Annotated in this window: 49 protein-coding genes and 1 pseudogene (1 of these 50 running past the window's edge); 4 read left to right on the top strand and 46 right to left on the bottom strand. The window is 44.2% G+C overall.

Annotated elements, in window-relative coordinates; translation table 11 throughout:
• Positions 1–551, top strand: the 3' portion of a protein-coding gene (gene floT, locus NSQ26_RS12510; RefSeq protein ID WP_499718381.1) for a flotillin lipid rafts scaffold protein FloT. Its footprint begins 913 nt before the window's first position; the window shows 551 of its 1464 coding nt (coding positions 914–1464); its start codon lies off the left edge, out of view; its stop codon occupies positions 549–551.
• Positions 552–592: 41 nt separating this feature from the next.
• Here the strand turns inward: floT and NSQ26_RS12505 are convergent, their stop codons facing one another.
• The 7 genes from NSQ26_RS12505 to NSQ26_RS12475 form a co-directional block, all read right to left on the bottom strand.
• Positions 593–1552: a S8 family peptidase gene (locus tag NSQ26_RS12505; RefSeq protein WP_499718380.1), complete on the bottom strand. Its 960-nt coding sequence runs from the start codon at positions 1550–1552 to the stop codon at positions 593–595.
• Between the two features lie 12 nt (positions 1553–1564).
• On the bottom strand, positions 1565–3307 hold the full coding sequence (locus NSQ26_RS12500; RefSeq protein WP_499718379.1) for an ABC transporter ATP-binding protein: 1743 nt from the start codon (positions 3305–3307) through the stop codon (positions 1565–1567).
• Between the two features lie 96 nt (positions 3308–3403).
• Entirely contained in the window at positions 3404–4753 is a 1350-nt protein-coding gene (locus NSQ26_RS12495; protein WP_499718378.1) for a lanthionine synthetase C family protein, read from the bottom strand.
• Positions 4754–4765: 12 nt separating this feature from the next.
• Entirely contained in the window at positions 4766–7828 is a 3063-nt protein-coding gene (locus NSQ26_RS12490) for a lantibiotic dehydratase (protein ID WP_499718377.1), read from the bottom strand.
• An 84-nt stretch (positions 7829–7912) separates the two neighbouring features.
• Entirely contained in the window at positions 7913–8140 is a 228-nt protein-coding gene (locus NSQ26_RS12485) for a hypothetical protein (protein WP_090774622.1), read from the bottom strand.
• 205 nt (positions 8141–8345) lie between these two features.
• The gene (locus NSQ26_RS12480; RefSeq protein WP_499718376.1) at positions 8346–10526 is read right to left on the bottom strand and encodes a DNA topoisomerase III; all 2181 of its coding nucleotides are present in this window, start codon (positions 10524–10526) and stop codon (positions 8346–8348) included.
• 12 nt (positions 10527–10538) lie between these two features.
• The gene (locus NSQ26_RS12475) at positions 10539–11741 is read right to left on the bottom strand and encodes a class I SAM-dependent rRNA methyltransferase (RefSeq protein WP_499718375.1); all 1203 of its coding nucleotides are present in this window, start codon (positions 11739–11741) and stop codon (positions 10539–10541) included.
• A gap of 157 nt (positions 11742–11898) precedes the next feature.
• Here NSQ26_RS12475 and NSQ26_RS12470 point away from each other — a divergent pair, with 157 nt between their 5' ends.
• Entirely contained in the window at positions 11899–12183 is a 285-nt protein-coding gene (locus NSQ26_RS12470) for a DUF3817 domain-containing protein (protein ID WP_499718374.1), read from the top strand.
• A 271-nt stretch (positions 12184–12454) separates the two neighbouring features.
• On the opposite strand, the gene NSQ26_RS12465 is transcribed toward NSQ26_RS12470, so the two are convergent.
• The gene (locus NSQ26_RS12465) at positions 12455–12559 is read right to left on the bottom strand and encodes a putative holin-like toxin (RefSeq protein ID WP_245700992.1); all 105 of its coding nucleotides are present in this window, start codon (positions 12557–12559) and stop codon (positions 12455–12457) included.
• Between the two features lie 226 nt (positions 12560–12785).
• Here NSQ26_RS12465 and NSQ26_RS12460 point away from each other — a divergent pair, with 226 nt between their 5' ends.
• On the top strand, positions 12786–14543 hold the full coding sequence (locus NSQ26_RS12460) for a M3 family metallopeptidase (RefSeq protein ID WP_499718373.1): 1758 nt from the start codon (positions 12786–12788) through the stop codon (positions 14541–14543).
• Between the two features lie 212 nt (positions 14544–14755).
• Here NSQ26_RS12460 and NSQ26_RS12455 read toward each other — a convergent pair whose 3' ends face one another.
• From NSQ26_RS12455 to NSQ26_RS12360, 20 genes and pseudogenes are all read right to left on the bottom strand, one after another.
• Entirely contained in the window at positions 14756–14995 is a 240-nt protein-coding gene (locus NSQ26_RS12455) for a hypothetical protein (RefSeq protein ID WP_499718372.1), read from the bottom strand.
• A complete protein-coding gene (cas5c, locus tag NSQ26_RS12450; protein ID WP_499718371.1) occupies positions 14996–15712 on the bottom strand; it encodes a type I-C CRISPR-associated protein Cas5c in 717 nt (238 codons plus the stop codon).
• Positions 15713–15918: 206 nt separating this feature from the next.
• Positions 15919–18354, bottom strand: a complete 2436-nt coding sequence (cas3, locus tag NSQ26_RS12445; RefSeq protein ID WP_499718370.1) for a CRISPR-associated helicase Cas3' — start codon at positions 18352–18354, stop codon at positions 15919–15921.
• A 160-nt stretch (positions 18355–18514) separates the two neighbouring features.
• Positions 18515–22030, bottom strand: a complete 3516-nt coding sequence (locus NSQ26_RS12440; protein WP_499718369.1) for a hypothetical protein — start codon at positions 22028–22030, stop codon at positions 18515–18517.
• A gap of 53 nt (positions 22031–22083) precedes the next feature.
• Positions 22084–22656, bottom strand: a complete 573-nt coding sequence (locus NSQ26_RS12435) for a T7SS effector LXG polymorphic toxin (RefSeq protein ID WP_499718368.1) — start codon at positions 22654–22656, stop codon at positions 22084–22086.
• A gap of 18 nt (positions 22657–22674) precedes the next feature.
• The gene (locus tag NSQ26_RS12430; protein ID WP_499718367.1) at positions 22675–24168 is read right to left on the bottom strand and encodes a DUF6792 domain-containing protein; all 1494 of its coding nucleotides are present in this window, start codon (positions 24166–24168) and stop codon (positions 22675–22677) included.
• A gap of 15 nt (positions 24169–24183) precedes the next feature.
• Positions 24184–24870: a YvcA-related protein gene (locus NSQ26_RS12425; protein WP_499718366.1), complete on the bottom strand. Its 687-nt coding sequence runs from the start codon at positions 24868–24870 to the stop codon at positions 24184–24186.
• Positions 24871–24948: 78 nt separating this feature from the next.
• Positions 24949–25365, bottom strand: coding sequence for a YwqH-like family protein (locus NSQ26_RS12420; protein WP_499718365.1), 417 nt, complete (start codon positions 25363–25365; stop codon positions 24949–24951).
• Between the two features lie 58 nt (positions 25366–25423).
• Positions 25424–29758: pseudogene (gene essC, locus NSQ26_RS12415) on the bottom strand (type VII secretion protein EssC); the annotation flags it as partial.
• A gap of 133 nt (positions 29759–29891) precedes the next feature.
• On the bottom strand, positions 29892–31217 hold the full coding sequence (gene essB / locus NSQ26_RS12410; RefSeq protein WP_499718364.1) for a type VII secretion protein EssB: 1326 nt from the start codon (positions 31215–31217) through the stop codon (positions 29892–29894).
• A gap of 12 nt (positions 31218–31229) precedes the next feature.
• Positions 31230–31472, bottom strand: a complete 243-nt coding sequence (gene yukD, locus NSQ26_RS12405; protein ID WP_499718363.1) for an ESX secretion system protein YukD — start codon at positions 31470–31472, stop codon at positions 31230–31232.
• Positions 31473–31551: 79 nt separating this feature from the next.
• Positions 31552–31845: a WXG100 family type VII secretion target gene (locus NSQ26_RS12400; RefSeq protein WP_499718063.1), complete on the bottom strand. Its 294-nt coding sequence runs from the start codon at positions 31843–31845 to the stop codon at positions 31552–31554.
• 385 nt (positions 31846–32230) lie between these two features.
• Positions 32231–33133: a metal ABC transporter permease gene (locus tag NSQ26_RS12395; RefSeq protein ID WP_499718362.1), complete on the bottom strand. Its 903-nt coding sequence runs from the start codon at positions 33131–33133 to the stop codon at positions 32231–32233.
• Entirely contained in the window at positions 33134–34069 is a 936-nt protein-coding gene (locus NSQ26_RS12390; RefSeq protein ID WP_090774607.1) for a metal ABC transporter permease, read from the bottom strand.
• Entirely contained in the window at positions 34047–34802 is a 756-nt protein-coding gene (locus NSQ26_RS12385; RefSeq protein WP_499718361.1) for a metal ABC transporter ATP-binding protein, read from the bottom strand. The genes NSQ26_RS12390 and NSQ26_RS12385 overlap by 23 nt, the downstream gene beginning before the upstream one ends.
• 14 nt (positions 34803–34816) lie before the next feature.
• Positions 34817–35755 carry a metal ABC transporter solute-binding protein, Zn/Mn family gene (locus NSQ26_RS12380; protein ID WP_499718360.1) on the bottom strand — a complete coding sequence of 313 codons (939 nt, stop codon included), beginning with the start codon at positions 35753–35755 and terminating at the stop codon, positions 34817–34819.
• Between the two features lie 173 nt (positions 35756–35928).
• A complete protein-coding gene (locus tag NSQ26_RS12375) occupies positions 35929–36744 on the bottom strand; it encodes a Cof-type HAD-IIB family hydrolase (protein WP_499718359.1) in 816 nt (271 codons plus the stop codon).
• Positions 36745–36799: 55 nt separating this feature from the next.
• Positions 36800–38176, bottom strand: a complete 1377-nt coding sequence (locus NSQ26_RS12370; RefSeq protein WP_499718358.1) for a dipeptidase — start codon at positions 38174–38176, stop codon at positions 36800–36802.
• Positions 38177–38285: 109 nt separating this feature from the next.
• Entirely contained in the window at positions 38286–39131 is an 846-nt protein-coding gene (locus tag NSQ26_RS12365) for an AraC family transcriptional regulator (RefSeq protein ID WP_499718357.1), read from the bottom strand.
• Between the two features lie 106 nt (positions 39132–39237).
• Positions 39238–39723, bottom strand: a complete 486-nt coding sequence (locus NSQ26_RS12360) for an NUDIX hydrolase (protein ID WP_499718356.1) — start codon at positions 39721–39723, stop codon at positions 39238–39240.
• Positions 39724–39800: 77 nt separating this feature from the next.
• On the opposite strand from NSQ26_RS12360, the gene tsaA reads away from it, so the two are divergent.
• A complete protein-coding gene (gene tsaA / locus NSQ26_RS12355; protein WP_499718355.1) occupies positions 39801–40271 on the top strand; it encodes a tRNA (N6-threonylcarbamoyladenosine(37)-N6)-methyltransferase TrmO in 471 nt (156 codons plus the stop codon).
• Here the strand turns inward: tsaA and NSQ26_RS12350 are convergent.
• From NSQ26_RS12350 to NSQ26_RS12265, 18 genes are all read right to left on the bottom strand, one after another.
• Positions 40266–40451 (bottom strand): hypothetical protein, encoded by a 186-nt coding sequence (locus NSQ26_RS12350; protein WP_499718354.1) that lies wholly within the window; start codon positions 40449–40451, stop codon positions 40266–40268. The two genes, tsaA and NSQ26_RS12350, sit on opposite strands and share 6 nt — an antisense overlap.
• A 117-nt stretch (positions 40452–40568) precedes the next feature.
• Complete coding sequence (locus NSQ26_RS12345; protein ID WP_499718353.1) at positions 40569–41336, bottom strand: class I SAM-dependent methyltransferase; 768 nt, start codon at positions 41334–41336, stop codon at positions 40569–40571.
• A 32-nt stretch (positions 41337–41368) separates the two neighbouring features.
• Positions 41369–42247 carry a GNAT family N-acetyltransferase gene (locus NSQ26_RS12340; protein ID WP_090774598.1) on the bottom strand — a complete coding sequence of 293 codons (879 nt, stop codon included), beginning with the start codon at positions 42245–42247 and terminating at the stop codon, positions 41369–41371.
• 24 nt (positions 42248–42271) lie between these two features.
• Positions 42272–42718 (bottom strand): OsmC family protein, encoded by a 447-nt coding sequence (locus NSQ26_RS12335; RefSeq protein ID WP_499718352.1) that lies wholly within the window; start codon positions 42716–42718, stop codon positions 42272–42274.
• Positions 42719–42861: 143 nt separating this feature from the next.
• On the bottom strand, positions 42862–44220 hold the full coding sequence (locus tag NSQ26_RS12330) for an MATE family efflux transporter (protein ID WP_499718351.1): 1359 nt from the start codon (positions 44218–44220) through the stop codon (positions 42862–42864).
• 21 nt (positions 44221–44241) lie between these two features.
• Complete coding sequence (locus NSQ26_RS12325; RefSeq protein ID WP_499718350.1) at positions 44242–44715, bottom strand: NUDIX hydrolase; 474 nt, start codon at positions 44713–44715, stop codon at positions 44242–44244.
• Positions 44716–44984: 269 nt separating this feature from the next.
• Complete coding sequence (locus tag NSQ26_RS12320; RefSeq protein ID WP_499720071.1) at positions 44985–45995, bottom strand: MFS transporter; 1011 nt, start codon at positions 45993–45995, stop codon at positions 44985–44987.
• A gap of 31 nt (positions 45996–46026) precedes the next feature.
• Entirely contained in the window at positions 46027–46182 is a 156-nt protein-coding gene (locus tag NSQ26_RS12315) for a hypothetical protein (protein ID WP_499718349.1), read from the bottom strand.
• Between the two features lie 816 nt (positions 46183–46998).
• Positions 46999–48312 (bottom strand): MFS transporter, encoded by a 1314-nt coding sequence (locus tag NSQ26_RS12310; RefSeq protein WP_499718348.1) that lies wholly within the window; start codon positions 48310–48312, stop codon positions 46999–47001.
• A 449-nt stretch (positions 48313–48761) separates the two neighbouring features.
• Complete coding sequence (locus NSQ26_RS12305) at positions 48762–50498, bottom strand: ABC transporter ATP-binding protein (RefSeq protein WP_499718347.1); 1737 nt, start codon at positions 50496–50498, stop codon at positions 48762–48764.
• Complete coding sequence (locus NSQ26_RS12300; RefSeq protein WP_499718346.1) at positions 50495–52255, bottom strand: ABC transporter ATP-binding protein; 1761 nt, start codon at positions 52253–52255, stop codon at positions 50495–50497. The genes NSQ26_RS12305 and NSQ26_RS12300 overlap by 4 nt, the downstream gene beginning before the upstream one ends.
• Before the next feature lie 26 nt (positions 52256–52281).
• Positions 52282–52650, bottom strand: a complete 369-nt coding sequence (locus NSQ26_RS12295; RefSeq protein ID WP_499718345.1) for a cupin — start codon at positions 52648–52650, stop codon at positions 52282–52284.
• Positions 52651–52772: 122 nt separating this feature from the next.
• Entirely contained in the window at positions 52773–53066 is a 294-nt protein-coding gene (locus NSQ26_RS12290) for a hypothetical protein (protein WP_499718344.1), read from the bottom strand.
• A 143-nt stretch (positions 53067–53209) separates the two neighbouring features.
• Positions 53210–53950, bottom strand: a complete 741-nt coding sequence (locus NSQ26_RS12285) for a hypothetical protein (protein WP_499718343.1) — start codon at positions 53948–53950, stop codon at positions 53210–53212.
• On the bottom strand, positions 53947–54651 hold the full coding sequence (locus NSQ26_RS12280; protein WP_499720069.1) for a Type 1 glutamine amidotransferase-like domain-containing protein: 705 nt from the start codon (positions 54649–54651) through the stop codon (positions 53947–53949). Before NSQ26_RS12280 ends, NSQ26_RS12285 begins: the two co-directional genes overlap by 4 nt.
• A gap of 23 nt (positions 54652–54674) precedes the next feature.
• Positions 54675–56303 carry a ribosomal protection-like ABC-F family protein gene (gene abc-f, locus NSQ26_RS12275; protein WP_499718342.1) on the bottom strand — a complete coding sequence of 543 codons (1629 nt, stop codon included), beginning with the start codon at positions 56301–56303 and terminating at the stop codon, positions 54675–54677.
• A gap of 398 nt (positions 56304–56701) precedes the next feature.
• Entirely contained in the window at positions 56702–57052 is a 351-nt protein-coding gene (locus NSQ26_RS12270; protein WP_499718341.1) for a DUF4260 domain-containing protein, read from the bottom strand.
• A 40-nt stretch (positions 57053–57092) separates the two neighbouring features.
• Positions 57093–57671: a histidine phosphatase family protein gene (locus NSQ26_RS12265; protein WP_499718340.1), complete on the bottom strand. Its 579-nt coding sequence runs from the start codon at positions 57669–57671 to the stop codon at positions 57093–57095.

Here is a 57671-nt window from a genome sequence, read left to right as displayed (position 1 = left end):
AAGAGATTGCACGACGTGAGCGTCAATACGACGCAGAGGTGAAGAAAAAAGCCGATGCAGACCGTTACGCTGTAGAACAATCTGCCGCTGCACAAAAGAGTAGACAGTTTGCTGAAGCCGACGCGGAACAGTATCGGGTGGAAGCACTTGCCAAAGCCGATGCCGAACGTGTGCGTGTCGATGGTTTAGCTGAAGCAGAAGCCGTCCGAGCGCGCGGAGAGTCCGAAGCCGATATTATCCGTCTTAAAGGACTCGCCGAAGCCGAAGCGAAAGAAAAGATCGCTGAAGCATTTGAGCAATATGGAGAGGCAGCTCGCTTAAGCATGATTTTAGAAATGCTCCCAGCTTACGCCAAAGAAGTAGCAGCACCACTTTCTAACATTGATCAAATTACTGTTGTTGACACTGGTGGTTCCGGCGGTGAAAGTGGTAGTGGCGCTAACAAAGTTACTGGCTACGCAACGGACTTAATGGCCACACTCCAACAATCACTGAAAGCCTCAAGCGGCATTGATGTGAAAGAATTGCTTGAGAACATTTCAAAAAAATAATGCATACAAAGAAGAGGGCTCGGAAGATCGGGTCCTCTTTCTTATTGGTGCTGCAAACCAGCCCGATCACGCGCAAGCGCTTCTAAAGCCGCATACGCATTGACTTCCCCATATCCGAGAGAGACGGCTTCTTCATGACGTTGACACCCTTTTTTCAAATATTTGTGTACGCAAGCAATCGTCGGACGACACTGCTTCCATTGCTTTAATTGTCCAATAATGACCGCTGCTACACCCGTCACATGTGCCGCTGCTAAACTTGTCCCACACATTGGTCCGTATCCAGCAGGCAAACCGATATTTTCACTTAGCGACCGCATTTCCACAAGAGACTGTGGGTAGGTAGTTAAAATACACCCTTCATCAGACGTCGGCGTAAGCCACTCTCCACCTGGCGCACTATATGCCACTGCACCATAGTTAGAGTACGAGCTTTTCACTCCAGAACGATTCGTCGCTGCAACAAGTGTTACCCCAGTAAAGGGATCTGTCACTTGATTCAAGTAAGCATTTTCATTCCCTGCCGAGCCAACAACGAAAATCCCTTCATCAACAGCTTGTCTTAAGGTCGATGACAACGCGGCACTTGTCGTTGCTGATAAAGACTTAAACGTAGATAAACTTAAATTAATCACATCCACTTGCATCATCACGGCATGTTCAATCGCAGCAATGACTTTTTCAACAACAAACTCAGTTGTATTTGTGATCTTGCAAGCAACAAGTGATGCGTGTGGCGCAACGCCCTTCAAAACCCCATTTGCTGCAATAATGCCAGCAACCATCGTCCCATGCCCTACGTTGTCTTGAAAATCTTCTACTTGACCGATAAAACTCCTCGATTCCTCCACGGAAACGGCATGCTGCAAATCTGGATGATTTACATCAATGCCACTATCAATTAGCGCTACTTTAACTTGACTCGAGCAAGATGAAGCCACGTAGCTTTTTCCGCCGCCTGTCACCTTATTCATATTCCATTGATACGGAAAAAGATTCATCATCCCACCTCATCAGCTTACATCCTGTTGATCTTTTAGACTTTGTTCACGAACAAAGTCACGGTACTTCGCGTGTGTCTGCATAAGCTCATGATGCTTCCCAATTCCTGTCACTTCTCCTTTATCTAAGAAAACAATTTGATCGGCATCACGAATGGTCGACAATCTGTGAGCAATGACGATCGTTGTACGCCCCTCCATCAGTTTGTACATCGCCTCTTGCACCATTCGTTCACTCTCACTGTCTAAATTCGCCGTTGCCTCATCAAGAAGTAAAATTTTGGGGTTGATCATGAAAGCACGCGCAATTGCGATCCGTTGCTTCTGCCCTCCTGATAGTTTTACCCCACGTTCGCCTACCTCCGTGTCGTAACCATCAGGAAAAGAAACAATAAAATCATGCGCGTTGGCTAATTTTGCGTACGCAATCATTTGACTCTCTTCTACTTCTTCTTCATCTTCTATCCCGTACAAAATATTATCACGGATTGTCCCATTCATCACTGCACTGTCTTGCATGACATACCCAATGACTTTACGCCAGTTTGCCAGTGGCAATTCCATAATTGGCAAGCCATTATAAGCAATGGCGCCAACAGGTGTTTCATACATACGCTCAATGAGTTGAAAGAGCGTCGTTTTCCCTGAACCAGAAGGACCGACAATTGCCATCATTCTATTTGGCTTGACTGTAAAGGAGACATCCTTTAGCACGGGTTGTTTCTCATTGTAAGCGAACGACAAGTGCTGTACAGCTAACTTTCCTTCCTCCAAAGGGGATGGCGTGTCATTCACATTCATTTCTTCTTGAGGCATTGCATAAATTTCGTATAGTCTCTCCGTTGCACCCGCTGTCGCTTTATATTGCGTAAAGAACGTCACAATCGCTGTAATTGGGAAAATCGCTTGGACTAAATAGAACACGACTGCCACAAAAGTACCCGGTGTGATCGTCCCATTCGCAAGACGCAATCCCCCATAGCCTACAAGCACAAGTAAAATGAGCATAATTGTCGCCATCACAACTGGAGAAACAATGGCTTGAATCTTAGCTGCTTTTAAATTCAACTTAAATAAGTCTTGTACAGACCCCATTACCCGTTTATATTCTTTGTTTTCTGCACTATGACTTTTCACAAGCCTAATCTCACTTAAAGAACGACTCAGCATTCCAATAAAACGCGCCATTTCCGTCTGCGTTTTTTGAGAAATGGCGTACGTAAACTTCCCTACAGGCAAAATAACAAGCATTAGAACCGGCACAGAAGCAAGCATTGCCAACGTCAACTGCCAGTCTTGCACAAACAACATGACAACAGCACCAATGACAACAAGTATTTGTGTCAAAAAATCGGGTACTTCCTGCGAAACAAAACTGTTCATCGTCGACACATCCCCTGTTAGACGACTGACCGTTTGTCCAGTTTCATGCTGATCAAAATAACGGACAGGGAGCCTCAGGACATGGTCCCACATTTTATCGCGCAAACAACAAATTGTATATTCACCTATATAACGCAACATATAATACGAGATACCGCCTAATATCGCATTTAACAAAAACACAGCTGCAAGCCAAAAGACAGCCGTCATCTCTAACGTCTCTGTAGAAAAGGCGTCAATGACATTTTTCGTTAATATCGGGATTGACAATCCGAGAACCGCCGTCACAATCGCTAGCAACATCGTAAAAACGATTAACTTTTTTGGCCAATCTACGAGCCTAAGTAACTTTAAAAGATGATGTTTATTCATATTTATCTCCTACCTACTGCAAAATAGAGAAGCGAGCGTCCCACATCATGAATCGAACGGGCGTCACTTCTCGCACACGATTCATCATAAACATGGTCAATCAACAGCAAATAACCGCTCCCATCCTGTACACGTAGAAGGCTCGTTCACTGACAATAATGTCAAATAAATACCAGCCGCCCCCGTCAACAATCCCGGTTTTTGAAAAGTAAAACGCGCTTGATTCATCTCTTCCACATCACGGAAACCAAACACCGTATTTTCTTCATAATCATCATTAAGCATCTTTTGCAATTGCTCGGAGATGTCCGCAAAATACGTGTCCGCTGTTTTCTTATACATTGCATCCACAACGTGAAGTGTGCCAGCAATACCATGGCAATATGTTGGAGCGATTAAACCAGGCTGATGAAACGTTGGCTGTAGTGATTTAAAACAATCTAGTGCAAAATCTTGCAAACCTTTGTCTTTTAACACATCACCAGCATCCCAAAGCGTTTTTGCAATCATTGGGTCACCATAACACCAACTGACATTTGCTGCGACTTGACGCTTATTGTCCTGCGCAAATGAAGAGAGTGGCGGTCGCTTTTCCCAACAAAGTTGTCCATTTGCTGATCGTTCATGACGCGACACGAGCCAATCAGAAAGTGTTCGCACCGCGTCATGTAGCAATTGACTATGATATATCTCTATCTTTTTCGCCCTTAAGAGGGCGCAAAGTACGCCCGTAATCCCATGAGAAATACCAAGATTCACGTTCCCTTCAGGGTACATGACCTTTTCCTCTTCTAAAAATTGGTTTTCTGCCGCGATATGCCATGCCGGCACTTGCACACCATTCACATCTTTTGTCCCCATCGCTAAACGACACAAATAATCAAGCACTTGTTGTGACAATGAACGAAGCCTTGCATCCTGTACACTAGCCTCTATCAAATAAAGCGCCGTCCCTGCCAGCCCTCCCATAAGGTCGTAGTCCGGCATCTTTACTTGTTGTACTGCTAAATGCTCCTCCGCTTCGACAAGTTTATCGCTAGTTAGTACATGTAACTTTTGGTGCAGCTGATGCAATACACTTGTATATCTTGTGCCGTTTTTTGAGAGCGCCGCAATTGTAAAACAAATTCCCGCCAAACCACTCCATAGTCCTGGGTCATCTATATGGGGCAATGTATGACTGTTGATCACTTGCTGCAATAAATGATGCGCAATGCCGTCATAACCCGCTCCTGGAAAACGTTGATCCATTTCCGCTAAATACAAGCAGTGACCAACCACACCATTTCCAATATCAACATACGAGAAGTGATAAAATAAGTGTTGGATATGCGCTGGATATTGTTGTGATTCACCATCTATCAGAGACTTTAATGCCCCCATATCAGCCAATTGTTCTCCAAAAGCACGTGCCCGTTTCTCATAATGATCTAACGTACGCATCATCTAGCCGCCCCCTCATCTTGTTGTCATTTCTAGCGCCCGTTGCTTAAAAAATGCCTCTTTTTCCTTAAACAAGAGAAATTGTAATAACTGATGCTCGTCTTGTCCATGAATCCCGTAACGATTTAAATGCATATGCAAAAATGAGAGGATGATATCGTTTCGATAATTTTGTGACACACCACGTTCCTTACTCATATATTCGGCATAAGCACGCACTTTCCTCGTTAAATCACTCAATTGTTGTGAACAATGTCTCTCTACATATAAAACAGCCTCATCATACGCATCGCGACGATTTTTATGCAATGTTCGATATGATTTATAGGTGTCCTTCGTTACCTCTACATGCTGCTGCAACCATTTATATAAACGATCTGCTGTTAAAAAACTGGATAACATATGAGAGGCTGTAAACAACGCAACATCTTCTTTCTTAAAAGACGTTTGTTTTGCCCAGTGCTCGTATAAAGGCATAATGAGTGCGCTATCTGCACAAAAAATCGATTCAGCCATTTGTATAAGCGTGACACCCCCATATCTTTCAATCTCTTGCATATACGGCTCATATATGATTGTTTGTAGCTGCCCTTCCCCCCGCAACCTTTCGAAAAAGTCGTGAAGAGATTGTACAATTTGAACTAACCTTTTTTGATCTTTTACCTTCATACGTAAACGAATATGTGGCAACGGATCAGTATACAAAATATAAAACCACTCATCCGCTTGCGATACGAGGCTTTCTTCCAGCTGTAACAAAACAGTTTCTTTTGCATCTCTTGTGTAATATAGCTTCACTGACAGCCATTCTGATCCGAGCACTTTTTGGCGTTCGTTTTCAGCATAATAAGCATGTACATCCGCATGCGGCGTTTCTTTCATATCATTGATAAATACAGAGAAAATGAACTCATTTGCATACCCTGCGCCGTTCTGGTCGTATACAATGCTTTCATATGTCATCTCCGGTGCCTCACATAAGCGCAATTTCTTTTTCTTTCTCAATTCTCTCTTAAACAGAGACATCATCGTCTTGGAATGTGTATCAATTAATAAGAAATGGTCATGATCTACACATTTAAAATAACGAGGCACGCGATAGTGAGCAAAAAACTGTGTGATAAACGTATCGATGTCTTCTTTTTCAGGTGCAAACGACATATGCCACGTTGCCGGAGAAAGCACTGCCTTACCAGCAACAACCCGAGGCACATACGGCATACTTGCCGATTCTCCCCAATGGAAACTAGTAAGAGAAAATGTCCTATATGCTGCGGCTTCAAATAAAAACCGATAAATATTTGGCATGTGATATTGATGATTCACCATATGAGCAGTCAGCGGCACAATTTCACGCTGATGCGACTTAGAAAACAAATGAAATCGTCCATTAGATGCGTATACATACAAGTCATCTAACGTTATTTCTTGTTTTTCGGGATTACTCATAGATGATAGACTAAGCTCATAAGGAAAATCATTCTCTGCGTGCATGACATTCCTTGCTTTCAATTTTGCCGGATGGATGTTAACATTTACTAATAATTTATCTGAGTACAGTGCAGACTCCTCATGACAAACCATTGCACGAATCTCATGTTGTTCTTCAGGAAATAAGTCTAAAAAACGTCCAAATGTTTTCCCGGCACCTGGGGACAACTCATTTCCAGATGGATACAAGCGATAATTGCCCTTTTGTAACGCTTCCTCATTTTCAGCATAGAGTGCCGCGTATATATCGAAACTTCCTCGTATTGACTGACTAACAGACGGAAACGCAGGCACATCGACATTCATTAAGTCAATCTCTTCTTTCCCATGTAACAACGCTTCGTACAACAGCTCACGCAAAAACGTCGACTCTTTCGTATGGACTTGGGATCTCTCCGCAAAGACGGCATCAAGCTGTCCACGTGGAACCGTATACGTTGGCGGGGGTCCAAGTTGTGTTTGATCTTCAAGTAATGTCTTCACATTGATTGCATGATTAAAACCATAACGGTCGACAAATTGCTGGTAATAAACATCCATATGTGGCGCTTGTTGTGTTAAAACTGGTGCCAATTTAACATACCAGTCAACTAAATTAGAAAGTGTCGCTTCCATTTCCCCCATCGGAAGTGACATGTCTTTTTGTTCAAAGTATCGATCCATATGTAAATACTCTCGTGCAGGAACGATTGCCTTCATCATCTCTGTCAAGTATTGATATTGCGTCTCCTCAAACACGCCCCGCTCATTAACTAACTGCACCTTTTTATATAATTGAGCAAAATGATGATGGATGTTTTGATTCACTTCTGTTATCCGAGCATGCAACTTTTCTATAGGTCTCGGCACAGATAGAGAAAGACGCAAATCAGAAAGTAAAAAGTCTTTTTCTACAAGTCGCTGTAAAAAAGCAACAATTTTCTCCTCTGACACATCTTGGTGTGCTTGAATCGCTGTGATGATATCGCTGACACATCGTTCAGACGTTGTTTCGCTTAAAATAAATGACACTAAAGCTGTCTTACGGATAGACGCTTCTTCTATGTTGGCATTTTTCTGTGATGACCTGTCGGGGTAAAAGCTTAAATGGTATTTTTCTTTTGTTTCTGTAATGAGCTGATTGGCACATACGCGCAATTGTTTGAATGTCTCTATGTCTCTTTCTAACTCTTTAACAAGCGCGTATAGCCATTCATAACTAAATCGGTAGTGACATTTCCCTGCTTCTGTAGGTAACGCCATCGCCAAGTTTTGCTTGTCCATCCTTAAGTTTCCAACTCCTACTGAAGAGAACAACCCAAACGGCGTCGGTCGAGAACACATCCGAATATAATATTTTAAGATGGAATCAAAAATATGGTTAAGCTCCTTACCCGTCTTATGATCTAGTTGCGCTAACGCTTCAAATAAAGTTGGACTGGCGACCCGGATCGCTTCTTTCATATCATCATCAACTAACATTTTGATTGCGTCTTTTTTGGTCATCTTTTGCTCGTCTATGTTCGTCACACGATCTAAATATTGAAGTGAACGCATAGGTAATCGGTACATAAATGGGTGCATGACTTTGTAAGTCGGCTGAGTCAAAACAATTCTCCCTTTCTTGTTCCCGTGGTTTTAGGTTTATCAGCTAGTTGTAAAATAGAGGGGAGAGGGAGAGCAAAGAGATGATTACTTGTTACCGCCTTCGAATGGGCACATTGATGTACATATTGATGTACAATTACATGTACATGTTGCTTTCGACGTGCATCCACACGTCGCCTTCGTCTTCAATTTCGTCACAGTTTTTGTAATCGTCAAAGTATCTAGCTCACCGTCACTTGCCATGTTATGACTGCTCGTCTCAATATCTAAATCAAAATCTGCATCTGTAAAAGATAGCTGGTTTTTTTTCATCATTAATTCCCCACATTTCTATCCGAATATTTTCGCTTCTCCCTCTCCAATTTACATGTTACGCGGTTTTTTTCTTGATGTAAACGACTAATATAAACGAATTGTGTCGAATGGTCATTCAATACGCGCCACCATGATCGCGTTTTGCGTAAAAAACACGTGTGCTATTCCATTAACCAACAGAAAAGCACACGCATCCTCGTATTTATTCATCTTGTTTTAATTTCAATTTCGCCAACTGCTCAGCAAGCGCTGAGTTCGCAAACGAATCTTCTTTGTTTTGCTTTTGCATATACTTATGCACGTCACGCTTCGACACATTTTTTCCTCGCTCTTTACGGCGCTCCTCAAACTGCGCTTTTTTCTCACGGTGACCACACACACAGGCAAATACTTGGCCGTCGCCTTGACCACGCAACTCAAGTTTCTTTTTACATTTCGGACAGCGCGCATTCGTCACTCGGGCAATGTTTTTCTTAAATCCACACGTCCGATCTTGGCAAACACGCATCTTCCCTTTCTTGCCATTCACTTCTAACAAAAACTTTCCGCATTCTGGACATTTTTCGCCTGTTTTGTTGTCATGACGGAACGTTTTTGTGTCAGATTTCACTTGCGTCACGACTTGTGCCGCATAGTTTTTCATGTCAGCAATGAATGTCGCCTTTTGCTCTTTTCCTTGCACAATGGACTCAAGCCGCCGCTCCCACTCTGCCGTCAATGCAGGGGATTTTAACTCGGCTGGAACCAGTTCAAGCAATTGTTTCCCTTTTGATGTAATAGAGAGTGCTCGACCTTTTTTCTCCAATAAGAAACTGGCAAACAGCTTCTCGATGATGTCGGCACGTGTGGCAACCGTTCCAATGCCCCCGGCAGCGACAAGGGTTTTTTTCAAATTCGCATCATCGCTCCCTAGGTATTTCGCCGGATTTTCCATTGCTGCAAGCAACGTTCCTTCATGAAAGTGCGGGGGAGGACTTGTCTCACCTTCTGTTTGTTCTACGCGGACAATGACTTTTGTCTCTCCCTCTCTCAATTCTGGTAAATCGCTTGACGCTTGAGCAGTGGTTTCTGTATGCGCCCGCCAACCAGGGGCAACGAGGCGCTCTCCTTTCATACGTAAAGGCAATCCGGCCGCCTCTGCCTCAACGGATGTTTGCTCACTTACACTTGGCGGGAAGAAATTCAAGAGAAAACGCCGGACAATCATGTCATAAATTTTATATTCTTTCTCACTCAATGCCCGAATCGACACTGATTGTTCAGTCGGAATGAGTGCATGATGATCCGATACTTTGGCGTCATTAATCATTTGTTTTTTCGCCTCGACCAGTCCACTCTTCTTCGCCTGCGACACCGTTTTTCGGAACGGTTGGACATCAATTGCTTGCAATCTTTCCGGTAACGTATCAAGCATGTCGTTTGTTAAATAGCGTGAATCAGTACGCGGATACGTAACCGCTTTATGTTGTTCATATAACCGCTGCAACGTTTGCAGCGTCTCTTTTGCTGAAAAACCGAACCGCTCATTTGCATCACATTGTAACGTCGTCAAATCATAGAGCGGCGGTGGCGCTGACTGCTTCTTTTTGGCCTGCACGCGCTGCACGGTGAGCGTTTCTGACTGCAACTTCTTCTTTACTGCTTGCACTTGCGCCTTATCAAACATGCGCTCATCACCAGACGACTGATCATAATAGGTGAACGGCGTGCCGCACGATGTATGCACACGCACACGTGCAAATGATTTTGGCACAAAGGCACGAATTTCCTCTTCCCGAGCTGCAACCATTGCAAGCGTCGGCGTTTGCACACGTCCACACGAAAGCTGCGCATTGTGTTTTGTCGTGAGTGCGCGCGTCCCGTTAATCCCAACATACCAATCAGCTTCCGCACGCGCTTCCGCGGCCCGGTATAAGTTCTCGTACTGCTTCCCATCGCGAAGCTTTTCAAACCCTGCCCGAATGGCCTTATCTGTCACCGACGAGATCCACAACCGCTTCGTTGGCTTGTTGACCCGGGCTTTTGCTAAAATCCAGCGGGCAACCAACTCACCTTCTCGTCCTGCATCGGTCGCAATAATGACTTCTGACACATCGGAGCGATGTAAAACCTTCTTTACTGCTTGAAATTGTTTCGATGTTTGCTGAATAACGACCAGATCTAATTGTTTTGGCAACATCGGTAACTGATCAAGTTGCCACGTACGATATTGTTCGCCGTAATGTTCCGGATCCGCATGGGTCACAAGATGCCCTAGTCCCCACGTCACCACATACTCTTTGCCTTCTAAACAACCGGGGCCTTTTTGTGTACAACCGAGCACACGCGCCAAGTCTCGTGCCACAGATGGTTTCTCAGCAAGAACCGCTTTTTTCTTCGTCATTTCAAAAACTCCTTACGCACTCAATTTCTTCATGATCAATACTTTTAAATACCGCCCTTGTGGATATGCTTTAGAGACAGGAAAGTCTTTTGGCAAGCCGAATGTTTCTAACACTTCATAACGGCCACCGCTCATTTTTTGCGCCTCGGTGACAAATCGTTTAAACGCCTTGAGTGAAACGTTGCTTGCGTTCGTTGAAGCAATAATGACACCACCCACTTTTGTCACCATCATCGCTTCACTTAGTAATGCTGAGTAATCTTTTGCGGCACGAAACGTCCGCTTTTTCGTGCGCGCAAAGCTCGGTGGGTCCAACACAATTAAGTCGTACAACATCCCTTTTTTCCGAGCATACGCACAATAGCGGAAAGCATCTATCACATACATGTGCGCCTCTTCTAAAGGCAATTCGTTTACACGAAATTGTTCCTCCGTCCGCGGCACACTACGGTTAGCAACATCGACACTTGTCGTCGCGGTTGCCCCGCCCAATGCCGCCGCAACCGAAAAAGCACCGGTATAAGAAAACAAATTGAGCACGGTTTTTCCTGCCGCATAATGATCGCGGATCCGTTTACGCACGTCACGTTGGTCTAAAAATATGCCCGTCATCGGGCCGTCATTTAAATAGACCGCAAATTGGATGCTATTCTCTTTCACAAGCAACGGGAACGCACCACGCGTGCCACAAACAAAATCGTCATCTGTCACATACTGCCCTGCTTGCGCAAACCGCTTTTTCTCGTACACACCTTCATATGTCGTAACATCGGCAAGCGCTTTAAGTAACGACGTACGGAAGGAGTAAATGCCTTCGCTATACCATGTCAAAACATAAAACCCGTCATAATAGTCTATTGTCAATCCACCAATACCATCGCCTTCACCGTGGAAAACACGAAAGACTGTCGTCTCTTCTGATGCAAACAATGATGCTCGCTTTTCAAACGCTTGTTGTAACTTTTGCGCAAAAAAAGTGCGATCAAATGGTTGTTTAGCGTCATACGTCAGCACCCAACCACAACCGACATTTTGTGTGCCATAGTAGCCCCTTGCCAAAAATTGTCCTTTCTCATCTAGTAAACGCAAAAACGCCCCTTCAACAAGCGGTTCACTCACATGCGTAAACCACTCTTTATGTAACAATGGATACCCTGCACGTAACTGTTTCGCTGCGTCTTTGTCAAGCTGTATCCTCATTTCTCCTTGAACCATCTATGTTCACCTCGTCCCCATTATAGCATACGACGATTGCACGCACATTTTCTGCCAATCTTGACATTTTCCCGACACTTATTTTCTCATCTCCTCTTTTTGTCTAGACCTGCTATACTAATAGGTAAACAGAGAGTTGAAAAGGGGGAGAGACACCTTGTTTAAATGGGTTAGTTATATTGAGGGGATTTCATTTTTATTATTGCTATTTATCGCGATGCCGTTAAAATATTTTGCGGACATGCCTAATATGGTGACGATTGTCGGCATGGCGCATGGCATTTTATTTGTGTCATACATGCTCTTTGTCGCAACATTTTTCTTTAATAAAACATGGACGTTTAAGACGGCACTATTAGCGACCATTGCTTCTATTCTTCCATTTGGACCGTTCATACTAGACAAAAAATGGTTAAGTCACGCTGAACCACCAGCTTGCTAAAAGGTCAAAGCCGCTCTAGCGGCGGCTTTTGGTGGGATTACTAGTGAGATCATAGGTATATTTACACTTATGACTTTTCTTTACACAATCCTCTCATTTTTTTGTCATAATGTTTGACATCTTGCTTCATATAGATGTATACTTGTTTCTAGTAATGCATACAATGAAAACACCGCGGTGCGACAACACCACGGTGATAAGCAGCAGGACTCCCTTTAAGGGGACAACAAAGTGGAGAGTAATCCGCCAGGCTCTGCAGCTTAAGGGCGGATTACTTCTTTTGTGACAAAGTAATCATTGACACGACTAAACCAACAGCCGCTACTAATAGACTGCCCGACGCAATCGTTAGCATTAGCGCTTGGAAGACGCTCACACGCAACACCCCCCTTCTAATAAGAGGTATGTTGTCCACCCTTAAAGATCCTAGACTACTACACTATTTATGATAACGTACCATAAGCGAAACTTCAAAATATTTCGTTCGACAATAACTGAATGACACATAAACACATAAACGCATAGACGCTATTCCACAAAGTCGCCTTTTTTACGAAGTGCGGCTTTTCTTGGCATTCACACGCAACGAGGAGGATATGACAGTGAAAAAGCATTGGAACTTACAGACAATTCATTCGCAAACTGATTTACACTCATGGATGATCGAAATTGCGCAAGCGATCTCAAACATACACGAACAACTACAACAATTACCGACAACGAACTGGCAACCCATCGTGCAAAACATCCTCAATGTCCTTCAAGAAGTGATCGGTGACACAGATGAAATAGAAGATAGTCTCGCCTGCCTAAGCGAGGTGCTTGAAGATGAAGATAGCGATATGATGGCCCAACTCTTATCACAACACGCACGTGTGATGCAACAACGTTCGTCACTGCAGGCAACATTTGCCCAAGCATTAAAACAGCTTCCAGAAAAAGAATGGCTGCGATTTCTAGATAAACCAGCTCTTGCGCCTATCCGCTTTTACTTGGACGAACAACGAACTGTTGCAAACGCGCTGCTCGCCCCTGAACAAGAACATTTGATTCAGGCGTTATCGACAGATGGGTTTCATCGGTGGGAAGATTACTACGATATCGTTCGTGCAGCATGTCAAATTCCCCACGAAGGCAAAGTACGCTCTATTGATGCAACGTTACACGACGTTGCACATATCGGTGAACGGGAAGAACGAAAAGCACTTGCACAAGCACTTGAACAAACATTAGATGCACACGCAGACACCTTCGCCTTTCAACTTAACAGTATCGCCGGCTTTCGACTTAATCTTTACAAACAACGAGGCTGGCACTTATTACAAGAAACATGCCAACAAAATCGCATCAGTGAACAAGCATTACAAGTCATGTGCGGGGTCATTGATCAACACCAAACATTGGCACGAACATTTTTTAAAAGGAAAATAGCACTCACGCGCGTAAATGAGCCAGCATGGTACGACTTATCTATCGCCAACTTTTCTAGCGACACACGCCTTTCTTATGAGCAGGCAGCTGAACTGATCATCACACAATGCCACCGGTTCAATGAACGGGCCGGAAAACTTGCCACACACGCTTTCTCAGCTGGATGGATTGAAACAGGCACGGATGAAAGTGGTTGGGGCTTTTGCGCTTCGCTCCCACGTTCGAAAGAGAGTCGCATCTTTCTCCCTTTTCGCGGAACGTATACCGATGTTGTGACACTGGCACATGAGTTTGGCCATGCTTACCACAACCACTTACTACACGATGAGCCGATCTTTGCACAACAGAAAGGAACAAGCGCAGCTGAAGTCGCTTCAACTTTCATGGAAAACCTCGTGCTTGATGCTGTACTCGCACAAACAAACAACACGCAAGACACACTTGCTTTACTGGAAACAAAAATTCAAGCCGATCTTTTATATGTCACAACGATCCCGCAATTATTTGCGTTTGAACAACAGCTTTATCACGAGCGTCAGACAGGAATACTATCAGCAAAAGAGCTATGTCACTTGCTCTCAGAAGTGCAAATGCCTGTCTATGAAGGAATCATTACTGACGTTTATCAGCACGAATGGGTCACATTGCCACACCTTTACGATACGCGGAAGGCATTTTATAACATTCCTTACACGATTGGTTATTTCCTTTCGAGCGAGTTGTACAATCGTTCTAAGCAGACAGGCGCTTCCTTCGCTGCAACGTACGATGCATTTTTAAAAGACTCAGGCAAGATGACGATTGAACAGCTAGCACAAACGTATTTACAAGCAGATTTATGTAAACATGATTTTTGGGAGCGTGCATTACGGCCGCTACATGACACAATTGATTTGTATATTTCACTAACTGAAGGGATGGTTCGGTGATAGCGGAGGGCTTACCACCCTCCACGTGTCGTACAGTACAAAGAGATTCATACGCGCACAAGTAGATTTTCTCATACTGAAATTCTCCCACAGAAATCAACCCGCTGCCCTCTGCAATGATAAATAAGTGCTTTTTCAGCCACGCACTCATGAGGAGTGCGACGAATGGAGCCAAAATCAACATCATGATAAATCCATTTCAATCCACGCACTCACGAGGAGTGCGACATTGATACGGTTGAACAATCAGGCGGTGCGGTGATAATTTCAATCCACGCATTTGCAGAATGAAACGAACCATCTTCTCTCACCAGCACTTCAACCTGAACATTTTGTGTCGTGTGAGAAACAGGTAACAATGTAAACCACTGACCACCTCGTCTTCTGTCAAATTTCCCAACCTGGCTCGCGTTGCTATCGTATGTTTCACACAAGTGAAGCAACCAACTCATTTACTCACCCCCTAGTTGCACAAATAATTGCTCTGCTGTTTGAACATTTTCTGCATCAAAATGTTTTGGAGCCATTTTCTTGATCGGACGCACAATCATGTCATGGTCTTCTAACTCCGCAAACACCAAAATACCATCTTTCATCCGCGCATTTTTCCATATACGGACTGCAAGTTCATTTTTACCCGTCTCATCTGGGTAATTGATCCCATGCACCATAGAGCCAAAATGTAGCTCACCATAGTTATCATAAAAGCCTTCTCCTTCCCCAAAAACACATGGCTCTACATATGCTTGACATTCACGTGTCCCAAGAAAAATGTCGCGGCGACCCCCAACTTTTAACGACCGCTGCATAATACTAAAATGTTTCCCTTCATTCCAGTCGTGCTCTAAATCAGGCCGATGCTCATTGAACTCAAAGTGCGCCCTTACTTGATAACACACATCTTTTAAGTATGTGTAATTTGCTAGCGTGTTGCCACCACTATACTGAATCGGACGGATTCCTTTCGATTCCATTTGAATCGGTTTCATTACCCGAACTGAATCGATGATAAAATGAATTGTTGGCTTCCAGTAAATACTTTCCGTGATCCCTTTAATCGCTTGATATGTGGGGATACTGTATGTCATCTTTTCTCCACCAATCTTTGTGAGTGGATCTGTAAATAGCGCATACTTTCCGTATACTTTAAATTCAATTGTATTTTTCATCTTTATCACCTCCTAGATTAAATTGTAAGCCTTTTCATATTCTGGTTGCATAAAATGGTCAAAAATTGATTGATTCTTTCATAGGGTAACATAATTAACTTTATCTAGGCAAATATCTCCAATAAATATCATGGAAAAACGCGTAAATACATCCCTTTTGAAAAGCCTATCCCCATTAAGATAGGCTTTTTTCCATGCATCTCTCCTTAACAAATCATATCCTTCATTCCCCCATCACCATCTAAGTCTACCCCATACTCTTCGCTGTACCATTGCTCGCCCAAGACATACACTTGTCCATCTAAATAAGAAACAAGCGCATCATCGTTTTTCAACTGATCAAAATTGTGCTGGTATATATTCACCATATAGTGCTGTGCTTCCCGGAAAAATTTCGTTAAGTCCTCTACCTTCTCAATGCTATTTAAACGTACAATCAGATCCTTTCCCTTTTCATCGTAAGGGACAATTACCGCTTGAGTTACATCATCTATGACACTAAAATGCTTGGCTGCGGTTTTATAACTACCTGTAATGACAAGCGGGAGCGAACGTCCTTTCTCTTGTTGATAAGCGCGTACATACTCGTTCTTTTTCCTTGTTCCCATCAATAAGCTAATCATAGATTTTCTCACCCGCAATTGTTTCACAGGATATCCCAGATCTTCCGCTATTTCTTCATGGTGATAATATTTTTCAAAGTAACGATTCATCGCCGTTCGAGATAACACATCCCCACCATGCTTCTGGGGATCCTCTTGAAGATCCACAAACATTTTGTGAGCAATGTCTTTCCCTGCCTTAATTTCCTTCAAGCAATCCACGTTCTCTTCTACATGATTAATCACATAAACAGGCCGAGGTTCATCATACTCACCATGGCGATTGCAACGCCCTGCTGCCTGAGCAATTGAATCTAACCCTGCTAAAGAACGAATGACGTTACCAAAGCTAATATCCACACCCGCTTCAATTAGCTGGGTTGTCACACAAATAAACGGAACCTCTTCATCTAACAATTCCCGCATCTTTCTTAACGATTTCTTCCTATGTGCGGGACACATGGAAGTGCTCAGGTGATACACAGGCAAAGATCCACCTTTTAAACGCTGATACAGTTCTTTCACAGCTTTTTTCGTATTTAAGATGATAAGGGTGCTTTCATCCTCTTGGAAATCCGTTTCGATCCAATGAGCCAGGCGTTCGTTTGTCATCAGTTCCTTCGTGTAATCAATGATTTGGACGCGCTTGAACTGATTAATCACTTCGTCCACATCCTCGATCATCTCACCATCAGGGTTTATTTCTAACCGCTGTCTGATGACCTCAAGCTTCGGTTGCGTCGCCGTACAAAGAACAATGCTCGAATGTGCATCGTTTTTCAAAAAGTTTACTGCTTCATTAAATAAAGCGGCACAACGTACAGGTACTTTTTGCACTTCATCAAATACGATCACCGCATTGCTTAAATTATGCAGTCTCCGTGTGTTTCGGTTTCCTTTAGCGTAAAACACGTTTAAAAACTGCACCATCGTCGTAAAAATGATTGGACTATCCCAGTTATCACGTGCGAGCTTTAGCTTTTGCTGCTGATGTAACATTGCTTCACGTCGCTCATCTTCAATTCCTTCATCATCCTTTTGATCGTCTGTCACCACATTTGAATGATGTTCCAGAATGTGCATCTCATCTTGCAAAATTTGACGCACTTCCGCCGCATTTTGTTCAATAATCGTTGTAAAAGGCACCACATATATGATCCGCTGTTTATTGTGCAGTAACGCATGTTTCAAAGCATAACGTAAGCTCGCAAGTGTCTTCCCGCCACCCGTAGGGATGGATAATGTGTAAATTCCTGACGGCCTCGCCGCAAACGCTTCACATTGCTCCGACATTTGCGCCCGCAGTTGGTTAATGGGATGCCCCGCACGCTTATGTCGTTTAAACTTCGCGTTTTTTTCCATCAATTTCTCATAGTACTTTTGAAACAATGAGTGGTGATCGATTGGCTCTTCAATTGTATTTTCCTCAAACTGTCTTGTGTTTGTACGATCAGCATCAATAATTGCACTGAAGACATATTTACTCATAAACAATAGCCTACTCGGGCTCGGACCTCGCTTTAAAAAGGCTTCAATTTCCATCGCTGCTTGATTTACATATTCAGAAAAGTCGTCCTCTGACATCACATATTGAAAGAAACATTCTTTTGTAAAATCAAACTCCTTAACTTCTTTCTTTACACGATCTAAATAATCAGAACATCTATCTTCATTAATAAAATCTCTCAAATACGAGTGATGAGAAATAATCGCATTTCCAACCACTTCCGCTAATATGTTACGCATAGGCTCTCTAGCGTCTTGATGAAACATCTCGTATAACAATTTCCCTCCCGCAGTAGAATGATCGACCGATCCCCTCTTCGGTGCATTTTCTGGTTCATACACCGACTTCCATATATAATTGCGAAATCCCTCCGTGTACTTTCCTACATCATGCAACAAGCCCGCTAAACCACAAACATGCTTAAGACCTACTTTTTCTCCATATGATTCTGCCAACTCTTTCGCATCAAGCAAGTGCCTTTTTACCGTTTGAATTGCATCGTCACTTTTTCGAATATGAGCGATCGATTTCAACTTTAACGCCTCCCTCCATGATTTGTGTGTGCCTCTCAATGTCATTATTTAAAAAACTTTCACATCTAGCGTGGACCCACCCTAAAATCTTTCTATAAGGTTGCTCTTGCCCTCGCAGATGTTACACCAGAAGTTAAACGACATCTGCAAAACATTCTCCTCAATGCCAGTTGCTAAAACGAGCTTTTATCTGTTTAAACACCTTCTTCACTTGCTCCCTTAACGGCGTTGCGTCCCCTCGCTTTTTTAATTCTTGATACGTCGCAAAACCAATAAGGATCGCTCCTACGACCATGAGATACACCCACCAAGGGATCGATGTCCAAAAAGTTCGGGTCGCATAAATGGTATTCACTAGTAAGACCACCACACCGGTGATGAAGTATGCCGTGAACTTCAGATAGAAGCCGCCTAATACAGCAAGTACAGCAATAAGACTCAAAGCCACACTACTATTTAATGTCGCTGTTCCAAGTGCCCAAAAACTCATCACAATAAAGCTGACAATGACAACGCAACTTTCTACACGCGAGCGCCAAGTTTCATCACGTGCAACATGATACAATAACACACTCACTAGCAATGTAAATGGTACAATATAAGCAAAAGCAAGCAGTTCATCTGCCAAGCCAATAAGCGTCAAGACAAGGGCATAAGGGTAGTAAAATCCTGCCAACACGGCTGAGGCTTTCACATAACGGCTTGTGACGTCTGTTTCCCTCACAAGTAATAGTACAAAATAAAAGAACATTGCACTCGACAAAACCAATTCATAGCCGATTGAAGACAACTCTGCCCATCGCAAATGCAAATTTGCCATCACCATCAATATCGTATTGGCAATTTGATACGTATTAATTTTCCCTTGTACCCTTGCGGACCAGCCTACATAATAGACACTCGCACAAAGACTTATGATCGCAAGGCCAAATAGAAGTGTAGCTAAAGAGATAGGAGAAAGCGAACTGAACAGAACAACAAGCCCAGCAAGTAACAGCGGCACAAAAACATATTCCCCTCGCTTCAACTTCTCCTCTAACGCATAAAGCGTTCCTGCCGCAATCAGTAACACCACCGCAATTTTCCCGTATCCGTACATATTTGACTCAAACAAAAACAACGCAGGAGCATAGGCGTTTAACACGATAATTCCTAATAAGTAGCCATACTTTTTAAAAACAGAGGATCCCCGCAAAACTGCTAATATCATTAGAGTACCTGTTAACACAAAGCTGTCTGCCACGGTCACGCTATTTAACTCGAAGAACCACGACGCATTGTGCACGAAAAGAAGACATGCAATCATCACCGCCTGTGGAAAGCGCCATTCGTTTCCCCGACGACAGACAGTCACTTCCACGAGCAAACAAGCCATCGGAATTAGTAAGCCATGAATGGACACATCTCCCATCCAACTTTCAAACAGATAGACAACAGAAGTGGCAACAAGTAATAGTTGTCCCGTGTTATAAAAGCTCTCTCCCCCATAAGAGAATTTTTGCTTCAGGCTACGACCGAACCAGACGAAAAGACAACCCGAAAGTAAAATGATCGTCCAAAAAGCAGCACCGCTCGATGAGAACGGATAATTGAGTAAACTAAAATAGACAAGCGTGCTAAAAAGCGCGACACCCCACCAATACTTTTTCTCTTCTTTAAAGACGTAAAAAACAGCAAACAGAAAATATGCGACGCCACCAAGCATATATACAGTCACCCACAATGGTGCGTTGGTAAAAAAGAAAGAGCTTTGCCATAGGTTCAGCAATATGATGAACGAGATGCCATACAAGAAACCAGCTAAGGCAAATGCCACATTTGCGACTTGTTTCCCATAAATACGCCGGTACAAAAAGACCATTGCCGTTACTAAAAGAGCAGCAAAATAGAAATGGTTCATAGACACCAATGAAACAAACGCGCTTAGATCTACTCCCCAGGCAACTGGATAAAAAGCGAATACTGCCACGATCAATGTTAGCACACTGATCATACCCGCAACATACGTATACTTTATTTCCTCATAACGTACGAAAAACATACTGGCCATACACATAAACAGCAGCACACCCGTCATTAACCCAAACTCTTCTACAAACAACAGTTGGCCTAACACAAAGCCAATCCCTAGAATTGCCGCTAACCTCAGCGGACGTCTAATGGCTTTTTGGTCTAGTGTTTTGACAAACAACCCCACTGCATAAATAAAAGAAAGCAATCCTACAGTTAAACCTGTTTGAGTCAATAAATCTGAAATCATATCATTAAGCACAAACCAAACGGTATAAGCTGAAATAAAAAAGGCAGCAAAGAGGACCTCTCTCTTTTTATCAGCCCAACCATGGGATACGAGTAAACCACTTAAGCTAACTAACGTGACGATATATAGACTGTTCCCCGAATCAGCGAGCACCATCCACTGCCCGTATACATGAGTCAAACCGACCGTCACGAAAAAGAGCACACGCAAAATGCCAATCAAGTCTTTATCTTCTCTTTGCTTCCGTTCCCATTCATAAACGATGAAAAGTAATACTGGTAAGATAAGTAAGGTCAAAGCAAGAAAAGGATTTTGCCCATGAAATGTGAAAAGCGCCCCGGTTATACCAAATCCAAACAACAATACACCTGGGGTGGCAAGCACTCGAAATGGATGGTGCAGTCTTGCGCACCAATAAAGAAGTCCTCCAAGTAGTGCATAATTGACAAGTACAAACGACGTCCAACTACCGAATGTAAGTTGAATCATGATTAACAGTAATATTTGTCCTAATACAAAGCTAGGAAACAAGCGCCGATAATCGCCTAACGACACTGCCTGATAGACTTTCTTCCAACATAACAGCTGTACACATGCAATGAGCGCAATCGTCAGCACATACATCTCAATCGAAGCAGTTAAAAAGGCAACAAAGGAAAAAACACTTACGCCCACAGCCACTAGTCCCGCAATTTGAAATGCTCGGTGTGATTGGAACTTGTACAACCCCGTGTAAAGCAAACAACAACCAAAAGCAGCGACCGCCGCGAATAAGGCACTTCCCTCCCCTTCCATAGATAAATAGGTGCCTAAAATGCCATAAAAGCTAATCGAGAAAAATACAATTGGTGTAAAGAAAGCAAATAAAAGTAAAAAAGCAAGGGCTGTCTGCCTAATTTTTAACTTATGAGCCACATAACCCATTCCCGCGAACAATACAGCAACGCCACTCACTAGTAAAACTTTAACCACTTCAGAAAAGAATAGCCAGTTCGTCAATGCTAACAAAATTCCACCAAGCAAAATCAAAGCGACACCTGAAGACAAAATATACGTTAAACGACGCTCACGTTCTTCTTCAGAGGATCTTTTTTCTTTGATCAGGACAGGGTTGTGAATAGGCGTAGAAGGTGTGTCAGAAGCAGTACGTTGTCCCTGTGCCTTCGGGGCTTGATGCATTGAATTTTGTGTCCGCGCAATCGTTTGATTCTCTCTATTTTTCTCTACTTCCTTTTCCGTTACTTGTTCATTTGAAACATTTTTCAGCATCTCATCTTTAATGACAGACTTTTTCTTTCCAAAAGCGTCTTCCACACGCACATAAACGTCATGAGGAATGTAACCATCTTCAAGTAGTTGTTTTACCTCAGTTGATGCGCAATCGATTCTCCACAACTGATTTTCTTTCCTGTCCATTCATTTCTCACTCTCCTCTCATCCTGCACGCCCCATTAGATAATGGCTAAACACTACGCCAGCTTCCCTATTGCTGATACAAACTCGGATAACTGGTCGCGCGTGCCGCGTACCGTCGTCCGGTTCGTACCATCGCAAAACAATAACTGCTCCGACAAATTATCAACCTGACGACGCGCACTGGCTGTTGCTTCAAGCAGTTCATTCATGTGATACGACTTCGCATCAATCAAATCACTTATAGAATTCGCAATCCCCTTCACTTCTTCTACAAGCTCTTCTGTCGCATCTTCGAGCGTATTCAGACCATCAGGAATATCGTCTGTAAAAAAAGAATCACGCCAAAGTGCGGTCTTATCGTCCATGCGCTCAAGGTACGTTGCGACCTTGCTTAATGCCGACACATATATCTCGCTGAATGCTTTTTGTTTTTGGATGGCAGGGAGGTGAATATCGTTATAACGTTCAGTTAAAGCACTCGCTCCTTTGCCTTCCCACAAACCCTCAAAGTTTTTCAGATTTTCCGCCATGGTTTCAAGACGGGCAGCAGCTTCTAAAATCGCCCCGTGTCGTTTGATTTCAGCTTCAAGGAAGCTATGTACTTCCCCAAAATCCAATACCTTCATGTTACATTTCTCCCCTTTCTACCCCATCGCGCTAATGCTGCTTGCCATTTCCTCGTCCTGATCCCAATACTCCTGCACGATTTTCTTCTGCTTCTCTACCTCTTCGATGATCTTTTCCATCCACATTTTTACTGCATCTTCAAACTCTTCTTTGATCGCTAACATCTGGCTCGTCATGTTCATCTTAGTAACAGTAATCTCCGCGCCGTGATCTGTTTGAACTAGACCAAGAAAATCTTCCGCTGCAAATTGATACTGTTGGAAGCCATTCAATGTATCTACTGCTAATAGCACTCGTTTGCCGGCACCACTCGCCGAGAGGGCACCTCTTAATAGAGAATAAAACAATCCTGTACGGTCTGTTCGCATCACGGACTCGATAAATGAAAAGGATTCACCTACGCGATCAGGTGTCATGTATGACATGGCTTCGGCTACGTAAAATTCCGCAATGACCACTTTCATGTCGTGTAAGTCCATTTGATCCATATAAGCATACACTTCACGAATTGTTTGCTTGATATGTGGGTCTTCTAGCAATAACGCCAAGGCGGGTATATATTGCATATTGCTGACTCCGAGTCCAATTAGATCAAAAATCGTCAAATTCTCGATAGCATTAGCAATCTCATCAGTGGAGCTATTACGCCCAGTTCTCTCAAGCCAAGCAAAAACCGCTTCCAATACTTGGTGATAAAGGTATTTATCTATACCATATTTGCCAGTCGCGTATGTTTCCAGCAAGTTTGGAAACTCAGAGACACCCCCATAGTCACCAAGCATTGTGATCCTCCCAAAATACTGCGTGAACGGGATCGTTTGTGCGTACAAAGGTTCACCTTTGACGCGAAGATGCTTAATGTTACTGATTTCTTTTTGGTAATAGCTCTTTGCTAGTTCGGTGAGTTCTTGCTCGGATAGGGAGCTAGGGTTTTTCACGCCAGTCATGCGTTTAATATGATTCTCAAAGTCTCTATCCAATCTTGCTAGTTGTTTCAAATGAACTGGCGCTGCATTTAAACCACGAACATCTGTAAAGCTCTTTTCCAGCAATGCCAACGTCGCAATAACATGGCCTCCTAGTGAATGTCCATCCCCATAACGTCTAATGCTATCTGCGTCTTCAGGAGAAACAACTGTTGCAATTTTCTCCTCCACTTCTTTATAAAAACGCACGGCATCTTTAATTTGCGCATCATCTTCACCAGCAGTGACACCCAAACCATCATAAGTAACATCTTGCCAACTATCTAGCTGCGTTCCACGAGCAACGTAATAAACCTCATTTCGTCCCGATTCCTTGTTGTAGATGTGTACAGCGGCACCATCAAATCCAGACTTATCACCAATTTTCTCGTCAATGTTTTTACCATCACTCGTGTAAACCTTGATGTCCTTGGGATTCACACCCTCTATGTTGTGCTCCTTCAACAACTTTTCAATTGTTTTTTCATCAATGTCACCGTACTGTTTCTGTACAAGCGCGTTGCGGAATGATTCTGGAAGTGCCATATCACTTTCCCCCTGTTAGCGAAATTTGATGTTACGAATAAATGTATCAAAAAAGCTTGCTTCTTCCTCGCCGTTGTTACCACATGCTGATTCGTCTTCGTTTGGACAAAACAACCTATAATCAACAGTCAGAGTTTTATTTCCCTCTTTATTTTGGATCAGCGCAAAATACGTATTGGCATAACTCTCTTTTGGATCAGATAAAACACCCTTTTTGTCTTCCAACGTATGATGAGAAGAACCGTAATAAATAATGGTATCATCGGTTTCAATCTTCTCATATTCACCGTTATAACTGGCATCTTCCAATAAAATTCGCAAATCCAAATCAATCCTACCTTGAGTGATTTCTTCTCCACCACTATAAGTTGTATAGATTGTGCCAGAGAATACATTCTCTAGTTCTTCCTTCTCATACATACTAAGAATCTCATGATAGTCTTTGCTGGCGTACATTTGAGCATCATCAGATAAATAATACCCCTCTGGAAACCACATCGTATAATGCCCATTCTCCGATTCAAAGAAATGAAACCCGTCATCCACCTTCACATCACGATCAATAAATTTGCTTGTGAACTCATCGTCCAATGCAATATCTCCTGTCTTGCTCATGTTATTTGCCAATACAATCCCTCCCACTGCTAATACAATGATTCCTACAATCAAGACGATTGTTTTCCACCATGTTTTCCAAAACAATGTACACTCCACCTCTCTTCATCTCCTGCACCTATGTATTCATTATGTACATAATGGCAGAAAGATTCAACCATGAAATCAACTTGACTCACTCGTCTTTGCCGCTTCAAACCGGCGTTGCTGGCGGTTTAGCGTCTTCAATTCTCGCTCTCTCCATCCTGCCTGAGCCGAGCAATATCGAATCCCAGAATCGGCATTAGCGATCGCGTCTTGAATCAGTTCTCTTAAATCCGCAATACGCTGTCTTCCTTTTGATTGTCCTTCTTTCATTGATTCCCGGTATTCTTCGTGTTTGTCTGCCTTTCTCCCTTTCCACTGGGCAGAGTTGATTGCTGGGTCTTTGATTAAAGGCGCCTGTCCGTCGAGCGTCCCTTCACTGCTTGACAGTTGTGTTCTTGCTTTCTCTAGTCGTTCTTTTCGACCTTCAAGTATTTCTTTTTGGTCTTTAAACTGTTGGACTTCTCGTTCTCTCATTCTGATTCGTCCTGAATACATGATCCTCGCCCCCTTTGGGATGTTCTCCCGTCTACCTGACTAGACGGGAGACAGCTTTTTATACGTGCTCTGGAATTTTCATTCTTGTGCGCTCTGTACCATTTACGTAGTAGCCCATACCTGGTTTCAGCGCTTCGCGGTCATTTTTTAGTCCTTTGAATACCGTTTGATCCGTTGGGTTGACTAACACAACGCCGTGCCGTGTCATTTTTAATTCAGATGTAAACTCGTTGCCTGCCGCAAATTCTCCCGAGGTCCCTGCCACAAGCAACCTCAATCCTAAATGTCTGCCGGACTTGACTATCTCGGCAAGCGCATTCGCTGTTTCAGAGTTACTATGTTTATCCAAATCGCCCGTGATGTTTCGCGACATCTTCGGTAGGTCGTCAATCACAACTAGGATCGGTTTAAACGTTGGCAATGCGCCTCCATTGCTAAGCGCTTCTTTATACAGTTGTTCGCGCGCTTTGAATTCCGCAAAGAAATCCTCTAACCATGCCAGTGTCTCTTCTTCTGTTGCGATCAAACGCACATTGTCGTGTGTGATAAATTTCTTCAGCGTGAACTGTGGATTGTCGCATAGCACAATTTCTTCGAGTTCTTCCATCTCTTGCGCATATGATAATAGCACTTTGAGTGTGTTCGTCTTTCCAGTGCCTGGACTTCCGACAACCATACAATATTCATGTGTATAAATTGGCTTGACCGTGATCTCGTCTAGTCCTACCGGGATTTGCCCATCTTGTAACTTCGCCCACGTGGTACGGAAGTCTTCGAGCGTCAATTCTGCTGGCAACATCGCCATGCCTTGTGGGCGGTCTTCTTTTTTGTACTGCTTATTGATAGCCGCCACTTTGGCTTTCACCGCTGCCCAAAGTTCCGTCTCTGTCTTGCCTTCTATCGGCAAGTACATTTGCGCAAATTCGGTTGCTTTTCGTTTGATCATCACCCGTCCTGGAACTGGTTCGATTTCAAACTTTGTTTGATCGAGTATCGTTTGCATATCGCTTTCATTAACCATGTAGTGCACAATCTTCATCGGCATGTTGTTTCGTAGGGAAGATTTCACGACACCAGACACTTGTGTCGCCGTAAAGATGAGGAACACACCGTGCGCTTGGCCATCACGTGCAATTTGGACAAAACGCGCGTCGAGTGGTTCAAATTCTTCTTTGACAAGGTCATAGTTATCAAGTACAACATAAATCGCTGGTAAAGGCTCCTCCGCCATCTCGTTATACATGCGGATGTTACTCATTTCATTTTTAAAGAACAAGTCACGGCGACGGTCAATCTCTTCTTCGATGAAGTCCATCATCTTCGCAATTTTTTGGTCGTCATCCATTTTCGTATAGTCGCCCGTGTGCGCTAACTGCATGAAAGGTAAAAGTGAGCCATTGCCAAAGTCAAAGATGTAGTAATGCAATTCACGTGGACTGACAACTTGTGCCAGAGACAACATTAATGTCATGACTGACATCGACTTCCCGTAACCGCCCGAACCGAATACGGCCACATTTGTATCTTGCATCCACTCATAGTAGACCGGATATTGTTGTTGCCGCTCTGGATCATCTGCAAGGGCAATAGGCACTCTGATGTGCCCATCTTCTAACTTGTATTCCGGCTGTAAGATGTGGTCTTCCAGCGGATCAATCCACGGGCTATCGGCTTTTGTAATATCCAGCTTTTCTGTTGTTGCGGCAATTTCTTTTACGACGGCTTCAATCTCGGTTGTGCCTTTTTCTGCTTTTTTCTTTGGTTGGGTGCCAGAAATCATCTTTAACCCTAAATCCGTCACAATCGCAATGTCATCTTCGCCTTCGCGCATTTCTTTCATGTAAGGTGCACCGCTCCATGCGGATTGAAACAGGTCGTATTGCTCGTTATTACCAATTTGAAGGTAGCCACGTCCAGTTTCAGTGATGCTTGCAGCATCATTATTTTTTAAGATTTCTCTTGAATCTTCTTCGTCTTGCACTTTGAGGGCAACCTTAAAGCGTGAGTTACTCCAAATTTGCCCGTCCACGACGCCTTTTGGCTTTTGCGTCGCAAGGATTAAGTGCACCCCAAGGCTTCGGCCAATCCGTGCTGTCGAGACAAGCTCTTTAATAAAGTCTGGTTCTTCTGCTTTCAACTCCGCAAACTCGTCACTAATGATAAAGAGGTGCGGCATCGGTACATAAGCAACTTTCCGGTTATACAAGTCCATGTAATCGTTAATGTGGCTGACGGTATGTTGATCAAACAACCGCTGGCGCTTTTTTAGCTCACTCTTAATCGACATAAGCGCACGAAGCGTGAAGTTTTGGCTTTCATTGATATTGGTGATGACACCTAATAAGTGAGGGATGTTTTTAAATGGTTGCGCCATCCCGCCACCTTTATAGTCGATGAGTAAAAATGCCACTTCATGGGGATGATAATTGACCGCTAACGATAAGATGTACGTTTGTAGGAATTCAGACTTACCGGAACCCGTTGTACCTGCAAGCAATCCGTGTGGACCATGCGCTTTCTCGTGGATATTCAACTCTAAAAGGTCATCTTTCGTCTTGTAGCCGATCGGCACCGACATCGACTCTGAACTGTTGTTGTTTTTCCAGCGGTGACCAATTTGCAAGTCTTCCACTTTATCTACGTCAAACATTTGCATAAACGACACCATGTCTGGGATCGAGCGCATCATGCCCAGCTTATGATCTAGCGCAAAGAGTGTGCGCGCAAAGGTGGTATTGGTTTCAGGCGTTTGCACGTCAAAGTGAAAAGGTTGGTGCTTTGCCTTTTTCTCTTGTAAAACGATCTCTCCTTCATTGTCATTGACTGCTTGCACAATCGTATGCACGTGCTCCGACAAGTTTTCCGCTTCTTCGGTCAAGAAGAGGACAGAGAAACTTAGGTGTTTATCTGGTCCTTCCAAATACTCCATGATCGCGTGCTCCCCAATTAATGAACGGTTTGCGACAAGGAAAATAATATGCGGTGAAAATTGCTTCAATCTGTTTGAACTAAAATTTCCGGTGTCCTCTTGTTGGAGGTCGCGCTCCCGAAGCATTTCATAGAGTGAGTTTAACAATTGATCCCGTGTTACTTCATTGTAAATAAATCCTCGTGCATGTTTGCCTGGCAACTGAAAATGTGGGAGCCAGCGCATCCATGCCCACGTGTCGTATTCTTCTTCGTCCAACACTGCCACAAACCGTAAGTCGTGATAGCTATGCGCAAACGCGAGCTGTCCAACAATTTGTGCGACTTCCCGTTGCACAATATGTGGATAGCCAATGTATCCGGTCGCACCACGAGATAAGTTTAAGCGTAGTGGTGCATTTTTCACATGTGAATAGGCTTTATAGAGCTGATCGGCTCGTTCCAGAAGGTCATCGCGATCACGATTCGATAAATCGCCGCCTGGTTCGGACAGTTTAAAGCTGATTGGAATATCAGACCGCCCAACCCTCACATGTAAGAAGTCGTCATCAGCGCTCGTCTTCTCCCAAATACGGCGGTTCAAATGGTGCGTCATATGTTTGATTTCCTCAAAATCAGGAAAATGGTAATGTAGCGCATGGGATTGTTTTTTCGTCATCTCGTGCAGTTCATCACGCTTTTCATCCATATAGCGTTTGTATACCCGTTCGCGTTTCTCGACTTGTTTTTTATGTTGTTTCTTTCCGTTGAAGTGGCGCACAATCGAAACAATGATTGTCGTCGTGAACATCGTGATTGAAATGATAATAAAAATCCCGCGCGGAACGAGTGTCATGACTAAGATCATGACTAAAAGCATCACCGCTGGTGGCGCAATCGTAATCCACAATGACGGCCTGTTGTCTTCAATTTCTTGTGTTGGGAAAGAGAACTTCACTTGTTCTTCCGGCTCTTCATACACCATCCTAGGTGTCCGGCGATATACCGGGTAATGCTTTTTCGTTGGTGATGTTGGTTTGGCAACGGTGGACAAGTTTGTTTCATATGAAGTCCGCGCTTCAATATTGAGAAGGTCTCCCTCTTCAATGACGAAGGAATGAAAACCAACAGACAAAACATCCCCGTCTTGCATGACCGTTTGCTTGTCAATTTGTTTGCCATTTATATAGGAAGAAACACGTGCATCTTTCTTCGGTTGAAACGCCCATTCACCACTTAACTTGTGAAAGAGTGTGCCAATCTCTCCCGTTTCTTCACCATGGAAGATCACATCTGCCTGTTCAGCTGATCCGGTGGCAATTGTGACAGATTTTCGTTGACCAATATAATATAATTGCTTTTGAACAGCGGCATTCGTAAAGACAAAGGTCAAATTGCGATATTCGTGCGGTTCATTTGGAGCAAGTGTCATCGGTTCATTGCCATTTGTAAGTACACACGCTCCTTTGTCATCGGTCATTTGTGCATGGAGTGTTGTCTCTCCTAAAAAGACGAGATGAGCATATCGACGGCATCAACTGTACCAATTGAGATTGGTTTCTCACCGACGGTGATCTTCTGAAATGTTTGGTCATAAAATACCCATAATGCTTGTTCGGTCATGACTCATCACCATCACCATCATCTTTTTTGTCTTTCTTTTTATCTTCCTTTTCTTCCCCATCCGGCGCTTCTTCTTCAACTTCTGGTTCTTCTTCCACAGCAGGCGCTTCTTCTACAGATGCAGGAATAGACTTCTCTTCTTCTGCCATTTCATCACGCACTTTTTGGTACTCGGCAATCTCCGCATCAATTTCTTTGATCTTTTCCTCGCGCTCTTTGCCAGATAGACTTTTGTCATTGCGGATTTGTTCACGCCATTTGATGTTTGCATAAGCGATCCATTCTTGCATACTCAAGGAACGTGCAAGGTCAATTGCCTCTTCGTTTTGACCACGGCCAATCGCAATCCAGTAGTCAAATGTCTCTTCTGGCGCTCTTGTCACAAGCACGTTTCTTAAATTTTCTCGCTGGTCATCCTTTAGCATTTCTACTGCCACGTACGATTGCGCCAACTGATATTTGACTGGGCCTGGCATTTGATTCACACTATAAGGCTCTAACGTGTCAATGACCTTGCTATAATTATCCTCCACAAACGCCGCACCACTCTCGATAAAGGCTTCTTGTCTAGGATTAACAAACGCGAGGGAATAGACGACATACACCAAAGCAAGTCCAAGCGCAACGCCCCCGCTCCATAGCGACCATTTTTGCGCTTTCCACTTCTTGATTGGCACACGCTGCAATTCTTTTTCTGCGGATTTATGCTTCTTAATCCAGCCCTGTACGAGTTCGAGATATTCTTCGGCAGTCGTTTGTTCCATGAACTTCTTCGCTTTTTCGGATAGGTTGATCGTGCCCGTGTAATTTAGATATTCTTCAAAGCGATGCGCCCCGTCCAGTATCACGAGTAACGTTGCGCGAAGTTCTCCCAACAACTTTCCATCCATCTGTTTTTTGTAAGGTGGCAGACTCTCTTCTACACCGTAATGAATAAAGGATATATGTAATCCGTCATCTATGAGTAAATTTTCAGGGCAGATGATTAAATGTAGGCGCGGGCTTGTGTGTTGCATCACCGCTTGAATGATCGAGTGGGCAATGAGTAGCTTATTGTAGTCTGTTTCTGTTCTCATCGCGCCGTAAGGCTTCATCCCTTTTTGCGGTCGGACCGTCATACATAATTCATGTTCCACACGTGACCATTCTCTTGTGATTCGTGGGTCATAATCCTTGTATACGCCTAGTTCTTCTTCATCAGTTAAGCGTAACTTTGATGCTTGAAACCGTAATGTGTATGTATCTTGTTCTTTGTCGCGCTCAAATCGTGCGGCTGTTTCTTCTTCTAAATAAAGCCGCTTCTTTTTTTCTTTTTCTTCCATGTTTACTTCCCCCTATAAAATCTCTAAATGATCGCCACTACTGACGCCATTGTCTGCGAGTACTTCACTTCCCGACAGCATACGTTTCTTATTTTGAATACGCACCCAGCCGCCCTCGCGACGATCTGTTTGTGGTAAACGCTCCAGCTTCCATACAATATCAATTAATTTTTTCGCGGTATGTTGATCTGATATTCTTAAATCCAGCGTTTTCTTTTTATAATGATGTAAATTGATCGTTACTTGAATATACATCGTTCCTCATTCCCCATTCATTATTATGTACGCACAAAGGCGCAACTCTATAAAAATTGCGCCTTTGACCTGATGTTCATTATCCGCGGATTTGACTTGCCATTGTGTTGTCGTTTTCTTCGACGTTGTTTGCATATTGCTTCAACATATTAGAAAAGCCTTCTGTTTCTTCTTGCATGTTCAAAAGAAACGGTTTCCGCTCTTCGTATTTTTCGATGTACGCGCTGTTAGACGCACCTTTCCAGCTACTGCCAAGGAAACCAATAATCCCGTCATAGTCACTGATCATGCGGCCAATGTCCTCAGCCAAATTTTGAATTTTAAGTGCTTGTTCACGTAGCTCTTCCGGTTTCGCATCAATATGTCCTGCCATGTAAATCTCCTCCTCTAATTGGATCATGTAATGAAAATGTAACAACAACGCTTACATTACCAAATATAACATGATGCTGGGAACTCTGCCAACCCCCTTTAAGCGATATATAAGAAATGTTACAAAAACTTTAGAATTAAACACATATCCACTCCCGCTAGAAAAACATCCAAGGACAAACGTTATATTCTCAGCCTGCCTGGTATCCTATCATCTCATCTCGAGTCTTGCGATCAGCTTCCTCCAGATTTTGAATACTACACACCGCTTTCCTCTCGGTAACAGTTCCTATTACTAATCCTATAACGGCTTTCACCTCCTGGGCAGCAGGAATGACGGACACAACAAAAAAGCCTGCCCCCACGGCAAGCCCCCTCTTCTCCAACTAGTCACTATGTGCCTCCACAATCGTCTCCGTTTCTTTCGTCACCGGGCGAAGCCACTTCGATAACAGACCATGAGATGGCGACGCAAGAAAGCTCACAAGAAAAACAACACCGGTCATGACTGCCATCGAACCAGAAATGGAACTATCGAGCCAAACAGCGACATAATAACCACTAATCGCTGCAACCACACCGAATAAGGCGCTTAGCACGAGCATGACCGATAATCGCTCCGTCCACAAATATGCAGCCGCAGCTGGCGTAATGAGCATCGCGACAACCATAATCGCACCAACAGCATCAAAAGAAGCCACGGTTGTGACGGAAACGAGCGTCATAAATACGTAATGGAGTAATAATACCGGTAACCCTAAACTCGCCGCAAGCGCGGGGTCGAAGGCAATAATCTTCCACTCCTTATAAAACGCAAGGACAAGCAGTAATACGAGCGCAAACACGCCAAATAGCATCAGCGTCGCAACAGGCACATCAAAACCGAACACCGACATCGTATGCCACGGGATAAAAGCAATCTCGCCCATAAGCGCATGCTTCACGTCTAAATGAACATTTCCAACACTCGTCGCAATTAAAATGACGCCAATGGCAAATAGCGCTGTAAATACTACGCCAATCGACGCATCATGCTGCACCCCTTTTGAATGAAACCACTGCACGAGGAAAGTCGTCACTAATCCAGCAATCGTCGCACCAATGAGCATGTGGACCCCTTCCAAACTATTGGTGACAAGATAGGCAAGTACAATCCCTAATAGCACTGTATGACTGATTGCATCCGACATCATTGCCATCCGCCGTAAAATTAAGTAGACGCCGACAATCCCGCACGTCATGCCAACGAGCGCACCTGTCAATAAAATCCACCCTTCGTAAGAAAGCATCTATCTGCCACCTTCTTTCGATAACACACCAGGAAGTTGGGTTCTTTCATCCTCAGGTTGCGCCAGCTCTTTTTGCTGCTTTTTATAGGTAAAGTATTCCGTTAACAAACCATGCGACCTACCAAACACAAGTGACACAAGGAAAAATGCGGTTGCTGTTAAAACGATGAAAGGACCGGTTGGCCAGTTCGCTCCTTGTGCGCTGACAAAGGTGCCAATCGCACCAGATAAACCACCAAATATGGCAGACAAAAACATCATCACTTTAAAAGAATGCGTCCAATACCGTGCGCTCACTGCTGGAATGATTAGGAGCGCGGCCATTAAAATGACCCCGACCGCTTGAATGCCGATAACGATCGTGACGACAAGTCCTAGCACATAAAAGATATGCATTAATGATGTCGGTAACCCTAATCCTTTGGCGAATTGTAAATCGAATAAATAAATTTTCCATTCCTTAAAAGCAATGACAATCATCATAATGACCACTAACGCCAGCGCCGTCATTGTATACACGTCTTGACGAACCATGCTCGCAGCCTGACCAAAAATAAATGTGTCCAGCCCACTTTGACTCCCACTCGCCGTTCGATTCACAATCGTTAGCAATACCATTCCGGCACCAAAGAAGACAGATAAAATCATCCCCATCGCTGTATCTTCTTTAATGCGCGTCGATGACCGAATCACATGAATAAACCAAGCCCCAAGCAACGCACTGCATGCCGCCCCGACAACAAGGAGAAATAAATTTTTCTCATTCATAATCATAAAAGCAACAATCACACCAGGTAAAGCAGCGTGAGACAACGTATCACTCATTAAACTTTGCTTTTTCCAGTACGCCAATACACCGAACATGCCCGCTGCAATCCCAAGCATTGTCGTACTAAGCAATACCCATTGGAAGTTAGCGGACGCGAGAATGGCCATTGAACGTCCCCTCCTTTATAAATCGCACAGCACCACCATACGTTTTCTCGATGTTCTCATTTGTAAATGTTGTCTCCGTCGGGCCGTGTGCAATTACCGTCCGATTTAAAAATAATACATGATCAAAGTAGTCAGCAACCGTCTGCAAGTCATGATGCACGACAAGCACGGTTTTCCCTGCTTCTTTTAACTGCTTTAAAATCGCCATGATCGCTCGCTCGGTCGCTGCATCAACGCCCGCAAGTGGTTCATCCATGAAGTATAAATCCGCTGCTTGCACGAGCGCACGCGCTAAAAATACACGTTGCTGTTGCCCGCCTGAAAGCTGACTAATTTGCCGCGTCGCATAATCCGTCATCCCGACTTGTTCGAGCGCCGCATGCGCTTTTTCTTCGTGCTTTTTCTTTGGCCACTTTAACCAACCGATATGACCGTACAAACCCATCATCACGACATCAAGTGCGTTTGTCGGGAAGTCCCAGTCAACCGACCCGCGCTGCGGCACATATCCGATGCGCTTTTTTTCCTTTGCGAGGGTGGAACCAAAAAACGTGACTTCCCCAGCAAGACGTGGGTGCAACTCAAGCAACGTTTTAATCAACGTGGACTTTCCGGCACCGTTTGGCCCAACAATCCCCGTTAATGATCCTTGCGAGATTGCACAAGTGACATTTGTTAAAGCTGTATTCTTACGATAGGCTGCACTCAGCCCTTGTACCTCTAACACATTCATTTTTTCATCCCCTATTACTTGCGCATTAACGCATCATAAATCGTATCTACATTATGACGATACATGCCGATATACGTGCCCTCTTCTGTTCCGGCTTCTCCCATCGCATCTGAAAATAATTCTCCACCTAGTTCTATATCCAAACCGGCTTTACTGGCTCCTTCAATAACTGCTTCAATCGAAGAACGGTTCACACTGCTTTCCACAAATACTGCTGGAACACCTTTTTCCACGACCAGATCAATCGTTCCCTGAATATCCATAATGCCTACTTCATCTTCTGTGCTCAACCCTTGTAAACCGATTACTTCTATATTATTCATCTGCCCAAAATATTGGAACGCATCATGGGCAGTGACAAGCACCCGTTTTTCTTCGGGGATCTCGGCCAATTTCTCCGTCGCGTACGTATATAATTCCTCTAACTCCTCAAAATACGCCTGCTTATTTTCCTCAAACATCTCTGCATCGTCAGGTGAAAATGTCTTTAACTCTTCCACTGCCGCATTGAGCGCTTGTTTCCATAAATGGACATCAAACCAAATATGCGGATCATTCGCTGTTTCATCTTCTTCATCTTCAAGTAAATCAGCTGTTTTCACCGCTTCACCGATCGGGATCGCTGGGACATTAATGTTTTCAAACACTTTGTTCATTTGCATTTCTAAATAGAGACCATTGTAAAAGATCATATCGGCATCACTTAACGTTTTAATATCTCCTTGGGTCGCTGTATATAAGTGTGGATCAACACCTGGTCCCATTAAACTCGTCACATCTACCCGATCTCCGCCAATCACTTCTAGCGGTTCTCCAATTTGCGCGGTTGTCGTCACAATTTTAATTGCTTCGTCCTCGCCATTATTTTTATTCGCACTTTCCTCATTACAGCCGCTTAACAAAGCGATCGCACTTAAATTTAACAAGGCGCCGCTCCATAGTCGGTTACCCACTCCGCACACTTCCTTTCGTCTGATTGCTTCTCTCAAATTGTGCATCACTTGCCGTCCATCAATAAAGTTTCTTTAAGGCAACTTTAATAGTCTTCACCAACTTTGTCAAGCTTTTTACCATAAAAAAGACAGCATAGGGTAGTTGCCCCTGCTGTCTTCTTGCAATGATATGTTTATTCTTCCGATGTATCTAACTTGCGTCGGTGGGCTATCGTTTGTGGTACAATCACCCAACGTTGGATCGCGGCTGCTACACCGTCTTGCTCATTCGTCGCCGTAATCCAATCGGCCGCCTGTTTCACAACATCTTGGGCATTTCCCATCGCAACACCAACACCTGCTTCTCGAATCATCGCAATATCATTTAGACTATCGCCAATCGCCATTACTTCATTCATGGTGATTCCTAACTTCTCACCTAGTTGTTTGATCGCTGCCGCTTTGTTAATACCAAGCGCATTCACTTCTATATTATACGGACTTGAATTTGTAATCTCGGTTAGCCCTTTTTCCTCCAGCGCCGCTTTTAATGATTCACGCACATCGTCATCTTCTGTATCAAAACCAAATTTCATCCATTCATGTGCCTCATCACGGTCGGGAAGGGCGCCAGAAAAGTTTCTTGCTGTTGTCATTCCCCAAATACGCGCCTCATGCTTCGCGTGCAAATCATAAATATGATCGACGACTTCTTGATCAAGTACACTGCGATACAGGAGTTGTCCAGTTTTATCACGGATCTCGCTGCCATTGACATTCACAAAGAAAAAGTCCTCTCTTAAATTCAACCCATCAGTATGCTCCGTGCATTCCGGATAACATCTTCCTGTACTAATCACAAGTGTCACACCAAGAGCCACCATCTCCGTGATCGCTGCTTTATTGCCTTCTGAAACTTTTCCCTCTCTATTTAAAAGCGTACCATCCATATCAATAGCTACTAACCGAATTGGACGCACCACTTCTTCTTGGGATTGTTGTTTCTCCATTTCTACCCACTCCTTTTTCTAAAGCCATACACATACAATGAAATTGCGACAATCCTTACCCTTTCTGTGCATAATGTGCCCAGAAAGCCACAATCGTCTCCAACCCTTTATCAAAATTATCTAAGTGAAAGTGCTCATTCGGTGCATGGAAATTCTCACTTGGTAAACCAAAGCCCATTAAGACAATCGGCACACCAAGCGCAGCATCAAACGTCTCCACCACTGGAATGGAACCTCCCATGCGTGTGTAAGCGACCTCCGTGTTATACACATCAGCATAGGCTTGTGCCGCTACTTGGAACGCACGATCTGTCACTGGCGCCGCAAAAGGTTTGCCGCTATCATGTCGTTCGGTCGTGATCGTCACACCCGGTGGCGTATGCGCCGCAATGTGGGCTTCAATTTTCTCGAAAATGTCGGTCGGATCTTGTCCCGGCACAAGGCGGCACGTCAATTTCGCATGCGCTGTTGCCGGAATGACGGTTTTGACACCCTCTCCTTGAAAACCACCGTATACGCCGTTTAATTCTAACGTCGGGCGCGTCCATGTCCGCTCGCGACTCGTGTATCCTGCCTCACCAAACAACTCACGCACACCGGTCTCTTCTTTCATTTCTTCATCGCCGCTTCCTAGTGCAGCGAGGCTGTCTTTTTCTGCTTCAGGCAAAGCTTCAATGCCGTCATAAAAGCCAGCCACTTGAATACGCCCTTGCTCATCGCGAAAGGAAGCTAAGAGCTGCACGAGTGCATGCAGCGCATTTTGCACGGCACCGCCATATAAGCCTGAATGCAAGTCACCTTTTGTCCCGCGCACATCAATTTGCAGCGCAGCAATCCCGCGTAACCCGGTACAAATGGCGGGACGACCAGCCGAAAGCATCGGCGTATCGGAAATGATTAACACATCCGCAGCAAGTTTTTCTTTCTCGCTTTCCACAAACGCATCTAAACTTGGCGAGCCAATTTCTTCTTCACCTTCAATTAAAAACTTCACATTAAACGGTAGCTTCCCTTCTACTTCAAGCATTGCTTGCACCGCTTTGATGTGCATCAACGTTTGTCCTTTATCATCGCTTGCCCCGCGCGCATACAACTTGCCATCCCGAATACTCGGCTCAAACGGTGGCGTCTCCCACAAATCAAGTGGATCAACCGGCTGCACGTCATAATGTCCATAAATCAAAATCGTCTCTGCCTCTTCGCCCGCACGAAGCCATTCGGCATAAACAAGGGGGTGCTTGTCTGTTTCAATTACTTCTACTTTATCCATTCCAGCCGACGTTAACGCCGCTTTTAACCAGACGGCTGTTTCCCGCACATCTTCATGATGCGCAGAATCGGCACTAATACTCGGCAGTTTTAAAAAATCTTTTAGTTCCTCTACATATTGATCACGATTTTCACGTAAATGTGCAATGACTGCTTCTTTCATTAAACAACACCTCATTCTCTAAATTCCTCTTTATTGTATCACGCGCATCTTTAGCATGCATGTGAAAAGAAAAAGGCGTCGCCTACCATATGCAGACGACGCCTCTTTGTTATTTCTTCACGACTGGGATCCAAATCTCACTTTGTTCTTCCGTTCCACCTAATATCTCGGGCCCTCCAGCGTGTTCATAGCCGGAAGTTGGGAACCATTCACTATAGATGCGTCCCCACAGCGCTTGCACATCCTCCCAGTCTCCTTCAATTGAAAACACCGCCCATGACGATACATCTATCTTCAACGTTTCAAAGTGCGCAGGTGCCTGCTTTGTCGTTGTCGCAGCCACGTAAAAATCAAGTTCACCCGCACCTGAACCTTCTTCAGAAAAGTTGGCACAAACATTCAAAATCCCTGCTGGCGCCATATTTGAAAGAGCCTCTAGTTCGGCATATGTCTCATCACTAATCGCATCTAATACCTCAACGATCTCCGGATTCTCACCCGTCGAAACAAGCTTTACCCGCTTTTTCAACCCAACAACCTTAAATGCGTCTTTCTCCTCGATACGATAATTCATCTCGCTGCCTCCTCGAATCGAAAGGTGGAATGTCATCGGTGGATATGCCGTTAGTAAGTGCCCTGCTTGTCGCGCCGCCGTTGGTGTCACCCCGTGCATGTGTTGAAACGCCCGCGTAAATGCATCGGCTGATTGGTATCCATACGCTAGCGCGATATCAATGACTTTCACATCACACTCTTTTAACGCAAATGCCGCTTTAGTCAAACGCCGGCGCCGAATGTACTCTGCTAACGTCACACCTGCAATAAAAGAAAACATCCGTTTAAAGTGGTATACCGAACAACAAGCTTTCTGCGCCACCACACGAAGATCAATGTCTTCTGTCAAATGATCCTCGATGTACCGCAGCGCTTCATTCATTTTTTCTAATGCATCCACCCGAGCAACCACCTTTTGTAAAATAGTGTATGACTTTTGCCACCTATTTCAGGATACCAACGCGAGAGATTGTGCACCCGATAATTGGTACACCAGTTTTGTCGGGTTACATACTGTACGACTTCGCCTCAACCCCTAAATTTCCTGAAGCAAGATAGTCAAGCGCCTTCTGCACGAGTGGCGATAATGGTACAGTGCTTGCTTCACTCGAGTCAAGCCAGTATACACCACCTGAGTCATTCGGTTTGACTTGGCTATCCGCTGACACTTTCTTTGGCAACTCCCTCGCTTGTCCTTCTTTCACTAATACTTCGTAATATAGCGCGATATGGTGGACACATCTATTTCTTTTACTCTCTTCTACTAAAAAATCAGCCGTACCAATACTTCTTACAACTTCAATTGTATATCCAGTCTCTTCAACAAACTCTCGTTTCAACGCTTCTTCTAACGTTTCGTTTGATTCAAGTGATCCGCCTGGCAAATCATACATCCCGTCATAAGGACCACCCTTCTTTTGAATAACACACAGTTTCTTCGTCGCTGGATCATGACAAATCCCGTACACGCCGATATGCCGTTGCCAATTCATATAATCACCTTCCTTGAGCTAATTTTTTCCCTATTTTCGTCCGTTGCGATATGATAAAAGGAAAGGGGGGCAACATGATGAACAACAACATCACTTTACAACCAATCGGCTACATCTCCTCTCCGCGAAAAGCACTCACCGATGATGAATGGGGCGCTGTTGACAGTTGCATTACATTGTGCGACAACCTCCACCCAGATACACTTGTTGGACTCGAAACTTTCTCACACATCGATGTTCTCTTTTACATGCACAAAGTCAGCACCATTACGACTAGTGCCCGCCATCCACGTGGCAACACTGCGTGGCCAAAAGTCGGCATCTTTGCCCAACGCGCGAAAAATCGGCCCAACCAGCTTGGTGCGACGACCTGTCAATTGCTTTCGGTAGAAGGGAGAAATGTGTACGTCCGTGGCTTAGATGCCGTCGATGGGACGCCTGTACTAGATATCAAACCATACGTAAAAGAATTTGCCCCACGCGAAGAAACAACGCAACCGGAATGGATCACGGAATTAATGCGGGATTATTTTATAGACAAGTTATGAGCGGTCACCCGCCTCATCCTCCTTGTCTTTCTTAAGGTAGAGAAATACTAGGAGCACCGCAATAATAAGTAAAACAACTCTCCCAATAAAGTAATCTTTATAGCCTGGAAAGTAATCTCCGATAAAATGATCTATTAGAAACATCATTAATATAGTACCTGCAATCGTCTTTTTATCCATGGACAGCTTCTCCCCTCCTGTTGTCGCAATGATTTTTTCTAGTATATTATGAACAAACAAGGCGGTGCTAATATCAATGCTTAAATATATGGCAAAGCCCGGAAATAAAGGAGCTTTTTACATTCCCGTCTCCTTTTGCACTACATACACCATATCCTGTGCATCCTCTCTCAGCGGGTGTCCTTGCCAGTCTTGATACGAGGCAACAACTTTAAATTGATGTGCCGAAAATAAGCGTAACATTTCTTGTGGGTACACATACCGCAAATCAATCTTTGACTGATTGACCACAGTATTGTCTTTCTTTCTCCGTCTCACCGTTACATTCTTCTGTACTTGACTCACTGGATCATAAGTCGCCGATGTGAACACATCAATGACTTGTCCTTGTTCATCTTCGTAACTACGCCAATACGCCTCGTGCTCTTCTTCTAGCAATTCTTCTGCACTCGGAAAACGTGTGTCAAAAATAAACAGCCCACCTTCTTTTAACAAACGTGATACCCCAGCAAGTAACGCATCTTGGGCTTCATTTGTTAAAAAGTGTTGGAACGAGTTGCCGACCATATACACGAGCGCACTTTGTTCCATTCCCTCCAACTGCAATGCAGTGCAGTCTTGTTCATAGAAAGGAATGTCTACATTGGCATGTGCTGCTTTTTCACGCGCTCTTGCTAGCATGCCAGCGTGAATATCAATGCCGACCATCTGATGACCTGCTTGAGCTAACGGGATTGTGACCCGACCCGTGCCACAAGCTAGGTCAATGATGGGTCCTGTCACTTTTTTTGCCCACGACGCAATGAGCGGGATGTCCGCAGTATGAACGTCATTTTCTTTATCGTATTCAATCGGATTTTCGTATTCTTGTAGATTATCATTCATATTGTTCACCTTTTTAAACCTCTCATTCATCTTTACGCATGTGATGTCACTGGAAACAGTAACTTAGTTGTCGCAAATGGTACTGATGAGCGCACAAATAACGCATCTCCATCTGTTTCTTTCTCTACTAGCCCTCTCTCCAGATAATCAGGGACAAAGTGAAAGACAATCTCTTTTGTATGAGGCGAAATGATCATCGGCAACATTTTCTTCAAATCAACACGCTGTCTACTGATCACATCATACAAATGTAATGTTCCTTCCACTTCATCATATAATACAATTATTTCTTCTTCCTCGATCAAATAGATTGACTCAGGAAACCCAAGGAGAAAATGAAACATCAATAGATGTTGACCATCCTTTATCCCACATTCCGAAGACACGGGCACTCTTTCCTCAGCAAATGTTTGCAAGAGCGCAAAGTCTTTTCGATCTTCTGGGTCCAATTTGCGAACCTGCGCGGTTGGCTGCTTCTCCCAATTCCGCACATCCAACACATCGTTTCTCTCGTGCATACGTGTAAATCCAAACTTCGGATAAAAATCAAGGACATCATCATTTGCAAACAAATACATGAAGTCATACTGACCCTCATACCTATCATCAATTTTCTTCATTAAGGCTTTGGATAAGCCTTGATTCCGATAGTCTGGATGTGTCATGACCGTCCCTATCTGTAATGCTCGGTATTCCTTTCCGGCACGCACCACGGTCATTTTATTAACCGACACATTGGCGACAACGCGATCACCGTCGACGTAAGAATGACAAATATAACGATCATTCCAACATCCTTTTTCATACCATAGGTGAAAATTGATTCCGAATGTTTTCTCAGCAAGTTCATTGAAGCTCTCTCTATAAACTTGATGATCTTTGTAATCGTAAATGTATTGATAGTTTTTCATATACTACACCGCATCTTCTACGCCCTACACACCTATCCTAACGCACCCTTCCGCTTTTACAGTCACATTTCCAGCCAGCGCACGCGAAACCATACAACTCCGCTCTGCTGCTTGCATGCAAGAAAGAATGGCCTCTTTATGATCAGCGTGTCTCTTTTCCGTTACAATGACTTCCGGCCGGTGCGTCACGGCATCCAAGGTCGGACCATTTTCCCCAATGGAAACGGTCGCTTCTGACTTCAATTCAATCCGCGTCACCTCGATTGCTTTCATCTGCAATGAGATCGCAAGTGTGATTAAGTAACAATTGCTCGCAGCCGCAAGTAACAATTCCTCTGGATTTGTCCCTACACCTTTTCCATTCATTTCTGCAGGTACAGATATGTCATGCTTAAGCTCTCCCGCCTGGAACAACCCTTCCCCTTTCAAACCTCCATGCCAATTCCCAACGTATTCAACAACATGTTTCATTCCTTTACTCCCTTCTCTCACCAGTTAACATTTTTCTCGCATTCTTCCAATAGTTCTCTTATACCATATACCATATACCATATACCGTATACCGTATGAAAAATATCATTCCCTTTAGTAAAATTTCTCGCCACCTTTCCCCCTCACACCGCTTGATCGACTTGCGTTACTTTCCCATATGACCGACGCAAGAAAACAAATACGAAAATCACCCCGGACACTCCAGCAATATTTGCAAAAGATGTTGTCCAATAAAAGTAGGAAAGCGACCCTAATTGCACAGTCAACACCCAACTCACCACAATAATCGTCGCAAAATACGCCGCGTTCATCCACAACGCCATAAATCCTCTATTAATCTGCTCCAACACCGATGTCGTCATTAGAATTGCACCCATTAACATATATGTCGGCGCAACAATTTTTAAATAGTCTACTGCATAAGGAATGGCTTCAGCATATTCAGTTAACATCCACCTTGCGAGTGTCTCATTAAAGAACAGCATCACGATGGAGAAAACGAGATAAAATATACACGTCAACCAAACCCCTGTTTTAAACGTCGCAAACACCCGTGGCAAAAATGGCTTCCCTGAACCAATATTATGATTCATAATAAGCCCAATTGCACTGCCAATGGCAAGTGCAGGGACAATGATAAACACTTGAATGTTCCATGCTACTTTAAATCCCGTCACCGCCGCTTCACCGAAAGGGGCAACAATTTTTGCAAATAAAAATGTACTTATAAATAATACAAGATAAGACAGCGACACAGGAATACCGACACGCCCCACCATAGCCAATGTTGACTTCATTTCTCGCAAGTGCGCAAAACGTAATTGAACGATTTTCTGCTTAAACAACAAGAAATAGGCAGCCACACCAGCACAAAGAGAGCTAATCGTATTTGCATACACAATTGATAACAACGCTTGGTGCCAATAAACAGAAAACAAGAACACCAAACTGACATTTAGTAGCGCATACCCGACACTCAGTATAACCGCTTGTTTCACATGACCATAACCTCGCAACATCGCAAATAAAACGACTGTGAATGTCACAAGTATATTAGTCAAAAACATGACCCGTAAAAACGACATAAACATTGCTTTTACATCCGCTTGCAAACCAAAGAAATTCGCAATAAGTGGCGCGGAGATATAAATGGTTATGACTAAGATGAGCATCGCAACGAGCACAAGCGTGACAAAATGCGTGACACACTTTCGAATCGCGACATCATTTTGTGCCCCTTTAAAACGCGCAATCATCACTTGGCTGCTAATGGCAAATCCTTCTGCTATCGCAATTGTCAAAAAAGCGAGTGGTGTGTACAAGCTACGAATATAAATTGCCTCCGCACTCACATTTCCCATAAAAAACACATTTGCCACCATCACTGCCATCGACACCATGGTCCCTAATAACATTGGTAAACTTGTTCTTACGATTAATCGAGTAATCGGATCACGAACAAAATCTAACTTCCTTGCCATCGCCCTCATCCTCTCTATCAACTAAGCAAACTGATACGGCACAAGCGAGAAGTCTTCTCTCAATACACGTTCTAACACATTCACTAAATCCGGTGGTGTAATCAGCTCTTTTGTTGCTTTCAACTCCTCATACGTCCACCATTTCACATCTATCATAGACGCCGCTTCTTCTTTCGATAACCGCTCAAATGACGCATTTAAATGTTCACATCTGACTAAATAATATTTTTCATAACTAAGAAAGGAGTCTTCGGTGTCTGAAATGACGAATTCTCGTACACCTAAAAACGGACCGATATGATCAAAAATCGCATTCGTCTCTTCCATGAGTTCTCTTTTTAACGTTTGTTCGTCACTCTCGCTCCCCTCTACCCCGCCACCAGGCGTGACCCACAGTGCATGTTTACTCTTCAAATATTCAGGTGTGAATTTAAAGAGTAACACTTCATTTCGTTCATTTATAAGCAATGCACGTGATGAACGTCGTGTTTTCATTCATACATCCCCCTTTGAGTCACCATGAAGTGACAATATATTTCGACTTTATCATATTGAGATAAGTTTGTATAGCAACGTTCGATGATATTTTCATATACCTCTTTCACCTCATCAAATCCGCTTTAAAATCGCGAAAATAACCCGCTCTTGCATGAAAGCAAGATGGATTAAGCGCTAGCTTTGTTTCCTTTTGACTGGAAGATTTCAATCCGTAAGTAGACGATCACCTTACCCCATCGGATAGACTCCTAGCTGGGGGTGACTTTTTAACTACTTTCCTGAATTTCTTCATTTTGCTCATGATTCATCTTGTATTTCCTTAACGACTTAATCAAAAAAGCCAGCAACGCGACACCAACGTATAACCCACCTGCAAACAAAAAGACAAATTGAACCTTTATCACATCTGCTAAAAAACCCATGATTAAAACCGCTATGCCATTCCACGGCGTTAAAATAGCACTTCTTGTCGCCATCACGCTCGCTCTTTTTTCGGCCGGAATAGCATGTTGCAATACCGTTACTTGGCAGACATCACGTACTTGATACATCGGTCCCATTAAAATACACATCACAACAGCTAAAAGTGGTATCGTATTTAAAGAAAACAAAATGGTGAATATCCCCATTGAAATACCACCTAACCCAATCATCACCCCGATATTTGTAGAAAATCGCTTTACCTCAAGCGTGACAATTAATCCGCCTAAAATCGCTCCCACAAAATAACCCGCATTTAAAAAAACCCACCACGCCTCACCAACCATGAGCACAGACGTTGTAAAAGCGAGAAGCAAAGCAGATGTCCAAATGGCATTGGCTAACGCTTCAGCAGCATCCATGATCGTAATCGCGCGTACAATCGGATTTTTTAACACAAACGCCCAGTTAGATCCTTTTCGCTTTCCTCCACGAACATGGGCATCTTCATTGACATTGATGGAACCAATCACAACACTTGAAATAACATAAAAAAGGGCAATGCTCACCATCGTGACGGTCAAAGGGACATACATTGCGATAAAGCCCCCTAATCCCCAGCCGGCCGTCATCAATATTTGCCTAGCAAGAACAAGCGTCCCATTTGCTTGCATGTACTGACCTTTTTCAATGATCAATGGCAACATCGCAAACCGCGCTGGTTGATACCAAGCATTCACAAATGAATACGCAAATAAAATTACGTATAAGACCACCAACATGACTGGAGAATCGATGAACAAAACACCTCCGATGATTATCACTAACACCGCTCTCATCCAACCGCAAACCTGCATCACTTTCTTTAACGAAAAACGATCAATATGATTAGAAGCCACGATACCACCAAGAAAAAGCCGAATTGGTCCTCTTGTAAACTTCGATCATGACCACAACTTGCAGCAAAATACTTGATAATACATTTAAATTTTGCGAAAGCCATAACTTCCGAAAGTGAGGAAGCGACCATAATGAATGATTCATTTTCCCGCCTCATTTCTAATTTTATGTATAATTTACTTTTTATCAACTGCACTTACAAAAAATATCGAAATGGAGCTATGTTGTTTGAAACCGTCTTACCCAAATCACTACAGGATATTCTTGTTACCCCTTGGAGAAGTAGGTGGTCGTTTAAGCAATGCACCTCACACTCCTTAATTCCAAAAGCATCGCCATTATACTTGATTGCATGAACTTTTCTAGCAAGCGCCTCCCCTAAACGTTTGTATATTTGTTTTGTTGTCTCTATGTCCCCGCTATCTAAAATAACTTGACCGCTGGTTCCACTGCAATACGCCATCACCATTATGCGTGAAGGACTATTTTCAATCAAATCGTACATTTTTGGAACCGCACTGATACGCTGCGTCCTTTTCAAACAATTGATCTCATTACGAGATGATTTAGGTCTAAGTTATATACTTTCGCTACTAAAAGAGGTGTCGTTCCTTTTAATAAAAAGGTTTCATTTGTGTATCCACCTGTTAACCGAATTGGGGTGATGTCACCATACTGCTCACCTAAATAATTTTTCAAATCCCCGTTGATGCTACTAAACCCACCATTGATAATAACAGTAAGCAAATGAAGAAGACTATGGGTCTACACGCCCGCGGTCTATGATAGCAAAGTTCCCATTAAAAGAGGCAGCTTTTTTAGGCAGAGTAACGATTGACTCAACTAACATTAGCGTGGACACTAATAGGTTACAGAACATACCAATTAATAACGCCGTCTGAAAGTAGATCATGACACCATCATAGCTTCTATTCTAGCATACTTGACAGATTGAAAAAATCACCCCTCATTCACTTCCTTCTGCTCCATCTCTATCTCTCTCCCACAATACGTCTCTTTTACAAACATCGAGACGATCATACCCACCGCACTAATGAAAAACATCATTCCGAGACCCCATTGATAGTGTGTAAATGTGTACACGCTCACACCACTAACCTGTGCCCCATCCGACATCATATCCATGATCAACCCAAATAACGGTTGAATACCACCAACGGCTAAAAATACACCTGCATTCACTAGTGCAAGCGCCATACCAGCCACAAGCGGCGACACCGCTTCTTTCACAACAGCAAAAGAAACAACCATTTGCGCCGCCGAAACCCCGACAATGGTGTACAACAAGAAGCCCGACCAACCAGGTTGCCAAGGCGCAATAAGAAGTCCTAACCAGCCTACACATGCTAACACCGAGCTGACCACAACAAACGGTTTGCGCACACCTGCTTTATCAGAGCACCAGCCAATTACAACAGAAGCAATCCCATAGCCGACTAGCCCAGCCGTTGTATACAAAGAAGCTTCTCTTATCGTTAGTTGAAAGCTATCGGTTAATAGCGGCACACCCCATAAACCAACAAACGCATAAAACACTGCATTCGTTCCAACACTCGCAATTAAAACCGGCCAAACCGACTTTTCAGCAAACACGCTGCGTAACTCGTTATCCCACCTGTTCCGATTCTTTTTACGCGACACTGCCTGCGTTTGATTGAACCCCACCTCTTGCGGAGAATTTCGCACCACTGCATAAATCAAGATTCCAAGTGTGATCGCAATCAATCCCGTTAAGAAAAAGGTATTTCGCCATGTCGCATAACTCAACAACACAGCGAGTGGGCCAGCGCTTAAAGCGGCGCCTAAGTTCCCAAGTAACAACGTGATCCCACTAATCAATCCGTATCTTTCTTTTGCAAACCACTCTGCATTAAACTTCATAATCCCAATGAATACCGTTGCACCACCAAGCCCAACGAGCAAGCGCCCGATACTCACGAGCGCATATGTAGGCGCAAAACTAAAAATAAGCGATCCCAGTCCAGCAATGACCGCCCCAATCCCAACAATTTCCCTTGGACCGACACGATCCGCAAGCACACCTGCTGGAATTTGCAAGGCTGTATACGTCACAAAATACATCGCTGTCATCGTTCCTAGCATCGAACCGCTCGTTCGAAATTCCGCCATCAAATCAGACGCAAACACCGCTGGCGCAAATCTTTCAAAAAATCCGAGCATGAAAATCGCGATTAATAGTAAATACATGAGCCATTTTTTTCTTTGGAGACTTTTATTTTGTAATTGGTCCATGTGCATCCCTCTTTTTAAGTAGATTTGCGAGCCTTGACGTCTACTAACCCCACCATGTATACTAACAGTAAGCAAAGCATAAAATGAAGAAGACCACGGGTCTAGAGCGCCCGCGGTCTTATGATAGCAAGGTTCCCATTAAGAGGGACAGCTTTTTAGGCAGAGTAACTCCACATACCAGCTGGCTCGCTAGGGTGGAGTTACTCTTTTTTACTGAGAGTAACGATTGACACAACTAACATAAGCGTGGACACTAATAGGCCACAAAACATACCGATCAGTACCGCCGTTTGAAAGTAGGTCATGGCAACACCTCCCTTCTATCGGGAGAGTGCTGTCCACCCTTACGTCACCTAAGCCATCACGTCTTTTATTCTAACACAGTTAATGAGATGACAAAATAATAACGACTTGTAAATGATCGCTGTTTCCTTGCTCCTTAGTGTTGACTATTTCTTCTCCCCCAACCACACATTTACATCCTCACAAGACTCCCGTACCTCTGCCAATGTTCCTTGCGCGACAATGCTTCCTTCATCCATAACAATCACATGATCCGCTCGTAGTAAACAGTCTTTCCGATGCGATACGACCAAGTACGTACGATCACGCTTATTTGCGAGATTTTCCCATAAGTGCGCTTCCGTTTGGACATCGAGTGCACTCGACACATCATCTAGCACAAATACGTCCGCCTCACATGCCAGCATCCGCGCGATTGCCACGCGCTGCACTTGTCCACCTGATAGTTTCATCCCGCGCGTACCAATAATTGTTTCAATACCGTCGGGCATTTGCGCAATTGTCTCTGTTAAGACGGCCTCTTCAATAACCCGGGACAAATCAACGTCATCTTCAGACTTGCCAAGCAAAATATTCTCCTTGATTGAAGCGCTAAACAGTGTTGGCACTTGCGGTGTGTATGCGCTATAAGGAGGGCCAAAAAAAGCCGCCCCGCCATCTACACGTTGTCCGTTCCAACAAACCTCACCCGCTTGCTTTGGCAACTGCCCAAGCAACGTTCGTAACAACGTTGTTTTCCCCGCACCAACGCGCCCGGTAATAACAGTGAAACGCCCTTTTTTTATCGTAAAACTCGCGTCCTGCACGCCTTGCGTGGAACCTGGGAACTGATAGGTCAAGCCTGACACACGTAACTGTTCGAAAGAAGAAACCCGAACCTTTTCCTCATCATTTACCGGCAGCTGCTTCAACGGTAAAGGCGTGTGCCGGACGAGCGCCTGAGCTTGTTTCTCCCCAAATAACGCCGCCATTCGCTTGAAAGAAATGCTCGTTTGCCGGTAATGAGCCAGAAAGCGTCCGAAAAACTGGGTAAACTCCGTGACGTAGCCAAGATAAAAGACAAACAACACAAAGTCACCGATTTTAAAAGCACCGCTTTGCATCGCTCCTGCTGAGAGCAATAAAATGAGCCCGGTTCCGATCGTCACCGTGTTTGCAAAGACCGCCTCCAAGGCTTGCGTCAACACACGATCTTTCACCATCGTCTTTCGTCGCTCTTCGTTCAATGTGTCCATTCGCGCAAGCATCCGTGACTCTGCCCGCGCCAGTTGAATCGCTTGTGACATCGCTGTCATCTCACCAATCGTACTTACGACAGCAGCAGAAGCTTGCTTACTTTTCTCACGATATGCGCCTAGTCGTTTCATCGCCATATTGGCAATCGCGACAACGACAATGAGTGGTACAAATACGAACAACGTTAACTGCACATCTATTGCTAACAAAAGGACGAGAGAGCATATCGCAAACAAAAACCGACCCATGACATCTAACGTCCAACTAATCGCATCTTCTGCTTGCGCTGCATCTTCGCGAAATTGAATGACCATTTGCCCTACTTCCAGATTCACTGGCTGCGCTAGCACATGGGCAAATAAATTTTTTCGAATGAGCCCGCTCATCATAAACCGGTGCCACACATCGGTCAGCGCACCGATAAAAATAAACGTGATCCGTCCGCACGCAACGCCCAGTAGTAGAAGTAACAAACTCCATACACCGATTGTCAAGGTTGCGTCACCTGTCAATGTATGCAACAATTCTCGCGTCAACAAACCCGGCACAATCGGGAAAAGATGAATGACGAGCCAAATGAATCCATTTAACACATACAACCACGGCTGGTACATGATGAGTGCCCACATAAACTGAAATGGCTTCATTGTAACAACTCCTTTCTTCCCCCGTGCAACAACTTATAAAAGTGTGTGTGCGGGTTTGATGCGAGTTGTTCGCGCTTGCCATATTCCAGCACACGCCCGTGGTTGAGAATGAGCACTTCATCAACATGGGCAATCGTCGCTAGGCGATGGGCAATAATGATCGCTGTTCGCCCGGCAAGAAGCCGACGCATTGCCTGGTCGAGCACCTGCTCCGTAGCTGGATCAAGACGCGCTGAGGCTTCATCTAAAATGATTAGCCCCGGGTTAGCTAAAAATACCCGTACCAACACGAGCAACTGCGCTTCCCCAGCTGATAGTTGCACGCCCTCTTCGCCTACATACGTATCTAATCCATGGGGAAGCGTGCGGTACCAAGATGCCAAACCGAGTTCATTAATCACCGTAATGATTTTTTCATCACTGACATGCGGGTTAAAGAACGTCACATTGTCACGCACCGTTGCTTTCAGTAACTGTACATCTTGCGTCACAAAACCAACTCGCGCTCGCAAATCGGATTGATCGACCTCAGAAAGCGATACATCTCCAAGTTTGATCGCCCCTTCATCCGGCTCATGAAAACGTATCAACAATCGAGCGAGCGTTGTCTTCCCACTCCCGGTTTTTCCGAGTAAACCAAGGACCTTCGTTTCCCGAAGCTGTATATAAATGTCCTGCAGTACTGGCGTATCCGCTGCATAACCGAACGACACATTGCGCATCGATACCGACAGCGCACCGTCCGGCAAACACTTCTCACCTTCGTTCCTTATCGTTGCTTGCAGTTGGAATAACGCTTTTACCCGTAAAATACTCGCATCTGCCTTTTGTAAATCCTCCAGCTGATAACGAATATGTTCAATCGGTTTGATGAGTAATTCAGTGAAATAAAACACCATCACCACCGTACCCATCGTAATGATCCCAGCTTGAAACAACGATGCACTGAGCCCGAAAGCGACCACATTCCCAAGTGTAAACACAAAGATCGTCGTCATCCACATCGCATAACCACGCACGTGCGCCTGCTTCGATACTGGATACCACCTGTGTAACAACTGTTCAAACCGCCACAACACGTACGTGCGCCCACCGTTGGCACGCACTTCTTCACGAGCAGCAAGCTGCTCAGTTAAAAAACCGAAAAAATCGCCGATCACTGCACGCAATCGCTGCCAATACGGCACTGCGAGCAGACGCATTTTATCGATTGCCCAAAAGGCAATCATGATAAACATGGTCATCACAACACCAATTCGCCAATCTTCTACTACGAATACGATCAAAATCCCGACAATAAACGTCGTATTTCCTAGTAAGCTGATCACAAAATGCGAGAAGAAATTTTGTAACACCTGCACATCGCCATCAATCCGCTCAATCATTTCTCCAGTAGAAAATGACTGTTGCTGGGCCCGATCTAATGTGAAATAATGGGCCATCAACTCCGCACGGAGCGCATTGGTTGCTCGCCAACCAACATTTTCGCCCATGTATACGACAAGTACATGGAGCGCTTGCCCAGCTAACGCCCATACGACGAACAAGATAGCCGCACTATACATCTGTGAGATCGAACCACCCGTCCTTGCGAGATCAATAAACTGACGCAACGCAAGTGGGCTAAGCAGTTGACAACCGATGCTGATGAACAAAAGTACAAATAGTGCTACAACACGCCACCTCATTGGTCGCATATACTGATAGAGTAATTGCCCATATGCTTTTATAGGCATTCGTTTTTTCTTATCTATCATAGGTTCCTACTTTGAATGCGTTTAACTTATTGTGGTTCCCCCTTTATTTCCTCAAGCATTGCATGAGGTTGTAACGTTTCTGATTCAACAACGAGTGCCGTTAATCCGACGGCTGTCTTCGTCTCATGTCCTTCGCCTTTTTCCCAAAAAACCGCTTCACCGGCGGAGATAGAGAGCGACGAGCCCGTCTCGCCACGTACTTCTCCTGCTCCATCGACCACAATTAACAACTGATTCACGACTGCTTCGTGAAAACCGATCACATCGCCTGTCTCAAGATATACCATACCAACATGCGTCGCACTGTCTGTCATAACCAACTTTGTCATGATAAAATGAGAGTCAAAGTGCGTGACTTTCTTTCCTGTTTCTCGCGAAAATTTAAAGCGTTTCATGTGTGATGTCCTCCTTTCCTAGTTTTCATTTTTCTTCTAGAGTGAGTCAACCAATTTCAATCATTCTATTCTACAACTTATCGTTTATAGCATCCTCCAAGAAGGATCATACAAACTGCAGACTATTTTTTCTTCACCGCCATGATAAAAAGAACCAAAGAAATAATTATCATGAAGTAAACCGGAACAAGCGAGACACTATAAATCGCTTCATCCGTAATGGTATTCGACATATCTACTATGACTGCGTTTGCAACCACACCTGTGTCTATATCAATACTTAACCATTTGAATGATATAGGGTTCTTGGCATCCAAATAAACTTCCGCTACATATAAAGGACTACGCGTTAACTCAAAAATCAAATATACGATGCTACCTAGCAATAGAGCATATGAAGCAATCTGTTTTTTCATTTTTGATCCTCCAGATCATAAACTAGTAAAGTCCTGCCACCATTTGAGTTGGCACAAACTTCTCAGTGTATTTTGTAGCGACGCCAACTTATTATCCTTTATACACCGTAGCACCTTTAAATGCATAAATCTATAGCGAAAACTTAAACCCTTTCACCTCGCCTCTCCTTCCACTTTCTCACTGTCTCACTAATGACATGCGCCAACCGCAACCGGCTACACCATGCTTCAACATCCCCTTGCGTACGATCCTCATTGTGCGCCATATACGCTAATCCCTCCACATTCATCGCACCGACCTGCGCCGCCCCATATACATCACACACAAGCAACGGCCATTCCGCATCCGTCATTGCCGCCTGCGAATGCTGCACAATGTGCATGAGTGCGCGCTGACTGAAACCGCACGAGCCGGCGGTCACATCCGCCTCACGCCCCAAAGCGAGGGAAAAAATTTTGTTCGTGATCGCTTCTGTTTCCTGCCATGCATCCGGATGCGTCGCAAATGCGTGGACCGTCCGACCAATGAGCACATAATCATGGGCAACAATTTTCTCATGCACACATCGCCACTCATCCGGCGACTGCAGCGCCCACGTCACGAGTCGATCCAAATCACAATAGTGATAAAAATCATGTCCATACGACTGCGCGAGCGCTGCCACTTTTCGACGCGCATGCGCCACCCCGTTTTTCTCAATGTTACACACGGTAAAGCCATGCGCTTTTAGTACGTCATACACACGCCGATCCGTCTGTTCGCTCAACGCCACATATTTTGCCCCTGGATACGTGGTGAGCACTGGCATTGCTGCTACTAAAGGTTGATAGAGTATACCCGTTGGATCATGCATAATGGTGATGAGCGCGACATCATTTTTCATGTGCAATCACTCCCTAAATAACTCACAGCTAATTTCCCTTCCTCTACTGACCGGCCACCTCTCACTTCATAAACTGATGCTGCTTTCCGCGAACAAACGAGGCGGGATCGCTCGCCATCCACGTAATGTACGGCCGCACCATCATCCACACCTACGCCAGGCTTTAGCACACGGTCGCGGACAAAACGCTCATATGTTGGGCGGCGGTCCGCTTCGCCATCAAAATGTGGACAATAACTTCCGTTCAAAAAACCTAAGCAAGCCATCGGTTCGAGCCTGTCTCCATAAGAATCAGTGATCCCTTCCTCAAACCAACACATCGCCCCCGCACTAATACCCGCCAAAATGATGCCTTGTTCCCACGCTTGACGAGCAATCTGATCGACACCCCACTCCCGCCATAACTCGAGCAAATTTTTTGTATTCCCACCACCGACATACCAAATGTCGTGTCCAAGCAAATACGGTGCCAAATCACGCCGTGGTTCACGTAATAACGACAGATGCGCACATTCACAATCATACTTTGAAAAAGCCTTGTAGAAACGCTCGATATACTGCACCGAATCCCCACTCGCGGTCGGGATAAAGCAAACTTTCGGCTTCTTTTTTGGTGTTTGCGCTAAAATATACTCATCTAATAACGGATTTTCGGGCTCCATCGAGAAGCCCCCTCCGCCTAATGCAATAATTTGCTTGATCGTTTTCTCCCTCCTTCTCCCGTCTACGCATTTGCCTCTCGCTTCATGCGAGCATAAGCAAAGTTTCCTTCATACCGTGTCAATTTACCATCCTCAAGCCAACACGTCACCGGAAACAACTTATTTAAAAAATAACGGTCATGCGAGACGACGACAATCGTCCCTGGAAATAGCGCGAGCGCTTCTTCCAATGCTTCTTTTGAAGCAATATCAAGGTGATTCGTTGGTTCATCTAAAATGAGCACATTATGCTTTTCATACATCAACTGAGCAAGACGTAACCGCATTTTCTCCCCACCACTTAGTTGCGCAACTTTCTGGAACACATCATGACCATAAAAGAGAAATTGGGCCAGCTTCCCGCGCGCTTCTCCTTCTGTCACGGTACAGCTGGCGCGAAACGCTTGCAACACCGTCTGCGTCTCATCCAGCTCTTGGTAATGTTGGGACAAATACCCGCACGACACACCTGCACCGAGTTGTATGTCGCCCGCATCTGGCGCATCCTGCCCAAGTAAAAGACGCAGCAGCGTTGACTTTCCCGCACCATTGCCCCCTACAATGGCTACCCGCTCGCGGTGGCGTACAGAGAGGGTAGTTCCTCGAAGAATGTGATTACCAGCGATCGTCTTCTCGACTCCATCTATACGCAATACATCTTGCCCACTTCGCTTCTGTTCGGCAAAAGACAATGCCATCGCTTTTTCTTGTGGTGGCCGTTCCAGTTGCTCGATTTTCGCGAGTGCCTTTTCCATACTTTTCGCTTGCCGATGCATTCCCGCATTTGGTGGACTCGCGCGATTGGCCCACTCCTTTAGCCGCTTAATCGTCGCTCGCATTTTTTTCATTTTCTTCTGTTGATCTTCGTATTGTTTAAACTGTAACAACACCCGTGCCTCTTTTTCCTCGACATAATACGAGTAGTTGCCATGATAATGATGTAACTTTCCTTGTTCAATTTCTACAATCGACTGGACTGCTTCATCTAAAAAGGTGCGATCATGTGAAACAATGACGACCGTGCCCTCGTAGTGCCGCATCCAGTCTGTTAGCCATTCGATCGCCGGCAAATCCAAATGATTCGTTGGCTCGTCCAATAACAACAAATCTGGCTGTTGTAACAACAACTGTGCCAAGCCGACTTTCGTACGCTCTCCGCCACTTAACATGTGCCACTGTTTCCCTAGTAAATCATTTAACTGCAGACCATCCGTCACTCGCCGAATGACCGCATCTTGCTCATAACCACCTTGCGCCGCAAAACTCTCTTGTAATTTTCCGTACTCATTCAGCAATCGCGCTAAACGATTTTCATCTTTTTCTACCGCCAGTTGCTGCTCCAGCACTTGCATCCGCTCTGCCAAAGCCTGTACTTCCGCAAAGACGTCAGACAAAATGGCCAAAACCGATTTTTCCCCTGCGCGCACGGGACGCTGCTCAAGCAGCCCCACCCTAATGTCTTTTTTCCATGAGATGGTTCCTGCCTGCGGCGCTGTTCTTCCTGCTAACAAATGAAGCAACGTCGTCTTCCCTTCACCGTTACGTCCAATCAAACCAACGCGCTCACCTTGCTTCATTTCCCACGATACTTGTTCAAAAATCGTCTTGCCGCCCAACTGCTGTGTGCAAGCATGCATTTGACATACAATCATTTCATACTCCCCCTATACTAATGTCCACAGGAAGAGATTTCACCGAGGTTTTATGCGTACAAACAATATCGCTTCAACATTTTTATAACACAAAAAAGACGCCAGAGTTTACTCCGTCGCCTACTGTCTTTGTCCGTTTGCGAGTAAAAGTCTCTTCCCTGTGGTTTTTCCTATACTGTTGTCTCTTGAAAAAGGACAGACTGGTCCAATTTCGCAACAACTGCGGAAAAAAGAGCATGACAAATCCATAAGTATGCTAATATGGCTGCCTGGCTCCCACATGAAAGATTCATTTTACCCACCTCCTAAAATTATGATTACACCGAGCATACACGATCTTGCGCGTGTTGTCTAGAGAAATCAGTGATTTTTTATTTTTGTGTGCTCTAGGTACCTGTTCACATTCGATCAATATGCGTATCCTTAAACTGCGTATCATACTTCAAACCAAATCCACAAAACCGATCCATTCCGATATGCGCCCCCCATATCAACCCGATCTCTAGCAACAGTTGTTGCTCCAACCACACCCCTATAGCGATCAGCATCACCGGAACGACATACGTATGAAATAAATTGTAAACGATGCTACCAACTTTTTGATTGTACATATAAGCAACCATCGATATGTCCGGTGCCAGTGCGAGGACGAGAAGGAACCACCACGCACCACCGATGTAAAAATAGAGCCCAACCGCCAACAAAAAGACCGCTAATCCTTCTAATTGGATGATACGTTTGACATTCATTTTCACCCTCCCAATACCTAAAATCTATTCAGGCAGATTGCTAACCCACTTCCCACAATCTCGTTACACTTATCATTCTTTCACCTTGAAAATTAAGCTTGTAAATATCCGGCTTGCTCGTATTCAACCAAAAATCGTAGTCATAGAAAGAATCATATGCATTTAAGATAATCGTCATGATATTCCCGTGAATGCCAATCGCAACTTTTTTACCTGCATATCTCGTCAACACATCAGTCATCCCTCGCATGCCACGTTGTTTCGCTTCCACATTCGACTCGCCACCTGGAAATGTATACGTTGTCTCTTGAAAGACTTTTTTTATGGCTGGAAAAAGGTGCTCTCCAAAGATATAGTCTGGGCCACTCATCGCCCTTTCACGAAAATCTTCATTCGTTTCGATATTTATCCCTCGTTCACGCGACGCATCTTCCAGCGTCTGAATCGCCCGACGATATGGGCTAGAGATCAGCACATTTACACCCTCTTCTTTTAAAACGCGCGCCACTCTTTTCGCGTCAGAAAATCCTATGTCTGTCAGACCTCTCGTTCTTTCTTCCCGTTTAGAACCCCTCTCGGAGGATGCATGTCTGACAAAATAAATTGTTGTTTCTAACAT

Origin of the sequence: Bacillus sp. FSL W7-1360 (assembly GCF_038592975.1) — a bacterium.
Taxonomy (GTDB): Bacteria; Bacillota; Bacilli; order Bacillales; family Bacillaceae_D; genus Shouchella; species Shouchella lonarensis.
Note: the sequence above shows the minus strand (reverse complement) of the source record. Positions and strands in the feature narration are given on the sequence as shown.

What these genes read in the sequence shown, in the direction of transcription:
- NSQ26_RS12500 (WP_499718379.1), bottom strand. Translation starts at nt 3,307, where the DNA reads ATGAATAAACATCATCTTTTAAAGTTACTTAGGCTCGTAGATTGGCCA.
- NSQ26_RS12265 (WP_499718340.1), bottom strand. Translation starts at nt 57,671, where the DNA reads ATGTTAGAAACAACAATTTATTTTGTCAGACATGCATCCTCCGAGAGG.
- abc-f (WP_499718342.1), bottom strand. Translation starts at nt 56,303, where the DNA reads ATGATTGTATGTCAAATGCATGCTTGCACACAGCAGTTGGGCGGCAAG.
- NSQ26_RS12505 (WP_499718380.1), bottom strand. Translation starts at nt 1,552, where the DNA reads ATGAATCTTTTTCCGTATCAATGGAATATGAATAAGGTGACAGGCGGC.
- NSQ26_RS12430 (WP_499718367.1), bottom strand. Translation starts at nt 24,168, where the DNA reads ATGGCACTTCCAGAATCATTCCGCAACGCGCTTGTACAGAAACAGTAC.
- NSQ26_RS12485 (WP_090774622.1), bottom strand. Translation starts at nt 8,140, where the DNA reads ATGAAAAAAAACCAGCTATCTTTTACAGATGCAGATTTTGATTTAGAT.
- NSQ26_RS12400 (WP_499718063.1), bottom strand. Translation starts at nt 31,845, where the DNA reads ATGGCAGGACATATTGATGCGAAACCGGAAGAGCTACGTGAACAAGCA.
- NSQ26_RS12330 (WP_499718351.1), bottom strand. Translation starts at nt 44,220, where the DNA reads ATGGCAAGGAAGTTAGATTTTGTTCGTGATCCGATTACTCGATTAATC.
- NSQ26_RS12495 (WP_499718378.1), bottom strand. Translation starts at nt 4,753, where the DNA reads ATGATGCGTACGTTAGATCATTATGAGAAACGGGCACGTGCTTTTGGA.
- NSQ26_RS12390 (WP_090774607.1), bottom strand. Translation starts at nt 34,069, where the DNA reads ATGGCCATTCTCGCGTCCGCTAACTTCCAATGGGTATTGCTTAGTACG.
- NSQ26_RS12370 (WP_499718358.1), bottom strand. Translation starts at nt 38,176, where the DNA reads ATGAAAGAAGCAGTCATTGCACATTTACGTGAAAATCGTGATCAATAT.
- essB (WP_499718364.1), bottom strand. Translation starts at nt 31,217, where the DNA reads ATGGAAGAAAAAGAAAAAAAGAAGCGGCTTTATTTAGAAGAAGAAACA.
- NSQ26_RS12475 (WP_499718375.1), bottom strand. Translation starts at nt 11,741, where the DNA reads ATGGTTCAAGGAGAAATGAGGATACAGCTTGACAAAGACGCAGCGAAA.
- NSQ26_RS12360 (WP_499718356.1), bottom strand. Translation starts at nt 39,723, where the DNA reads ATGAATTGGCAACGGCATATCGGCGTGTACGGGATTTGTCATGATCCA.
- NSQ26_RS12320 (WP_499720071.1), bottom strand. Translation starts at nt 45,995, where the DNA reads ATGCAGGTTTGCGGTTGGATGAGAGCGGTGTTAGTGATAATCATCGGA.
- NSQ26_RS12340 (WP_090774598.1), bottom strand. Translation starts at nt 42,247, where the DNA reads ATGAAAAACTATCAATACATTTACGATTACAAAGATCATCAAGTTTAT.
- tsaA (WP_499718355.1), top strand. Translation starts at nt 39,801, where the DNA reads ATGAACAACAACATCACTTTACAACCAATCGGCTACATCTCCTCTCCG.
- NSQ26_RS12335 (WP_499718352.1), bottom strand. Translation starts at nt 42,718, where the DNA reads ATGAAACATGTTGTTGAATACGTTGGGAATTGGCATGGAGGTTTGAAA.
- NSQ26_RS12455 (WP_499718372.1), bottom strand. Translation starts at nt 14,995, where the DNA reads ATGAGTTGGTTGCTTCACTTGTGTGAAACATACGATAGCAACGCGAGC.
- NSQ26_RS12315 (WP_499718349.1), bottom strand. Translation starts at nt 46,182, where the DNA reads ATGAATCATTCATTATGGTCGCTTCCTCACTTTCGGAAGTTATGGCTT.
- yukD (WP_499718363.1), bottom strand. Translation starts at nt 31,472, where the DNA reads ATGTATATTCAAGTAACGATCAATTTACATCATTATAAAAAGAAAACG.
- NSQ26_RS12300 (WP_499718346.1), bottom strand. Translation starts at nt 52,255, where the DNA reads ATGATAGATAAGAAAAAACGAATGCCTATAAAAGCATATGGGCAATTA.
- NSQ26_RS12305 (WP_499718347.1), bottom strand. Translation starts at nt 50,498, where the DNA reads ATGAAGCCATTTCAGTTTATGTGGGCACTCATCATGTACCAGCCGTGG.
- NSQ26_RS12290 (WP_499718344.1), bottom strand. Translation starts at nt 53,066, where the DNA reads ATGAAAAAACAGATTGCTTCATATGCTCTATTGCTAGGTAGCATCGTA.
- NSQ26_RS12395 (WP_499718362.1), bottom strand. Translation starts at nt 33,133, where the DNA reads ATGCTTTCTTACGAAGGGTGGATTTTATTGACAGGTGCGCTCGTTGGC.
- NSQ26_RS12385 (WP_499718361.1), bottom strand. Translation starts at nt 34,802, where the DNA reads ATGAATGTGTTAGAGGTACAAGGGCTGAGTGCAGCCTATCGTAAGAAT.
- NSQ26_RS12270 (WP_499718341.1), bottom strand. Translation starts at nt 57,052, where the DNA reads ATGAATGTCAAACGTATCATCCAATTAGAAGGATTAGCGGTCTTTTTG.
- cas5c (WP_499718371.1), bottom strand. Translation starts at nt 15,712, where the DNA reads ATGAAAAATACAATTGAATTTAAAGTATACGGAAAGTATGCGCTATTT.
- NSQ26_RS12420 (WP_499718365.1), bottom strand. Translation starts at nt 25,365, where the DNA reads ATGTATTCAGGACGAATCAGAATGAGAGAACGAGAAGTCCAACAGTTT.
- NSQ26_RS12440 (WP_499718369.1), bottom strand. Translation starts at nt 22,030, where the DNA reads ATGGACAGGAAAGAAAATCAGTTGTGGAGAATCGATTGCGCATCAACT.
- NSQ26_RS12435 (WP_499718368.1), bottom strand. Translation starts at nt 22,656, where the DNA reads ATGAAGGTATTGGATTTTGGGGAAGTACATAGCTTCCTTGAAGCTGAA.
- NSQ26_RS12345 (WP_499718353.1), bottom strand. Translation starts at nt 41,336, where the DNA reads ATGAATGATAATCTACAAGAATACGAAAATCCGATTGAATACGATAAA.
- NSQ26_RS12375 (WP_499718359.1), bottom strand. Translation starts at nt 36,744, where the DNA reads ATGGAGAAACAACAATCCCAAGAAGAAGTGGTGCGTCCAATTCGGTTA.
- NSQ26_RS12480 (WP_499718376.1), bottom strand. Translation starts at nt 10,526, where the DNA reads ATGACGAAGAAAAAAGCGGTTCTTGCTGAGAAACCATCTGTGGCACGA.
- NSQ26_RS12325 (WP_499718350.1), bottom strand. Translation starts at nt 44,715, where the DNA reads ATGAAAACACGACGTTCATCACGTGCATTGCTTATAAATGAACGAAAT.
- NSQ26_RS12350 (WP_499718354.1), bottom strand. Translation starts at nt 40,451, where the DNA reads ATGGATAAAAAGACGATTGCAGGTACTATATTAATGATGTTTCTAATA.
- NSQ26_RS12295 (WP_499718345.1), bottom strand. Translation starts at nt 52,650, where the DNA reads ATGAAACGCTTTAAATTTTCGCGAGAAACAGGAAAGAAAGTCACGCAC.
- NSQ26_RS12285 (WP_499718343.1), bottom strand. Translation starts at nt 53,950, where the DNA reads ATGAAAAATGATGTCGCGCTCATCACCATTATGCATGATCCAACGGGT.
- NSQ26_RS12310 (WP_499718348.1), bottom strand. Translation starts at nt 48,312, where the DNA reads ATGGACCAATTACAAAATAAAAGTCTCCAAAGAAAAAAATGGCTCATG.